General features: G+C 60.0%; 53 protein-coding genes (2 of these 53 running past the window's edge). 25 read left to right on the top strand and 28 right to left on the bottom strand.

The window, feature by feature from the left end; genetic code table 11:
* Positions 1-810, bottom strand: partial view of an LPS-assembly protein LptD gene (locus ACKWJN_RS03590; protein WP_408594585.1) — the 5' portion only. Its footprint begins 1,647 nt before the window's first position; the window shows 810 of its 2,457 coding nt (coding positions 1-810); it begins with the start codon at positions 808-810; its stop codon lies off the left edge, out of view.
* 91 nt (positions 811-901) lie between these two features.
* Between ACKWJN_RS03590 and ACKWJN_RS03585 the strand changes: the two genes are divergently transcribed.
* The gene (locus tag ACKWJN_RS03585; protein WP_408594584.1) at positions 902-2,035 is read left to right on the top strand and encodes an aminoglycoside phosphotransferase family protein; all 1,134 of its coding nucleotides are present in this window, start codon (positions 902-904) and stop codon (positions 2,033-2,035) included.
* Positions 2,036-2,037: 2 nt separating this feature from the next.
* A complete protein-coding gene (locus ACKWJN_RS03580) occupies positions 2,038-2,790 on the top strand; it encodes a 16S rRNA (uracil(1498)-N(3))-methyltransferase (protein ID WP_408594582.1) in 753 nt (250 codons plus the stop codon).
* Here ACKWJN_RS03580 and ACKWJN_RS03575 read toward each other — a convergent pair.
* From ACKWJN_RS03575 to ACKWJN_RS03560, 4 genes are read right to left on the bottom strand one after another with little or no spacing between them, the layout of a single operon-like run.
* Positions 2,777-4,246 carry a M20 family metallopeptidase gene (locus ACKWJN_RS03575; RefSeq protein ID WP_408594580.1) on the bottom strand — a complete coding sequence of 490 codons (1,470 nt, stop codon included), beginning with the start codon at positions 4,244-4,246 and terminating at the stop codon, positions 2,777-2,779. The two genes, ACKWJN_RS03580 and ACKWJN_RS03575, sit on opposite strands and share 14 nt — an antisense overlap.
* A 58-nt stretch (positions 4,247-4,304) precedes the next feature.
* Positions 4,305-4,898, bottom strand: coding sequence for a methionine biosynthesis protein MetW (gene metW / locus ACKWJN_RS03570; RefSeq protein WP_408594578.1), 594 nt, complete (start codon positions 4,896-4,898; stop codon positions 4,305-4,307).
* Positions 4,895-6,073, bottom strand: a complete 1,179-nt coding sequence (locus ACKWJN_RS03565) for a homoserine O-acetyltransferase (RefSeq protein WP_408594576.1) — start codon at positions 6,071-6,073, stop codon at positions 4,895-4,897. Before ACKWJN_RS03565 ends, metW begins: the two co-directional genes overlap by 4 nt.
* A gap of 26 nt (positions 6,074-6,099) precedes the next feature.
* Positions 6,100-9,042, bottom strand: a complete 2,943-nt coding sequence (locus ACKWJN_RS03560) for a DNA topoisomerase III (RefSeq protein WP_408594574.1) — start codon at positions 9,040-9,042, stop codon at positions 6,100-6,102.
* Positions 9,043-9,158: 116 nt separating this feature from the next.
* Here ACKWJN_RS03560 and ACKWJN_RS03555 point away from each other — a divergent pair, with 116 nt between their 5' ends.
* From ACKWJN_RS03555 to ACKWJN_RS03545, 3 genes are read left to right on the top strand one after another with little or no spacing between them, the layout of a single operon-like run.
* Complete coding sequence (locus ACKWJN_RS03555) at positions 9,159-9,689, top strand: SET domain-containing protein (RefSeq protein ID WP_408594572.1); 531 nt, start codon at positions 9,159-9,161, stop codon at positions 9,687-9,689.
* Positions 9,690-9,692: 3 nt separating this feature from the next.
* A complete protein-coding gene (locus tag ACKWJN_RS03550) occupies positions 9,693-10,487 on the top strand; it encodes a biotin--[acetyl-CoA-carboxylase] ligase (RefSeq protein WP_408594570.1) in 795 nt (264 codons plus the stop codon).
* 52 nt (positions 10,488-10,539) lie between these two features.
* Positions 10,540-10,758, top strand: coding sequence for a hypothetical protein (locus ACKWJN_RS03545; RefSeq protein WP_408594568.1), 219 nt, complete (start codon positions 10,540-10,542; stop codon positions 10,756-10,758).
* Here ACKWJN_RS03545 and ahpF read toward each other — a convergent pair whose 3' ends face one another.
* The 4 genes from ahpF to ACKWJN_RS03525 form a co-directional block, all read right to left on the bottom strand.
* A complete protein-coding gene (gene ahpF / locus ACKWJN_RS03540; RefSeq protein WP_408594566.1) occupies positions 10,759-12,348 on the bottom strand; it encodes an alkyl hydroperoxide reductase subunit F in 1,590 nt (529 codons plus the stop codon).
* 146 nt (positions 12,349-12,494) lie between these two features.
* Positions 12,495-13,058 (bottom strand): alkyl hydroperoxide reductase subunit C, encoded by a 564-nt coding sequence (gene ahpC / locus ACKWJN_RS03535; protein WP_408594564.1) that lies wholly within the window; start codon positions 13,056-13,058, stop codon positions 12,495-12,497.
* A gap of 143 nt (positions 13,059-13,201) precedes the next feature.
* Complete coding sequence (locus ACKWJN_RS03530) at positions 13,202-14,248, bottom strand: extracellular solute-binding protein (protein WP_408594562.1); 1,047 nt, start codon at positions 14,246-14,248, stop codon at positions 13,202-13,204.
* Positions 14,249-14,366: 118 nt separating this feature from the next.
* Positions 14,367-15,986 (bottom strand): ABC transporter permease, encoded by a 1,620-nt coding sequence (locus tag ACKWJN_RS03525; protein ID WP_408594560.1) that lies wholly within the window; start codon positions 15,984-15,986, stop codon positions 14,367-14,369.
* A 69-nt stretch (positions 15,987-16,055) separates the two neighbouring features.
* Here ACKWJN_RS03525 and ACKWJN_RS03520 point away from each other — a divergent pair, with 69 nt between their 5' ends.
* Together ACKWJN_RS03520 and ACKWJN_RS03515 are read left to right on the top strand one after the other, a co-directional pair.
* Positions 16,056-17,216, top strand: coding sequence for an ABC transporter ATP-binding protein (locus ACKWJN_RS03520; RefSeq protein WP_408594558.1), 1,161 nt, complete (start codon positions 16,056-16,058; stop codon positions 17,214-17,216).
* On the top strand, positions 17,213-17,869 hold the full coding sequence (locus ACKWJN_RS03515; RefSeq protein WP_408594557.1) for a glutathione S-transferase family protein: 657 nt from the start codon (positions 17,213-17,215) through the stop codon (positions 17,867-17,869). The genes ACKWJN_RS03520 and ACKWJN_RS03515 overlap by 4 nt, the downstream gene beginning before the upstream one ends.
* Here the strand turns inward: ACKWJN_RS03515 and ACKWJN_RS03510 are convergent.
* From ACKWJN_RS03510 to ACKWJN_RS03500, 3 genes are read right to left on the bottom strand one after another with little or no spacing between them, the layout of a single operon-like run.
* Positions 17,850-19,292, bottom strand: coding sequence for a sensor histidine kinase N-terminal domain-containing protein (locus ACKWJN_RS03510; protein ID WP_408594555.1), 1,443 nt, complete (start codon positions 19,290-19,292; stop codon positions 17,850-17,852). The genes ACKWJN_RS03515 and ACKWJN_RS03510 overlap by 20 nt on opposite strands.
* Positions 19,293-19,311: 19 nt before the next feature.
* Positions 19,312-19,986, bottom strand: a complete 675-nt coding sequence (locus tag ACKWJN_RS03505) for a response regulator (RefSeq protein WP_408594553.1) — start codon at positions 19,984-19,986, stop codon at positions 19,312-19,314.
* A gap of 35 nt (positions 19,987-20,021) precedes the next feature.
* Positions 20,022-20,534, bottom strand: coding sequence for a MarR family winged helix-turn-helix transcriptional regulator (locus tag ACKWJN_RS03500; RefSeq protein ID WP_408594551.1), 513 nt, complete (start codon positions 20,532-20,534; stop codon positions 20,022-20,024).
* A 139-nt stretch (positions 20,535-20,673) separates the two neighbouring features.
* On the opposite strand from ACKWJN_RS03500, the gene recA reads away from it, so the two are divergent.
* Together recA and recX are read left to right on the top strand one after the other, a co-directional pair.
* Positions 20,674-21,726, top strand: coding sequence for a recombinase RecA (recA, locus tag ACKWJN_RS03495; RefSeq protein ID WP_408594549.1), 1,053 nt, complete (start codon positions 20,674-20,676; stop codon positions 21,724-21,726).
* An 8-nt stretch (positions 21,727-21,734) separates the two neighbouring features.
* A complete protein-coding gene (gene recX, locus ACKWJN_RS03490) occupies positions 21,735-22,229 on the top strand; it encodes a recombination regulator RecX (RefSeq protein ID WP_408594547.1) in 495 nt (164 codons plus the stop codon).
* Between the two features lie 24 nt (positions 22,230-22,253).
* Here recX and argC read toward each other — a convergent pair whose 3' ends face one another.
* Positions 22,254-23,171, bottom strand: coding sequence for an N-acetyl-gamma-glutamyl-phosphate reductase (gene argC / locus ACKWJN_RS03485; RefSeq protein ID WP_408594546.1), 918 nt, complete (start codon positions 23,169-23,171; stop codon positions 22,254-22,256).
* Between the two features lie 141 nt (positions 23,172-23,312).
* Between argC and sucC the strand changes: the two genes are divergently transcribed.
* From sucC to ACKWJN_RS03445, 8 genes are all read left to right on the top strand, one after another.
* On the top strand, positions 23,313-24,473 hold the full coding sequence (gene sucC / locus ACKWJN_RS03480; RefSeq protein WP_408594544.1) for an ADP-forming succinate--CoA ligase subunit beta: 1,161 nt from the start codon (positions 23,313-23,315) through the stop codon (positions 24,471-24,473).
* A 54-nt stretch (positions 24,474-24,527) separates the two neighbouring features.
* Positions 24,528-25,424 (top strand): succinate--CoA ligase subunit alpha, encoded by an 897-nt coding sequence (gene sucD, locus ACKWJN_RS03475; protein WP_408594542.1) that lies wholly within the window; start codon positions 24,528-24,530, stop codon positions 25,422-25,424.
* 130 nt (positions 25,425-25,554) lie between these two features.
* Entirely contained in the window at positions 25,555-26,247 is a 693-nt protein-coding gene (locus tag ACKWJN_RS03470) for a TerC family protein (RefSeq protein WP_408594610.1), read from the top strand.
* Between the two features lie 148 nt (positions 26,248-26,395).
* Entirely contained in the window at positions 26,396-26,899 is a 504-nt protein-coding gene (locus tag ACKWJN_RS03465) for a pilin (RefSeq protein ID WP_408594608.1), read from the top strand.
* Positions 26,900-26,973: 74 nt separating this feature from the next.
* Positions 26,974-28,701 (top strand): Wzy polymerase domain-containing protein, encoded by a 1,728-nt coding sequence (locus ACKWJN_RS03460; protein ID WP_408594540.1) that lies wholly within the window; start codon positions 26,974-26,976, stop codon positions 28,699-28,701.
* Positions 28,702-28,713: 12 nt separating this feature from the next.
* Positions 28,714-29,502, top strand: coding sequence for a glycosyltransferase family 2 protein (locus tag ACKWJN_RS03455; RefSeq protein WP_408594538.1), 789 nt, complete (start codon positions 28,714-28,716; stop codon positions 29,500-29,502).
* On the top strand, positions 29,484-30,284 hold the full coding sequence (locus ACKWJN_RS03450; RefSeq protein WP_408594536.1) for a glycosyltransferase family 2 protein: 801 nt from the start codon (positions 29,484-29,486) through the stop codon (positions 30,282-30,284). The genes ACKWJN_RS03455 and ACKWJN_RS03450 overlap by 19 nt, the downstream gene beginning before the upstream one ends.
* Before the next feature lie 136 nt (positions 30,285-30,420).
* On the top strand, positions 30,421-31,176 hold the full coding sequence (locus tag ACKWJN_RS03445; RefSeq protein ID WP_408594534.1) for a methyltransferase domain-containing protein: 756 nt from the start codon (positions 30,421-30,423) through the stop codon (positions 31,174-31,176).
* 328 nt (positions 31,177-31,504) lie between these two features.
* On the opposite strand, the gene moaC is transcribed toward ACKWJN_RS03445, so the two are convergent.
* The gene (gene moaC, locus ACKWJN_RS03440) at positions 31,505-31,981 is read right to left on the bottom strand and encodes a cyclic pyranopterin monophosphate synthase MoaC (protein ID WP_408594532.1); all 477 of its coding nucleotides are present in this window, start codon (positions 31,979-31,981) and stop codon (positions 31,505-31,507) included.
* Between the two features lie 67 nt (positions 31,982-32,048).
* On the opposite strand from moaC, the gene ACKWJN_RS03435 reads away from it, so the two are divergent.
* Positions 32,049-33,650: a M48 family metalloprotease gene (locus tag ACKWJN_RS03435; RefSeq protein ID WP_408594530.1), complete on the top strand. Its 1,602-nt coding sequence runs from the start codon at positions 32,049-32,051 to the stop codon at positions 33,648-33,650.
* Here ACKWJN_RS03435 and ACKWJN_RS03430 read toward each other — a convergent pair.
* A complete protein-coding gene (locus ACKWJN_RS03430; protein WP_408594529.1) occupies positions 33,612-33,971 on the bottom strand; it encodes a phage holin family protein in 360 nt (119 codons plus the stop codon). The two genes, ACKWJN_RS03435 and ACKWJN_RS03430, sit on opposite strands and share 39 nt — an antisense overlap.
* A gap of 77 nt (positions 33,972-34,048) precedes the next feature.
* On the opposite strand from ACKWJN_RS03430, the gene ACKWJN_RS03425 reads away from it, so the two are divergent.
* The gene (locus ACKWJN_RS03425) at positions 34,049-34,477 is read left to right on the top strand and encodes a DUF3717 domain-containing protein (RefSeq protein ID WP_408594527.1); all 429 of its coding nucleotides are present in this window, start codon (positions 34,049-34,051) and stop codon (positions 34,475-34,477) included.
* A 34-nt stretch (positions 34,478-34,511) separates the two neighbouring features.
* Here ACKWJN_RS03425 and ACKWJN_RS03420 read toward each other — a convergent pair whose 3' ends face one another.
* Positions 34,512-35,072, bottom strand: coding sequence for a YaeQ family protein (locus tag ACKWJN_RS03420; RefSeq protein WP_408594525.1), 561 nt, complete (start codon positions 35,070-35,072; stop codon positions 34,512-34,514).
* A gap of 14 nt (positions 35,073-35,086) precedes the next feature.
* On the bottom strand, positions 35,087-36,466 hold the full coding sequence (gene purB, locus ACKWJN_RS03415) for an adenylosuccinate lyase (protein WP_408594523.1): 1,380 nt from the start codon (positions 36,464-36,466) through the stop codon (positions 35,087-35,089).
* A gap of 138 nt (positions 36,467-36,604) precedes the next feature.
* Here purB and ACKWJN_RS03410 point away from each other — a divergent pair, with 138 nt between their 5' ends.
* Positions 36,605-37,219, top strand: coding sequence for a glutathione S-transferase family protein (locus tag ACKWJN_RS03410; protein WP_408594522.1), 615 nt, complete (start codon positions 36,605-36,607; stop codon positions 37,217-37,219).
* 52 nt (positions 37,220-37,271) lie between these two features.
* On the opposite strand, the gene ACKWJN_RS03405 is transcribed toward ACKWJN_RS03410, so the two are convergent.
* From ACKWJN_RS03405 to ACKWJN_RS03365, 9 genes are read right to left on the bottom strand one after another with little or no spacing between them, the layout of a single operon-like run.
* Positions 37,272-37,739: a nuclear transport factor 2 family protein gene (locus tag ACKWJN_RS03405; protein ID WP_408594520.1), complete on the bottom strand. Its 468-nt coding sequence runs from the start codon at positions 37,737-37,739 to the stop codon at positions 37,272-37,274.
* 7 nt (positions 37,740-37,746) lie between these two features.
* Positions 37,747-38,520, bottom strand: a complete 774-nt coding sequence (locus tag ACKWJN_RS03400; RefSeq protein ID WP_408594518.1) for an SDR family NAD(P)-dependent oxidoreductase — start codon at positions 38,518-38,520, stop codon at positions 37,747-37,749.
* A gap of 1 nt (position 38,521) precedes the next feature.
* Complete coding sequence (locus tag ACKWJN_RS03395) at positions 38,522-39,070, bottom strand: DUF3833 domain-containing protein (RefSeq protein ID WP_408594516.1); 549 nt, start codon at positions 39,068-39,070, stop codon at positions 38,522-38,524.
* Between the two features lies 1 nt (position 39,071).
* Complete coding sequence (locus tag ACKWJN_RS03390) at positions 39,072-40,370, bottom strand: MFS transporter (RefSeq protein WP_408594514.1); 1,299 nt, start codon at positions 40,368-40,370, stop codon at positions 39,072-39,074.
* Entirely contained in the window at positions 40,367-40,945 is a 579-nt protein-coding gene (locus tag ACKWJN_RS03385) for a chalcone isomerase family protein (protein WP_408594513.1), read from the bottom strand. Before ACKWJN_RS03385 ends, ACKWJN_RS03390 begins: the two co-directional genes overlap by 4 nt.
* Entirely contained in the window at positions 40,945-42,180 is a 1,236-nt protein-coding gene (locus tag ACKWJN_RS03380) for a class I SAM-dependent methyltransferase (protein WP_408594511.1), read from the bottom strand. Before ACKWJN_RS03380 ends, ACKWJN_RS03385 begins: the two co-directional genes overlap by 1 nt.
* Positions 42,181-42,198: 18 nt before the next feature.
* Positions 42,199-42,978, bottom strand: a complete 780-nt coding sequence (locus tag ACKWJN_RS03375) for a DUF1365 domain-containing protein (protein WP_408594509.1) — start codon at positions 42,976-42,978, stop codon at positions 42,199-42,201.
* Entirely contained in the window at positions 42,975-44,258 is a 1,284-nt protein-coding gene (locus ACKWJN_RS03370; protein ID WP_408594507.1) for an NAD(P)/FAD-dependent oxidoreductase, read from the bottom strand. The genes ACKWJN_RS03375 and ACKWJN_RS03370 overlap by 4 nt, the downstream gene beginning before the upstream one ends.
* On the bottom strand, positions 44,255-44,812 hold the full coding sequence (locus ACKWJN_RS03365; RefSeq protein ID WP_408594505.1) for a glutathione peroxidase: 558 nt from the start codon (positions 44,810-44,812) through the stop codon (positions 44,255-44,257). Before ACKWJN_RS03365 ends, ACKWJN_RS03370 begins: the two co-directional genes overlap by 4 nt.
* Before the next feature lie 159 nt (positions 44,813-44,971).
* Between ACKWJN_RS03365 and ACKWJN_RS03360 the strand changes: the two genes are divergently transcribed.
* Both ACKWJN_RS03360 and rfaE2 read left to right on the top strand, forming a co-directional pair.
* Entirely contained in the window at positions 44,972-45,925 is a 954-nt protein-coding gene (locus tag ACKWJN_RS03360; protein WP_408594503.1) for a MerR family transcriptional regulator, read from the top strand.
* Between the two features lie 10 nt (positions 45,926-45,935).
* Positions 45,936-46,439 carry a D-glycero-beta-D-manno-heptose 1-phosphate adenylyltransferase gene (rfaE2, locus tag ACKWJN_RS03355; RefSeq protein WP_408594501.1) on the top strand — a complete coding sequence of 168 codons (504 nt, stop codon included), beginning with the start codon at positions 45,936-45,938 and terminating at the stop codon, positions 46,437-46,439.
* Positions 46,440-46,470: 31 nt separating this feature from the next.
* Here the strand turns inward: rfaE2 and glnE are convergent, their stop codons facing one another.
* Entirely contained in the window at positions 46,471-49,197 is a 2,727-nt protein-coding gene (gene glnE, locus ACKWJN_RS03350) for a bifunctional [glutamate--ammonia ligase]-adenylyl-L-tyrosine phosphorylase/[glutamate--ammonia-ligase] adenylyltransferase (protein ID WP_408594606.1), read from the bottom strand.
* Between the two features lie 36 nt (positions 49,198-49,233).
* Here glnE and ACKWJN_RS03345 point away from each other — a divergent pair, with 36 nt between their 5' ends.
* Genes ACKWJN_RS03345 through ACKWJN_RS03335 form a run of 3 tightly spaced genes read left to right on the top strand, consistent with a single transcriptional unit; the run spans position 49,234 to position 55,943 of the window.
* Positions 49,234-53,298, top strand: a complete 4,065-nt coding sequence (locus ACKWJN_RS03345) for a YhdP family protein (protein ID WP_408594500.1) — start codon at positions 49,234-49,236, stop codon at positions 53,296-53,298.
* Positions 53,298-55,286, top strand: a complete 1,989-nt coding sequence (locus ACKWJN_RS03340) for a two-component system sensor histidine kinase NtrB (protein ID WP_408594499.1) — start codon at positions 53,298-53,300, stop codon at positions 55,284-55,286. Before ACKWJN_RS03345 ends, ACKWJN_RS03340 begins: the two co-directional genes overlap by 1 nt.
* Before the next feature lie 18 nt (positions 55,287-55,304).
* Positions 55,305-55,943, top strand: a complete 639-nt coding sequence (locus ACKWJN_RS03335) for a response regulator transcription factor (protein ID WP_408594497.1) — start codon at positions 55,305-55,307, stop codon at positions 55,941-55,943.
* Positions 55,944-55,947: 4 nt separating this feature from the next.
* Here the strand turns inward: ACKWJN_RS03335 and ACKWJN_RS03330 are convergent, their stop codons facing one another.
* A protein-coding gene (locus tag ACKWJN_RS03330) for a hypothetical protein (RefSeq protein ID WP_408594495.1) crosses the window boundary here: on the bottom strand, positions 55,948-55,956 show its 3' portion. 144 nt of this gene lie beyond the right edge of the window; the window shows 9 of its 153 coding nt (coding positions 145-153); its start codon lies beyond the right edge, outside the window; its stop codon occupies positions 55,948-55,950.

Raw genomic sequence — 55,956 nt, 5'->3', positions numbered from 1 at the left:
GTACGTCGGGAAAAATGTCAGGTCCCGATTGGGCGCCAAATTCACGTAATAGGGTTGCGTGTATTCGAGTCCACCAATGTTGTCTACCCCTAGGGTGGGAGGCAAAAAACCGGATTTGCGTTCTTCGTTGAGAGGAAAGTCAATGCTTGGAACCGGCAGGATGGGAACTTCTTTGAAGTACAGCGAGGCACCTTCTGCGACCCCCACATTTCGGTCGGTGTCGAGGGTGATTTTGTCGGCTTTGAACAGCCAGTCGGGCAACCAACTGGGGCCTGGTTTGCGCTGGCACGTGGTGAAGTCGGCTTTGTGCATCACCGTGTGGGCGCTGTCCACAAAGTCAATCCGCTCGGCTTTTCCGTAAGCTTTGTTCTTGAGAAGTTGGTAAGTCGGCTGACTGAAAAACCCTTCAAACGCGTCCAGATGAAGGTCCAGCGCTGGACCTTGGTAGACATTGCCTGAGGTGTTGATGGTGACGTTGCCGCGCGCCTTGGCCAAATCCTCCACCTGGTCGTAATCCACTTTGTCGGCTTTGAGCAAAAGGTTGCCACGGCGAATGACCACATGGCCTTCGAGTTCGGTTCGCACATCGGTTTGGCCGCTCAACCGGTCGCTTTGAATGTAGGTGGGTGAGAGCTTGCGTACCTCATCGGGGATGGCTTCTTGCAAGGTATGGCTGGGCCGTAAGCGCAACACAGGGGCATTGCCCTCTTGCGCCATGACGGTGCAAGGCTCGCTCATGCAACCGACCAGCAAGCCCAGCACCCACGCAACAGGCAGGCGAGAGAAACGGGCAGAAGCAGGCAAAGACATCAACGCGACACAAGCTTTCAAAAAGCGAAGCCTTGTCAGCACCATCTCCAGAACGTGTGCACAAAGCGGGTTTGTAGAATTTGGATTATCCATGAGCACACCCCCAACCCCCGCGCCTTCGGGCCTTTCTACCTCGGCGACCATCGAATGGTCGCAGCCCGAGCGCCATGCCGCTTTCACCCAATGGCTCAACGCCCAAGTGGCGGTGCACGGCGTGCAGCCCACGACGCTGCGTGCCGCCTCGGCCGACGCCAGCTTTCGGCGTTACTTTCGGGTCGACACCGCCTCAGGCTCTTGCATCATCATGGATGCGCCGCCCGAGAAAGAAAACTGCCAGCCCTTTGTGCATGTGGCGCGCTTGATGCAAGACGCACATCTCTTGGTGCCGCGCATCCTGGCCTGGGACGAACCGCAAGGCTTCATGTTGCTCGACGACTTGGGCGCACAAACCATGATGGAGGTCATCGACCCCACCCAACCACAAGCCAACCATGGGCTGTACATGCGCGCCATCGACGCCTTGTTGGCTTGGCAGCAAGCCAGCCGTCCAGGTGTCTTGCCGGCGTACGACGAGGCCTTGCTGACACGCGAGTTGTCGTTGTTTCCCGATTGGTATTTGGTCCAACACCGCAGCGTGCCGCTCGACACTGCTCAGCGCGACATGCTGGCGCGCACCTTTCAAACCATCGTGCAGCGCAACCTGGCGGCACCCGCTGTGTACGTGCATCGCGACTTCATGCCGCGCAATTTGATGATGCCCCGCGACCCTTCAGAGCCACGTTTGGGCGTGCTGGACTTCCAAGACGCCGTCTATGGCCCCGTGAGTTACGACATCGCCAGCCTCATGCGCGACGCGTTCTTGAGCTGGGACGAAGACTTTGTGCTCGACGTCACCATCCGCTATTGGGAGCGCGCGCGCAAGCTGGGGTTGCTGGACCATGACGGCTGGTCGCAAGACTTCGGCGAGTTCTGGCGTGCGGTGGAGTGGATGGGCTTGCAGCGTCACCTCAAGGTGGCAGGCATCTTTGCCCGCCTGACCTTGCGCGATGGCAAACCCAAATACCTGGCCGATGCGCCACGTTTCATCGGCTACATCCGATCCACGGCCAGCCGCTACAGCGAGCTCACGCCGTTGCTGCGTTTGATCGACAAGGTGGAAGGCACCGAGCCCGAGATCAGTTTGGCTTATCCCAAGCTCAGCCCCCGCTCTGGCGGGGCGGCTTGAGCATGGCGCGGTTTCACTGCCCCATGCCGCTGGCCAGCGGCACCACCCTCGATTTACCCGCGACAGCGGCTCGCCATGTGCAAGTGCTGCGCATGCAGCCAGGACATGCGCTGACCCTGTTCAATGGGGAGGGCGGTGAATACGCCGCTGAGGTGGAGCACATGGGCCGCAGTGATGTGCGTGTGCGCGTGGGTGAGCACCACCCCGTTGAGCGCGAAGCCACACGCCGTGTCCACCTGGTGGTGGGCATGCCCGCCAACGAACGCATGGACTGGTTGGTGGAAAAAGCCACCGAGCTGGGCGTGGCTCGCATCACCCCGGTGATGACCGAGCGCAGCGTGGTGCGTTTGACGGGTGAGCGTGCCGACAAAAAACTCGCACACTGGCAAGCGGTGGCGGCCAGCGCTTGTGAGCAATGCGGGCGCAACCGCTTGCCTCAGATCGACGCACCCGAGCGCCTGGACGGCTGGTTGGCACGTCTGGCCCAAACCCCCTCGGTGCAAGGCGCTTCGGTGGTGCAAGCGGTCTTGTCCTTGCACCCCAGCAGCCAGCCTTTGGCGGCCATGCTGGCGCAACCCCACAGCGCAGACGCCAGCCTCACCTGGGTGTTGCTCAATGGCCCTGAAGGCGGTTTGAGTGACGCCGAAGATGCGGCGGCCCGTGCTCAGGGCTTTGTGGCTTTGAGTTTGGGCGCGCGCGTGTTGCGCGCCGAGACGGCGGCCTTGGGCGCGTTGGCGCGGCTCACGCTGGCATAGCTGCTATCACCTGTGCCACCGCGGCGGTGAGCTTCTTGGCGTAGGGCACATGCAAAAACTCATTCGGCCCGTGGGCGTTGCTCTTGGGGCCCAGCACGCCGCAAACCATCATTTGCGCGTTGGGAAAACCGCGACTCAGCATGTTCATCAGCGGGATCGTGCCGCCTTGCCCGATGTAGCCACAGGGTGCGCCGAAGTGCGCTTGGCTGGCAGCGTTCAAGGCGCTGTCAAACCACGGCGCGGTGTCAGGCGCATTCCAACCATTGGCTGAGCCTTCGGCGTGGAAGGTCACGCGCGCTTGGTAGGGCGCGTTGTCTTCCAGCAGGGCTTTGAGTTCTTGCACCGCCTGGGCGGCATCCACCAGCGGGGGCAAGCGCAGGCTGAGCTTGAAGGCGGTGGACGGGCGCAGCACATTGCCCGCGTCTTTGAAGGCGGGTAGGCCCTCGGCCCCGGTCACGCTCAGCGTGGGCACCCAGGTGCGTTGCAACAGCGCTTGCAGCGGGTCTTGCGTCATGGGCAGGGTGACCAGGGTGGCACCGCCACAGTCGTGGTGGGCCCAGGGAAAGCGTTGGTACAGATCTTCCCCCAGCAGCGCCGCTGTGGCGCGTGCTTGGGCCAAACGCTCGGGTGGCACTTCGACATGAAAGCTGGCGGGCAGCAAACGACCGGTGGCGCTGTCTTCCAGCCGGTCCAGCACCTGCCGCATGATGCGAAAACTCGACGGCACCACGCCCGACGCATCGCCCGAGTGCACGCCTTCGCTCAGCACCTCCACCTTCAACACCCCGCTGGCCATGCCGCGCAAGCTGGTGGTGAGCCACAGCTGGTCATAGTTGCCCGCGCCACTGTCGAGGCACATCACCAGACCGACGTTGCCCATCCGCGTGCGCAGTGCATCCACATAGGGCAACAAGTCTGCCGAGCCGCTTTCTTCGCAGGTTTCTATCAGCCCCAGGATGCGCGGATGGCTGGCACCTTGCGCTTTGATCGCCTGGATGGCAGCAATGCTGGCGTACACCGCATAGCCGTCGTCGGCACCGCCGCGGCCATACAACTTGCCGTCTTCGTACTTAGGGGTCCAAGGGCCCAGGTCGGAGCGCCAGCCGCTGAACTCGGGTTGCTTGTCCAAGTGGCCGTACATCAGCACGGTTTCGCTTTGGCTGTCGCTGGCGCGTGTGGCCGCCACTTCAAAAAACAGCACGGGGGTGCGGCCCGGCAAGCGCACGATCTCCAGCGTCAGGCCCGCCACCTGTTGAGCCAGCACCCAGTCGGCGGCACGTTGCACCACGGTCTCCAGGTGACCGTGTTGAGCCCAGTCGGCATCAAACGCCGGCGACTTGGCGGGGATGGCGATGTACTCGCTGAGCTGGGACACGATGTCGCGGTCCCACGCTTGGGTGACGGACGCCAAGACTTGCGCGCCATCCAGCGCGGCGTTGGGGATTCGGGCATTCATACAAACACTCCTCGCGTGGCAACACGCATCAACAAACAGGTGCGGGGAACGCGGCGCGTCAACCCCGCTGAAACTTGAACACCGCCGTGCCGGCCCGCAAGTTGGGCCACACCGACACGCGCGCGCCGTCTTGCAGGCCAAAGGCGTCCAGCAGGTGCAAGCCGTTTTGGGTCGCCAGCACCTCAAAGTCGGCGAATGTGCCGACGCGGATGTTGGGTGTGTCGTACCACTGGTAAGGCAGGCGCTTGGTCACGGGCATGCGGCCCTGCAACACGCTCAAGCGGTTGGGCCAGTGGCCGAAGTTGGGGAAGGCCACGATACCTAGGCGACCCACACGCGCGGTTTCGCGCAGCATGGTTTCGGCGTTGCGCAGGTGTTGCAAGGTGTCGATTTGCAGCACCACATCGAACGACTGGTCGCCAAACAAGCTCAGGCCTTGGTCGAGGTTGAGTTGCAACACATTCACGCCACGTTGCACGCAGGCGTGCACGTTGGTGTCGTTGAGCTCCACGCCGTAGCCGGTGCATCCGCGGTGTTGCTGCAAATGCGCGAGCAAAGCGCCGTCGCCGCAGCCCAAGTCGAGCACCCGGCTGCCATGGGGCACCAACGCAGCAATCGCTTGCAAGGTGCGCAGTTGGGTGTCTTGCGTCATGCGGCACCTCCAGCGGGCAACGTTTCTTGGGCGATGCGGTCAAAGTAGGAGCGCACCACGTCCATGTAGCGCGCGTCGTCCAGCAAAAACGCATCGTGGCCATGGGGCGCGTCAATCTCCGCGTAGCTCACATCGCGCTGGTTGTCGAGCAAGGCGCGCACCATCTCGCGGCTGCGTGCGGGCGAGAAGCGCCAGTCGGTGGTGAAACTCACCAACAAAAACTTGGCGGCGGTGCGGGCAAAGGCGGCCGACAAATCACCACCGTAGCTGCGCGCGGGGTCAAAGTAGTCGAGCGCACGCGTGATCAGCAAGTAAGTGTTGGCGTCAAAGTACTCGCTGAACTTATCGCCTTGGTAGCGCAGGTAGCTTTCAATTTGAAACTCCACGTCTTGCGTCGAGTAGCGGTAGCCGGTGGCGCTGCCCGCCACGGCGTTGCGCAGCTCGCGGCCAAACTTTTCGTTCATCACATCGTCGCTCAGGTAAGTGATGTGTCCCACCATGCGTGCGATGCGCAAGCCCCGTTTGGGCACCACGCCATGTTGGTAAAAGTGCCCGCCATGGAAGTCGGGGTCGGTCACGATGGCGCGTCGTGCCACCTCGTTGAAGGCGATGTTCTCCGCCGTCAAATTGGGGGCACTGGCCACCACCACGGCGTGGCGCACCCGCTCGGGGTGTTGCAGTGTCCAGCTCAGCGCTTGCATGCCACCCAGGCTGCCACCCATCACCGCAGCCAGTTGGGTGATGCCCAAGGCGTCCAGCAGGAGCGCTTGGGCGTTGACCCAGTCTTCTACCGTCACCACCGGAAAGTCGGCGCCGTACACCTGGCCTGTGTCGGGGTGGGTGTGCATGGGGCCTGTTGAGCCAAAGCAAGAGCCTAAGTTGTTGACGCCGATCACAAAAAAATGGTCGGTGTCCACCGGCTTGCCGGGACCCATCATGTTGTCCCACCAGCCTTCGCTGTGGGCTTGGTTCTCATACACACCGGCCACATGGTGTGAGGCATTCAGGGCGTGACAGACCAGCACCGCATTCGACTTGTCGGCGTTGAGCGTGCCATAGGTTTCATAGGCCAGCGTGTAGTCGCGCAAGCTGGCGCCGCTTTGCAGGCTCAGTGGTGCGGCAAAGTGCATGCTTTGCGGCTTGGCAATCAGGGGGGCGTGGGGCTTGGTGGACATGGCGTTCAGACTCGTTGACTCAACCCTTATTCGCCCACGGGACGCAGGTGTTTGCCCACGATGCCTGCCAGCTCAAACATGGTGACCTGGTCTTTGCCAAACACCGCCTTGAGTTTGGCGTCGGCGTTGATGGCGCGTTTGTTGGTGGCGTCTTGCATGCCGTTGGCCTTGATGTAGTCCCACAACTTCTTGATCACTTCCGTGCGTGCCACGGCATCGGTGCCGATCACGGCGGCCAACGCTGTGCTCGGCAAGAAGCCTGCCGTCACCTTGCGAGGGGCTTTGGGCTTGGCCACTTTATCGGCCTTGGCTGCTTTGGCCCCTTTGGTTGTTTTGGCGGGCGCTTTCTTGCCTGCGGCTTTGATCAAGGCGTTGGTGGTGGGCGTTTTACCGCCACGCGCCGGGTATTTGCTGGTGCGGGGCTCGAAGGCAAAGTTGACTTTGCCGGCTTCGGGGTCCCATTGCAAAAAGGCCTTGAAGGCGCGGCGCGTGCGCATCGACACAAACTTGTCGAGCAAGTCGGTTTTGCCCTCAGCCAGCAGCTTGGTCATTTGGTCGCGTGCCACCGGTTGCTGCAAGATGATCTTGCCGCTCTTGAAGTCGCAGCTGGGCGTGGCTTGCGCATGGGTCGGCACCGACTTGCTGCACACATAGTTGCTGCCGTGTTCATAGACGGGGCTGCCGCATTTGTGGCAATTGCCCAGCGACTCGCTGTCACCAAACTCCACAATTTCACCGGACTCGGCGTTTTTGTCGTCGCCAAAGTCGAACTCGAGTTTCCAGTTTTGGTCTTCTTCGCTGTACTTCAGGGCAATCTCGGCGGTGAAGGGCCAGCCCGCTTTGGAGCGGAAACCGTCCAGTGGGCCAATCTTTTTGTCGCGGATGAACTGTTCGGCTTCGGCCGCCTCAAAAGTGCGCCCGCCAGGGATTTTGCTGATCGAAAAACCACAGCCTTCCGATGCGCCGTCTTTGCCCACGCAGCCGTAGCGGCGGTAGTTTTCTTTCACCACACCGCCGCACTTGGGGCAGGGGGTGTGCAAGGTGGCGTAGTCGCCCGGGATGGTGTCGCGGTCAAACTCTTTGGCCTTTTTGACGATGTGCTTGGTCATGGCCGCAATCTCGCGCATGAACGCTTCGCGGCTCAATTCGCCATGCTCCATTTGTGCAAGCTTGTGCTCCCATCCGCCGGTGAGTTCAGGCTTGGAGAGCTCTTCCACGCCCAAACCACGCAGCAGCGTGAACAGCTGGAAGGCCTTGGCGGTTGGGATCATTTCCCGGCCATCCCGGATGAGGTATTTCTCGTTGATCAAGCCTTCGATGATGGCCGCGCGGGTGGCTGGCGTGCCCAAGCCTTTTTCTTGCATGGCTTCGCGGAATTCGTCGTCTTCCACCAGCTTGCCAGCGCCCTCCATCGCGCCCAACAAGGTGGCTTCGCTGTAGCGTGCGGGTGGGCGTGTCTTCAGGCCTTTGGCGTCTGCTTGCTCGTTTTTGGCCGACTCACCAGCGGCCAAGGCCACCAGAGTTTTGCCGTCTTCTTCGTTGTCCGAGGCTTCTTGTGCGGCGTCTTTGCCGTACACCGCCATCCAACCGGCGTTGACCAAGACCTTGCCTTCGGTGCGGAAGTGGTGCGCCTTGCCCGCCGCGTTGACCGTGCTGATGCGCGTGGTCACCATGTACTCGGCGCTGGGGAAGAAGACCGCCATGAAGCGGCGCACCACCATGTCGTACAGCTTTTGTTCGGCCTCTGACAAACCGCTGGGGGCTTGCAAGGTGGGGATGATGGCAAAGTGGTCGCTGACCTTTTTGTTGTCAAACACGCGCGGCATTTTGCGCACGTAGTTGTTGTTCAAGGCCACCAAGGCGTGTGGCTCCAGGTGCTTCATGCCGCTGTCGGCCAGCATCTCAAAGGTTTGTTTCACCACCGGCACATAGTCTTCGGGCAAGTGGCGCGAATCGGTACGCGGGTAGGTCAAGGCCTTGTGGCGTTCGTACAGGCTTTGTGCCAGCGCCAGCGTGGTTTTGGCCGAAAAGCCAAAGCGTCCGTTGGCCTCGCGTTGCAGCGAGGTCAAGTCAAACAAGCCTGGGCTGGCCTTGGTGGTGGGCTTGCTTTCTTCGGTGACGCTGGCGGTTTGGTTGCGCACCGCGTTGGCAATGGCCAAAGCTTCGGCCTCGCTCCACACGCGGTCGTGCTTTTTCTCGGCGTCGTCGGCGTCTTTTTTGTGTTCGGGGTTGAACCACTTGGCCGGATAGCTGCCGGCGGCCACTTGGAAGTTGCCGTGAATTTCCCAGTAGTCGCGGCTGACGAACTTGCGGATTTGTTCTTCACGTTCCACCACCACGCTCAGCGTGGGTGTTTGCACGCGCCCGACGGTGGTCAAGAAGAAGCCGCCCTCGCGAGAGTTGAAAGCCGTCAAGGCGCGGGTGCCATTGATGCCGACCAGCCAGTCGGCCTCGGAGCGGCTGCGCGCAGCATCGGCTAAGCCTTGCATTTGTTTTTCAGAGCGCAGCGACTCGAACCCATCGCGGATGGCTTGTGGCGTCATCGACTGCAACCACAAGCGCTTGACGGGTTTGTCCAACGGCTTTTTGCCACCGGCGTATTGCTCGATCAAGCGAAAGATCAATTCGCCTTCACGGCCCGCGTCACAGGCGTTGATCAAGGCGGTCACGTCTTTGCGTTTGGCCAACTTGACCACCGCGTTCAAGCGGCTTTTGGTTTTCTCGACAGGCTTTAAATCAAAGTAGGGTGGAATGACAGGCAGGTGGGCAAAGCTCCATTTGCCGCGCTTGACGTCAAATTCTTCGGGCGCTTGGATTTCGACCAAGTGGCCCACAGCGCTCGACACCACATAGGTCTCGCTTTCAAAGTGATCGTCGTGCTTTTCGAACTTCCCCGCCACAGGCGTGAGTGCGCGCACGATGTCTTGCGCGACCGAAGGTTTTTCGGCGATCACGAGGGTTTTGCTCATTTCAAAGTTCCTTAGAAAACTCAACACTACAATTTGCGCTTCTCGCGCGTGCGCGCACGCACACGCGCCTGTGCGCACATGTGTGCGTACGTATTTAAGTTAACAGAGTTTTGACCGTGTCCAAAAATACCCCCGCTCCGATCACTGGCCGACGCATTCAAACCCGACGTTCCGGCGTGCATGGCAAAGGGGTGTTTGCCCTGGCCGACATCGCCGAAGGCGAAACCATCATCGAGTATGTGGGCGAGATCATCACGTGGAAAGAAGCGCTGCGTCGCCACCCGCATGACCCCAAGGACCCCAACCACACCTTCTACTTTCACCTGGACGACAAGCACGTGATTGACGCCTTGTACGGCGGCAACTCCTCGCGTTGGATCAACCACTCGTGCAAACCCAATTGCGAACCTGACGAGGTGGAGGGTCGCGTGTTCATCAAGGCCTTGCGGAATATAGCGGCGGGGGAAGAGCTCAACTACGACTACGGCTTGGTGATTGACGCGCCCCTGACCGACAAACTCAAGGCCGAGTACCCCTGCTGGTGTGGCGCCAAAAAGTGCCGTGGCACCTTGTTGGCCTCCAGCCAGCCCAACAAGCGCGAACGGCGTGCCCAGAAAAAAGCCAAGCGGGCCGATAAAAAGCACTGACCCATGATCTGGCCCGCTGAAGACCTGTGGCAAGCCCTGGTGGCTTGGCAACCTGGCCTGACGGTGGAGGTGCTGCCCCAGATCGATTCCACCAACACCGAGCTGATGCGCCGTGCGCGTGCTGGCCAGAACGATCCCGTGCTGTTGGTGGCCGAAGCACAAACGGCGGGGCGGGGTCGCTTGGGGCGCCCTTGGCATGGCCAGACCGGTGATGCGCTTACCTTTTCTTTGGGCCTGACCCTGATGCCTCGCGACTGGTCGGGCTTGTCGCTGGCGGTGGGTTTGTCTTTGGCGCAAAGTCTTGACCCCAAGGGTGCGCTGGGTGTGCGTCTGAAGTGGCCCAATGATCTGTGGGTGGCCCAGCCCGGTACGCCCAGCGCTTGGGGCAAGCTGGCGGGTGTGCTGATAGAAACTGCCCTGACGGCAGGTGCCGCCGCAGATCAAGCCCGCTACTGCGTCGTGGGCGTGGGCATCAACATCGCGCCCCCTCAAGCGTCCGGGCTGTCCACCGCACCTTTGGGCTGGCAACAGTTGTCACCACAGGCCACGGCCCCCAGCACCTTGACGCAAGTGGCCTTGCCCTTGTTGAAAAGCGTGTTGGCGTTTGAACGCGACGGGTTTGCGCCCTTGCAAGCGCTGTTCAACGCCCGCGATGCCCTGCACAACCAGACGGTCAGCTTGAGTGACGGGCGTGCGGGGATCGCGCGTGGCGTAGACCTCGACGGTGCGCTGCGGGTCGAAACCGCGCAGGGCATCGAACGCATCACCAGTGCAGAGGTGAGCGTGCGGCCTCAGTGAGGCCTGCAACAGCGCCCATTTGTCATCCACTCACCTGAAGGTACACCACCCTATGAACTCCTCATCCGTTTGGCGCAATGTGGCCCTCGTGTTGGTGCTGGTCAACCTGCTGTTTGCACTGGGGTCGGGAGGGTATTTTGGATTTCTAGGCCTAGACCCGAGGTCGCACCACGAGCCCGCGCGTTTGGATGACCAAGTCGCGCCTGAGGCTTTGCAGCTGCGTGTGGCAGGTGCGGCGGCCGCACCTGCTTCAGCGGTTGCTTCGCAGTGATCAGGCCAGCGCAGCGGCTGGCGTGCTGACGGCCACGGGTTGGCGAATCAGGTAATCGAAAGCGCTCAAAGCGGCTTTGGCGCCTTCACCTGCGGCAATCACAATTTGTTTGTAAGGCACGGTGGTCACGTCGCCCGCGGCAAACACGCCCGGCAGGTTGGTATGGCCTTTGGCGTCCACCACGATCTCCCCGAACTTGCTCAACGCAACCGTGCCTTTCAAGAACTCGGTGTTGGGTACCAAGCCAATTTGCACAAACACGCCAGCGAGTTCGATGTGGTGCAACGTTTCGTCGGCGCGGTCTTTGTAGGTCAAGCCGTTGACTTTTTGGCCGTCACCGGTGATCTCAGTGGTTTGCGCGTTGACGTGGATGCTCACATTGGGCAGGCTCTTGAGCTTGTTGACCAGCACCGCATCGGCTTTCAGCGCGTCGGCGAATTCCACCAAGCTCACATGCGCGACCAAACCCGCCAAATCGATGGCAGCCTCTACGCCCGAGTTGCCCCCGCCAATCACCGCCACCCGCTTGCCTTTGAACAAGGGGCCGTCGCAATGCGGGCAGTAGGCCACTCCTTTGTTTTTGTACTGCTCTTCGCCGGGCACGTTGACATTGCGCCAGCGCGCGCCGGTGGACAAGATCACGGTGCGCGCCGACAGCACGCCGCCATTGGCCATGTGCACCTGTGTCAAGCCGCCAGGTGTGGCGGCAGGTACCACTTTGTCGGCACGCTGCAAGTTCATGATGTCCACTTCGTAGTGGCGCACTTGGGCTTCCATGGCGGCGGCCATTTTGGGACCGTCGGTTTCCAACACCGAGATGTAGTTTTCAATCGCCATGGTGTCGTTGACCTGACCGCCAAAGCGTTCGGCGGCCACACCCACACGGATGCCTTTGCGTGCCGCATACACCGCAGCGGCCGCCCCGGCAGGGCCTCCGCCCACGATCAGCACATCAAATGGGGCTTTCTCGTTGAGCTTGACCGCTTCACGTGCATCGGAATTGCTGTCGAGTTTGCCCACGATTTCTTCCAGGGTCATGCGACCCGAACCGAACAAAGCGTCGTTCATGAACACCATGGGCACCGCCATGACTTGTCGTGTGTCGACTTCCGCTTGGTACATGCCGCCGTCGATCACGGTGGTGTGAATTTTGGGGTTGTAGATGGCCATCAATGCCGCGGCTTGCACCACGTCTGGGCAGTTGTGGCAGGACAAGGACATGTACACCTCAAAGTTCATCTCGGCGTCGAGCGCTTGGATCTGTTCAATCACTTGCGGCTCTACCTTGGGCGGGTGACCGCCGGTCCACAACAAAGCCAGCACCAACGAAGTGAACTCATGGCCCAACGGGATGGCGGCAAAACGCACGCCACGTGTTTCACCTTCTTTGGCAATCACGAACGAAGGCCTGCGCGCGTCGGTGCCCGACGCATCAAAACTCACCTTGTCGGACAGACCGGCGATTTGCAGCAACAACTCGCGCAACTCCGCACTTTTGGCGCTGTCATCGAGGGATGCGATCAAGCGGATGGGGGTACGCAGGTTTTGCAAATAGGCTTGCAATTGGGTTTGCATCTGTGTGTCGAGCATGGGGTGTCCTTTCGGCGTCTGAGCGCCTAGCTAAAAAATGAGGGAGTGGTCCAGCCCAGAACGGGCCGCATGAAGCAATGGCGCTGTGAGATGGGGCGCAGCCCTGGGTCACCCCGAGTGCGCACCCCAACAAGCAGCGTGACTGCTTAGATCTTGCCGACCAGGTCCAAAGAAGGCGTCAGGGTCTTGGCGCCTTCGTTCCACTTGGCTGGGCAGACTTGGCCAGGGTTGGCGGCCGTGAATTGAGCGGCTTTGAGTTTGCGCACGGTCTCTTTCACGTCACGGGCGATTTCGTTGGAGTGAACTTCCATCGTCTTGATCACGCCATCGGGGTTGATCACGAAAGTGCCGCGCAAGGCCAAACCTTCTTCTTCGATGTGCACGCCGAAAGCGCGTGTCAGTTGGTGGGTGGGGTCACCCACCAGTGGGAACTTGGATTTGCCCACGGCAGGCGATGTCTCGTGCCACACTTTGTGCGAGAAGTGGGTGTCGGTGGTGACGATGTACACCTCGGTGCCTGCTTTTTGGAACTCGGCGTAGTTGTCGGCGGCGTCTTCAATTTCGGTGGGGCAGTTGAAGGTGAACGCTGCTGGCATGAAAATCAACACAGACCATTTGCCCTTGAGGCTGGCTTCGGTGACTTCGATGAATTTGCCGTTGTGGAAGGCGTTGGCTTTGAAGGGTTGAACTTGGGTATTGATCAGGGACATGTGGATTCCTTTGGTTGGTTGCTAAAAACTATCGAATGAGCAGAACTCATTGATGGCAATGGTAGCCAAGAATGATTCAACAGATGATTGTTTGTCTCAATGAGGTCGATTGAGATTGCCTCAAAGCGAATCCACTTGGGCCGTCACTTGAAACCCACGCGGTCCAACATTTGTTGCACCTTGACTTGGTTCATACCCACCGCACTGATGGGCACCAGTTCACTTTTGAAGCTGCCCCCGGTCATGCCATTGAGGGCGGGGTTGTCGAGCTTCAAGCCTTTGACCACCGGCCACTCGTTGTTGCCGTTGGCGAAATGGTTTTGTGCAGCGGGGCTGACCAGGTACTCCAAAAACTTCACCGCGTTGGGGGTGTTCTTTGAATGGCGGGCCACAGCGCCGCCCGCCACGTTGACGTGGGTGCCCCAGCTTTGCTGGTTGGGAAACACCACGCCCACGCGCTCGGCGACGGCTTTGTCGGCCGGGTTGCCAGAGCGCATCAAGCGCGCCAGGTAATACGTGTTGGTCAAGGCCACACCACACTCGCCGCTGGCCACCGCTTTGATTTGGTCGGTGTCGCCACCTTGTGGGGCACGCGCCATGTTGTTGACCAAACCTTTGAGCCATGTCTCGGTTTGAACCGGCCCCAAGTGCTCGGTCATGGCGCCAAACAAGCTCAGGTTGTAGGGGTGTGAGCCGGAGCGCACGCAAAAGCGGCCCTTGTTCACCGGATCGGCGAGTTTTTCGTAGGTGTCGACGTCTTGTTTGTTGACTTTGATCTTGTCGTACACCACTACGCGCGCGCGCGTGGACAAACCAAACCAGGCAATGCCGCCTTCATCGGTGGGCTTGGCGTGCAGTTGCTTGGGAACGGCGGTTTCCAGCACTTTGGAGCGGATGGGCAAGAACAGGCCGTCCACCTCACCCTTCCACAGGCGGGCGGCATCGACCAGCAAAATCACATCGGCAGGCGATGCACTGCCTTCGGCTTTGAGGCGGGTCACGATGCCCGCATCGTCAGAATCAACGCGGTTGATTTTGATGCCCGTGGCTTGGGTGAAGTCGGCATACAAGGCCTCATCCGTTGGGTAGTGACGCGCTGAATAGAGGTTGAGCACTTGCGTTTGTGCATGCAATGAGCTGCCAAGCAAACTCAAACTGGCCAGGGACAAAGCGTTCAGGAAGCGGCGCATGAGAAGGACTCCAAAATTTGAAACTGGCAAGAAGCTTACAACAAATGCGAATCGTTCTCAAATAGACGTGGGTTTCAGTTTTCGCTGGCCGCCAGCTGACCCCGTGCCAGAAGGTGTTTCATTGGCGACGCAGGGTGCGACTGAGCAAAATCACAGGCAGCAAACCCACAAGCACCAGGGCCAGCGCGGGCAAGGCCGCTTCGCCCAGGCGTTCGTCACGGGCCAATTGGTAAGCCATGACGGCCAAGGTGTCGGTGTTGAAGGGTCGCAGCACCAAGGTGGCGGGGAGTTCTTTCATCACGTCGACCAGCACCAACAAGGCCGCCGCCGCCGCCGGTTTGCGCAGCAGGGGCCCATGCACCCGTGCGACCAGACGCAAGCCAGAGACACCCAGCATGCGTGCGCTGTCGTCAAGGCTGGGGGACAGGCGGCTGTAGCCGCTTTGCACCGACTGCAAAGCCACAGCCACAAAGCGCACCAAGTAAGCCCAAACCAAGCCCAGCACGGTGGCGGTCAACCAAAAGCCAATGCCAGAGTTGGGCCAGGCGGCTTGCAGCCAGCCCACAGGCAACAGCAAGCCCACCACAATCACAGCGCCCGGCACGGCATAACCCAACCCTACCCAACGCATCACCAGGCGTGACATCCGGCTGGGTTGCAAGCGAGCGTATGAGGCCAGCAGCACGGCGATGCCGACGGCCAACACCGCGGTGGTCAAGCCCAGCGACAGGCTGGTCAGCGCCCATTGACCAAAGCGCGCCCAAGGCAGATCGGCCCACTCGGTGCCCAAGACCAAGGCACGCAACATAAAAGCCACCGGAAGCACAAACCCAAACAGCACGGGCAGCGCGCACAGCACCAGCGCCGCAACGGCGGCCCAGCCGCTCAGCCGCGATGGGTGAGACTCTGCGCTCACGCGGTCTGCGCGTGTGCTGGCAAATCGCAAACGCGACTGCGCACGTTGCTCCAAGGCCAGCAGCCCCACGACGACGACGAGCAACAGGGTGGCCAGTTGCGCGGCGGCTGTGCGGCTGTCCATCACCAACCAAGCTTTGTAAATGCCAGCGGTGAAGGTTTGGATGCCAAAGTAACTCGACACGCCAAAGTCAGCCAGTGTTTCCATCAAGGCCAGCGCGGTGCCTGCGGCAATGGCGGGGCGTGCCAGCGGCAAGGCCACACGCAAGATGCGTCTGGGCATGGAGGCACCCAATAAGCGGGCCGCTTCCATCAAGTGGTTGGCCCGTTCAGCCAGCGCGGTGCGTGCCAGCAGATAGACATAGGGGTACAGCGCCAAAGTGAACACGCAAGCGGCGCCCCACACGCTGCGCACGTCCGGTAACACGCGACCTTCCAGGTGCCAGTTGCTGCGCATCCAGGTTTGCAGTGGGCCGCTGAACTGCAAAAAATCGGTGTAGGCGTAGGCCACCACATAAGCGGGCATGGCCAATGGCAAGAGCAGTGCCCACTCCAAGGTGCGACGACCCGGAAAGTCAAACAGCGTGACGGCTGCGGCAGACACCGTGCCCATGCTGATGACACCCAAGCTCACCAAGGCACACAGCCACAAGGTGGTGCCCAGGTAATCGGGCAACACGGTGCGGGCCATTTCGGCCAAGATGGATGACGACTCCGGGGTGAACTGCAGCCAAGACGACAGCACGGTGAGCACCGGCCAAGCCAGCAACACGGCCACCGACAGAGTGAACACGCGAACAAGAAGCTGGGCACGAAACGGCATGCGGCATTGTAGGGAAGGGCATGTGCGCGCATGGCGTGTCGCCCTAGGCGCGCTCTTTACAATGAAACGATGTTTTTAAATGTCGCTCAGCTTCAGGTGCGTTACCCAGACCGCGCCCGGCCTTCGGTCGATGCGGTGAGCTTTGGTTTGCGTGCGGGCGAAGTGGGCGTGTTGATTGGCCCCTCGGGCTGCGGCAAAACCACGCTGCTGCGCGCGGTCGCCGGGTTAGAGCGTGTCACGGCGGGTGAGATTCGCTTGGCGGGTGCCGTGGTCAGCAGTGCCAGTGTGCGAGTGCCGCCTGAGTCGCGCCGCATTGGCATGGTGTTTCAAGACTATGCCTTGTTCCCGCATCTGTCGGTGCAAGACAACGTGCGCTTTGGGCTGCACCACCAAGCGCGCAGTGACCAACAGCGACGTGTGCGCGAGGTGTTGGACTGGGTGGGCTTGGCGTCGAGCGCTCAGCGCTACCCGCACGAGTTGTCGGGGGGTCAGCAGCAGCGTGTGGCGTTGGCACGTGCATTGGCCCCCGCCCCACAACTCTTGTTGCTGGATGAGCCGTTTTCAAATTTGGATGTTGAGTTGCGCGAGCGCTTGGCGCTGGAAGTGCGTGGCATTTTGAAGGCGGCCAACACCACGGCCCTGTTTGTGACGCATGACCAAATGGAAGCGTTCGCCATCGGCGATGTGATTGGCGTCATGTCCGAAGGCCGCTTGCACCAGTGGGACGATGCGTACACGCTGTACCACCGCCCAGCCACGCGCTTTGTGGCGGACTTTATTGGCCATGGGGTGTTCACACCAGCTACGCTGCGTGAGGTGAACAACCAAATCGTGGTGTCGACGGCGGTGGGTGAATTGACCGATGTGGCGGAATGCCCGCTGCCCTGCGCTTTCACGGCGGGTGAATGCGATGTTTTGTTGCGTGCCGATGACATCGTGCACGACGACGATGCCCCCGTGAAGGCCGAGATCTTGCGCAAGTCGTTTCGGGGCTCAGAATTTTTGTACACGCTGCGGCTGAAAACGGGCGAGACCGTGATGGCCCACGTTCCCAGCCACCACGACCACACACTGGGTGAGTGGATTGGCATCCGTGCCGAGGTGGACCATGTGGTGACGTTCAACCGCGCGTGTCCGGTGAACCACCATGAGTTGTGCAGCATGCCGTGCGCGGCCCACGCCACAAGTGCTGCCCAAGAACATCTTCTTCAACGACAGGAAAAACCATGAGTCTTGTTTTGTACTTCGCCCCCGGCGCGTGTTCGTTTGTGCCACATTGCTTGCTGGAAGCCAGCGGCGCGCCCTATGAGCCCCACATGGTCAAGCTTCACAAAGGTGAGCAGTACGAACCCACCTACCAAAGCATCAACCCGCGTGGGCAAGTGCCCGTTCTGGTGGATGACGGGCAAGTCATCACGCAAATCGTGGCGATCAGCTTGTATTTGGCAGAGAAGTTTCCGCAAGCCAACTTCTTGCCTGCCTCAGGCGTGGCCCGCGCTAAGGTGCTGGAAACCTTGATGTGGATGAACAACACGGTGCACACCACGTTCACCCATGTGTTCATGCCCAACAAGTACAGCAGCTCACCCGAGGTACAAGCCGACATCAAGGCACATGCCGTGGGGACTTACCGCAGCTTGTTGGCCGAAATGCAAAACTTGCTCGAGGCCGCTTTGGCGAATGGGCAGCCGTGGTTCGGCGGCGCCCACTTTGGCCCCTTGGATGCCTATGCGCTGACCTTGACCCGATGGGGCTCTATTGCAGGCATTGATCCGCATGACTTTCCTCAGCTCTGGGCCTTTGTGCAGCGGGTAGCCCAACACCCGCCGGTTCAACGCGCGATCGAGCGCGAGCGTTTGCAGCTCAACGTGCTCCAGCGCTAAAGCGCACCGTGAAGCGTGCACCTGGCAGGGGCTTGCCCGGGGCCGCCTCTTCCAGTGTCACGGTCGCGCTGTGCTGTTGGGCGATTTCCATCACGATGGGCAAGCCCAGGCCAGAGCCATCGGCTTCGGTGCCCAAGGCACGGTAGAACGGTTGAAACACCAATTCGCGTTCGGCCTCAGGGATGCCGGGCCCAGAGTCCTCCACTTGCAGCAGCACCACCTTGCCAAATCGGTCCGCCAAAATGCGCACCGTCACCACGCCCGGGGCTTCTTCGCTGGAGGGGGTGTAGTTGATGGCGTTGTCCACCAAGTTGCGAATGAGCTCTTTGAGCAAGGTGGCATTGCCAAGGATGCGCACATCGGGGCTGCCCGGCGAGACCCCTTCGTAGCCCAGGTCAATGCAGCGGTCCATGGCGCGCGCCAGCGAGTCCTGAATCACGTCACTGGCCAGCGCCACCAAGTCGCAGGGCGCGCGCGCTGTGTGGGTGCCACCGCTTTCTGCGCGCGCCAGTGCCAGCAGCTGGTTCACGGTGTGGGTGGCTCGAATGCTGGCGCGGCCGATCAGCTTGAGCGACTGCTTGAGTTCGTCGGCGCTGGCGCTTTCGCGTTGCGCCAAGTCCGCTTGCATGCGTAAGCCGGCCAACGGGGTTTTGAGTTGGTGTGCCGCATCCGCCAAGAAGCGCTTTTGGGTGGCAATGGATTCTTTCAAGCGCGTGAGCAAGTCGTTGATGGCGGCCACCAAGGGGGCAACCTCCATGGGCACGCTGTGCTCGTCCAAAGGGCTCAAGTCGTCGGGTTTGCGCAGTCGAATCCGCTCTTCCAGCGAATTCAGAGGTTTGATGCCGCGCGCCAAAGCCAGCCACACCAACAACACCGCCAGCGGCAAGATGACAAACTGCGGCAGCATCACGCCTTTGATGATCTCTGTGGCCAGCACCGAACGCTTTTCCAAGGTCTCACCGACTTGCACCAACACAGGTTTGGCGCCCGGTAGGCCTGTTTTGACCCAGGTGTACGCCACCCGCACACCGTTGCCACGCATCTCATCGTCGCGCAGATGCACTTCCCCCATCAGCGTTGTGTCTTCTTCGAGGGGCATTGGGAAGTCGCGTTCCCCGCTGACGAACTCACCGCGCGTCCCCAGCACTTGGTAATAAATCAGATCGGCATCATCCGCGCGCAAAATTTCACGTGCAGGCAGCGGCAAGTGAAACGCCATGCGCTGTTGCTCCACCTTGACCAATTGCGCCAAAGCCTGGACGTTGTATTCCAGACCTCGGTCAAACGGACGCCCGGCAATGTTTTGTGCCACCAACCACGTCAGCGCCAAGCTCACAGGCCAAAGCAAGAGCAATGGGGTGAGCATCCAGTCCAGGATCTCACCAAACAGCGAGCTTTGCTCGCGCTGAAAGAGTTTGACCATGGACGCGCGGCTGTGGGAATCAGCCCGGGATTTTTTCTAGGCAGTAGCCCAAGCCACGCACGGTGGCAATGCGGATCGGGCCTTTTTCGATCTTTTTGCGCAGGCGGTGGATGTATACCTCGATGGCGTTGTTGCTGACTTCTTCGCCCCACTCGCACAAGCGCTCCACCAATTGGTCTTTGCTCACCAAGCGGCCCGTGCGTTGCAAAAGCACTTCCAGCAAACCCAACTCACGGGCGGACAACTCAACCATCTTGCCGTCGATGGTGGCCACGCGACCGGTTTGGTCGTAGACCAAGGGCCCATGTTTGATGGACGAGGTGGCCCCGCCCATGCCGCGGCGGGTCAAGGCGCGCACACGTGCTTCAAGTTCTTGCAGGCTGAAGGGCTTGGCCATGTAGTCGTCGGCGCCGTAGTCCAAGCCCTTGACGCGCTCTTCCACACTGTCAGCCGCCGTCAAGATCAACACCGGCATGGCCGAGCCGCGTGAGCGCAAGCGCTTGAGGACTTCTAGACCGTGCATTTTGGGCAAGCCCAAATCAAGGATGAGCAAATCAAACTCATCCGTGGTCATCAAGGCGGCATCGGCCTCACTGCCACTGGCCACATGGTCGGCGGCAGCGCCAGATGCACGCAATGTGCGCAACAGGCCATCGGCCAACACCAAGTCATCTTCGGCAATCAGAATGCGCATGTTTGTCTCCTGCGGGGTAGGTATTGTTCGCCAATTTATGGATTCGATTCTAGGTCCGGGTAAGCGCCTGCATAGGCTTCTAACCCTAGGCTCACGACCGTGGCCACCTCGACGCCGACTTCTTGGCGAAACTCGCTTTCGGCTTGTGCCACGGCGCGCTCAAATGCGCGCAACCAAGCCAAGCCGGTCTCTGTGAATGCAATGCGGCGTGCCCGTGCGTCGCTTGGGTCCATCGCGCGCGTCACCAGGCCCCAGGCTTCGCACTGCGTGACCAAGTCTCCCATGGCTTGTTTGGTCATGCCCGCCGCCTGTGCCAGTTCACTCAAGCGAGAACCATGCAGGCCCAAGTGCCGTGTGATGTGGATGTGGGCCGCGCTGACTTGCGCCCGCGCCGCCAGGTTTGACAAGGCCAGGGGCACCTCGTCGTTGTGTGCCATCAAATGCAGCACACGGGCATCAAAGCGGCGCATGGCGTGCCCCAGCAAACGCCCCAAATGCAACTGCCGCCAGTCATGGGCAGGGCTTGCATGCGCGGTTGTTTTGGCCATCTCCAAATGATAAGGCAAACTGACTAAAAAAACTATTTACTTGTTTTGACTTTGGGGTAAAGTACTGGTCAAGCATCCAGCTGTTGATCAACACAGTGGTTGGAAAATCCGGTAAGTCCTTGAATTGATGGAGATTTTTATGAACGCCAAAAACCCAGTCGCCGACAGCGAAAAAGCCAAAGCCCTCCAAGTCGCCTTGGCACAAATTGAAAAACAATTTGGCAAAGGCACCATCATGCGCCTGGGCGAAGGCGAAGTGATCGACGACATCCAAGTGGTGTCCACAGGCTCTTTGGGCTTGGACATTGCGTTGGGCGTGGGCGGTTTGCCGCGTGGACGCGTGATCGAAATCTACGGCCCAGAGTCATCCGGCAAAACCACCTTGACCTTGCAAGTGATCGCCGAAATGCAAAAGCAAGCCGGCACCTGTGCCTTTGTGGACGCCGAGCACGCCTTGGATGTGCAGTACGCGCAAAAACTGGGCGTCAACTTGCAAGAACTGTTGATCAGCCAACCCGACACCGGTGAGCAAGCGCTGGAAATCGTCGACAGCTTGGTGCGTTCTGGCGCCGTGGACTTGGTGGTGATTGACTCGGTGGCGGCCCTCACCCCCAAAGCGGAACTCGAAGGTGACATGGGCGACTCGCTGCCCGGCCTGCAAGCGCGTTTGATGAGCCAAGCCTTGCGCAAGCTCACCGCCTCGATCAAGAAAACCAATTGCACCGTGATCTTCATCAACCAAATTCGTATGAAGATCGGTGTGATGTTTGGCTCGCCTGAAACCACCACCGGCGGCAACGCGCTCAAGTTCTACGCCTCGGTGCGTTTGGACATTCGCCGCACCGGCACCATCAAAAAGGGTGAAGAGGCCATCGGCAACGAGACCAAGGTCAAAGTGGTGAAGAACAAAGTGGCACCTCCGTTCAGAACCGCAGCGTTTGACATCTTGTTTGGTGAGGGCATCAGCCGTCACGGCGAAATCATCGACATGGGTGTCGAAGCCAAGATCATTGACAAATCAGGTGCTTGGTACGCTTACCAAGGCGAAAAAATTGGCCAAGGCCGCGACAACGCACGCGAGTTTTTGCGTGAGAACCCGGCCCTGTCTTACGAAATTGAAAACAAGGTGCGCGATTCTTTGGGCATTCCGTTGTTGGCCGAAGCCATTGACAGCAAAGAAGTTGCAGCCTGAGGCAAGAGGTGTCGCAGGTGAATCCTGAGGCCGATTCGACCAAAGACCGCAAGGTGATTGGTTTTCAGCCGTCGCTCAAGGGCCGAGCGCTGCGTCTGCTGTCGCAGCGCGAGCATTCACGCCAAGAGTTGGAGCGCAAGCTCAAAGTATTTGAAGAGCATCCTGGTGAATTAGCCCAGGCCTTGGACTTTTTACAAGCCAAAGGCTTCATCAACGAGCAGCGTGTGGTGGAGTCGCTGGTGAATCGGCGTTCGAGCAAGCTCGGTGCATCCCGGGTGCGTCAAGAATTGCAAGCCAAAGGATTGCCTGCAGAGGCGATTGCTGAGGCGGTGCAAGACTTGCGCAGCACCGAGCTTGAGCGGGCCCGTGAGGTGTGGCGAAAAAAATTCGGCAACCCGCCCAGCGATGTGGCGGCACGCGCCAAACAAATTCGTTTTTTGGTGAGTCGGGGCTTTGCCCCGGAAGTCGTCAAGCGGGTGGTGGCTGGGGCCCAAGACGAGTGAGAGGTCGAATGCCTGGGGGTTTGGTCAAACCCCCAGCATCAATTGCAGGTTTTGCACCGCAGCACCGCTGGCACCTTTGCCCAAATTGTCCAAGCGCGCGATCAGCACCGCGTGCCGATGGGCCTCGTTGGCAAATACCCGAATCTCTAATTGGTTGGTGTCGTTGAGCGCCGTGGCATCGAGCTTGCCGTTGTCGGTGGCTGGATGCACGCTGACCCAGCTGTCCGTGCTGGTGCCGTAGTGCTTGACCAGGGCTTCGTGCAGGTCGCCCGCTTGGGGCTTGCCGGGCAGCAGGTCCAAGTGAAGTGGCACTTGCACCAGCATGCCTTGACGGAAGTTCCCGACCGAAGGCACAAAAATGGGCCGACGCGTCAGTCCGGCATAAGCCATGATTTCAGGCAAGTGCTTGTGCTCTAACCCGAGCGCATAGGCCTCAAACAGAGGGGCTCGGCCTGCTTCGTAGTCTTCGATCATGCTGCGGCCACCCCCCGAGTAGCCACTGACAGAAGGCAGCGTCAAGGGAAAGTCTGCCGGCACCCAGCCAGCATCCACCAAGGGGCGCAACACGGCAATGGCGCCCGTGGCGTAGCAACCCGGGTTGGCCACGCGGCTGGCTTGGGTCACCGCGTCACGTTGGCCTGCAGCCAATTCAGGAAAACCGTACACCCAGCCGGGTGCGACGCGATGTGCGGTCGACGCGTCAATGATCTTGGGTCGGTGGCCGCTCAGGCTGTCAATCATGGCCACGGAGTCGCGGGCCGCGTCATCGTGCAAGCACAAAATGACCAGATCAACCTGTGCCATCAGAGCGCGCTTGGCCTCTGGATCTTTGCGCAAGCCGGGGTCAATGCTGACCAACTCAATCTGGGGCATCAGAGCCAATCGCTCGCGAATTTGAAGCCCGGTGGTGCCGGCTTCGCCGTCGATGAAAACTTTGGCCATACGTTGAATGATGCGAATGAGTGCAAAAAGGAGTGCCTTTGACGCGGCGTAAGCCAAATCTAAGGTTGACGCAAAGCAGCATGATACATTTGTGAGTGCTATGTCTGTAACCCAAATCTACCGATTCCGAAGAGAGATCTCATGAAGATTCACGAGTACCAAGGCAAGGAAATCTTGCGTCAATTTGGCGTGCCTGTACCCCGCGGCATTCCAGCATTCACCGTTCAAGAGGCGGTGGAAGCCGCTCAAAAACTGGGCGGCCCTGTGTGGGTGGTGAAAGCTCAAATTCACGCAGGCGGCCGCGGCAAAGGCGGCGGCGTGAAAGTGGCTAAAACCATTGACGACGTCAAGCGTTTGGCCGGCGAGATCTTGGGCATGCAGCTCAAAACCCACCAGACTGGCCCCGAAGGCCAAAAGGTGCGACGTCTCTACATCGAAGACGGTGCCGACATCCACAAAGAATATTACGTGTCGGTGGTGACCGACCGTGCCACGCAAAAGATTGCCTTCATCGCGTCCAGCGAAGGTGGCATGGACATTGAGGAAGTGGCCCACAGCACGCCAGAAAAAATCATCACCGAGTTCATCGACCCGCTGACCGGTTTGGGCGATGCACAAGCCAAAAAGATCGCAGACGCCATTGGCATGCCAGCGGATTCCACCGCCCAAGCGGTCGACATCTTCAAAAAGCTCTTCCAGTGCTACATGGAGACCGACGCGTCCCTGGTTGAAATCAACCCCTTGAACCGTGACAGCAAAGGCCAGGTGATGGCGTTGGATGCGAAGTTCAACTTTGACGCCAACGCCTTGTTCCGCCATCCCGAAATCGTGGCTTACCGCGATTTGGACGAAGAAGATCCGGCCGAAGTCGAAGCCTCGAAATTCGATTTGGCCTACATCTCTTTGGACGGCAACATCGGTTGCTTGGTCAACGGCGCAGGCTTGGCCATGGCCACCATGGACACCATCAAATTGTTTGGCGGCGAGCCAGCCAACTTCCTTGACGTGGGCGGTGGCGCGACCGCCGAGAAGGTCACCGAAGCCTTCAAGATCATGTTGAAAAACCCGCATGTCAAAGGCATCTTGGTCAACATCTTTGGCGGCATCATGAAGTGCGACACCATTGCCAGCGGCGTGATCACCGCGTGCAAGGCGGTCAATTTGTCCGTGCCATTGGTGGTGCGCATGAAGGGCACCAACGATGCCTTGGGCAAGCAAATGCTGGCGGACTCTGGTTTGCCCATCATTTCTGCAGACACCATGGCCGAAGCCGCGACGCAAATCGTCGCCGCCGTTAAATAATGACTGTGTGAGGCGTCGCTTCGCGCGCCGTCTCCAACTGACCAGGACAAATACATGTCAATCTATATCAACAAAGACACCAAAGTCATCACCCAAGGCATCACCGGCAAAACCGGTCAGTTCCACACTGAAAAATGCATTGAATACGCCAACGGCAAAAACTGTTTCGTGGCAGGTGTGAACCCTAAAAAAGCCGGCGAAAAGATTTTCGACGTGCCAATTTTTGCCTCGGTCAAAGAAGCCGCACACAACACCGGCGCCACCGTGTCGGTGATTTATGTGCCGCCAGCAGGAGCCGCCGCTGCCATTTGGGAAGCTGTGGAAGCCGACCTGGACTTGGCCATCTGTATCACCGAAGGCATTCCTGTTCGCGACATGCTCGAAGTGCGCAACAAGATGAAAGCCAAAGAAGCTGCCGGCGGTAAGAAAACACTGCTGCTGGGCCCCAACTGCCCGGGTCTGATCACCCCCGACGAAATCAAGATCGGCATCATGCCGGGTCACATCCATCGCAAAGGCCGCATTGGCGTGGTGTCCCGTTCGGGCACCTTGACCTACGAAGCCGTGGCGATGCTGACCGAAGTGGGCTTGGGCCAGTCCAGCGCCGTGGGCATTGGTGGCGACCCCATCAATGGCTTGAAGCACATCGATGTGATGCAGGCATTCAACGACGATCCTGATACCGATGCCGTCATCATGATTGGCGAAATCGGTGGTCCTGACGAGGCCGACGCCGCCCGCTGGTGCAAAGCCAACATGAAAAAGCCCATCGTGGGTTTCATTGCCGGTGTGACCGCGCCTCCCGGCAAGCGCATGGGCCACGCCGGGGCTTTGATCTCTGGCGGTGCCGATACGGCCGATGCCAAGCTCGCCATCATGGAAGAGTGCGGCTTCATCGTCACGCGCAATCCCTCCGAGTTGGGCAAGCTGCTCAAAGCGCAGCTCAAGTGAGGTCTGCTGCATAAGCAGTAATACCAACGGGCCCGCTTTGTCGGGCCCGTTACACTTTGTGGCTTTCAAAGTTGCGACATGACGCCGTCTTGTCGCCCCATAACGACAACGGAGCCACCGCATGGACTTTCTGCAAACTTTTCAAAACCCCGACTTTGTGGTCGGTCTGCTGAAAATCATTTGGATCAACATCCTTTTGTCTGGGGACAACGCCGTGGTGATCGCATTGGCCGCCCGCGGTCTGCCACCTGATCAGCAAAAGAAAGCCATTTTCTTTGGCTCCGGTGCAGCTGTGGTCTTGCGCATTGGCTTGACCATCGTGGCCGCTTGGCTGCTGGAGTTGCAAGGTCTGCAAATCATCGGCGGTCTGTTGTTGTTGTGGATCGGCGCGCAATTGCTGGCCGATGAAGAAGAAGGCGAAGATGAAGGCCAAGACCAGTCCAATTTGATGACCGCAGTGCGCACCATTTTGATTGCCGACCTCGTGATGAGCTTGGACAACGTGATCGGTGTGGCCGCAGCCGCCAAAGGCGACCAACTGTTGTTGATCATCGGTTTGGCCATCAGCATTCCGTTGGTGATTTTTGGCAGCTCCATGATGATCAAGCTGATGGAGCGTTTCCCGGCCATCATCACCTTGGGTGCGGCCTTGATTGGCTGGGTGGGTGGCGAAACAGTGGCCAGCGACGTGCTGCTGCGCGACTTTGCTGCTGAAAACCACTGGTTCCACATGGCTGCTGCCACGGCCGGCGCGGTGATTGTGCTGGCTTGGGGCAAGTTGATTGAACTCAAGCACCAATCCAAACCCGCAGAAGAAGCCTAATTTTCTGGTTCTGAGCCACACGGCGAGCGGTGTTTTCACCGCTCGCTTTTTTTTGAACCTCTGCATGTGATCGTGAGACCCACGCGGTACCTAGAATCCAATCCCCGTTGTTGAACGACACCCCCCCGCAGGAGTTTTTATGAAGCACATGGCACAAAAAGGGTTCACCCTCATTGAGTTGATGATTGTGATTGCCATTGTGGGCATCTTGGCCTCAGTGGCATTGCCGGCCTACCAAGACTATGTGGTGCGCGCGCGTGTGGCAGAAGGATTTGGTTTGGCCACTGCAGCCAAAACCACCGTGCTCGATGTCGTCAACAGCGGCAACGTGGCCAGCAACGCCAACGGGTACCAAGGCGACTATGTCTCTCCGGCCGCGACCAAGAACATCAGCAGCATTGCGATTGGCAAAGACACCGGCGCCATCACCATCACCACCACCCAAGCGGCAGGGGCAGGTACTTTGCTCCTGGTGCCTTACACACAGTCGGGCACCACCGTGTCTGGCTTGCCCGCCAGCACGGCCACCAGCACCACTGTTTCGGGTGCCGTGTTGTGGAAGTGTTTGGCCAAAGGGGCCTCGACATTTGCGGGCGTGAGCGTGGCTGACAACGCCTTAGAGACCAAGTACGTGCCCAGTGATTGCAAGTGATCCGTCACGCACCACAACACAAGGCGCCTAGGCGCCTTTTTTCATGGCCACGGCTTGTTGGAAAATGACTCCCCATGTCTCTTCAATCACCGACTGCTGCTGCGCTGTGCGCGCGCAATGCCTTGCTTGTGGCTTGCCTTTTGCTGCCGTGGCTCAACCCGTTTGCCATCAGTCCTTCTACAGCGGTCATGCCCTTGTTGCTGAGCTGGATGGCTGCGGCTTGTGTGTGCTTGTTGGTGCTTGACCTGCCACAGCACACCCAACCCCAGCGCCGCGTGGCGGTTCGGGTTTGGGGCGCGGTGTTGTTGGCCGTGCTTGTGATCGCCTCGGTCTTGTGGGTCCCGCAAGTCATAGACCCTGCCCTGACCTTGGGTTTGTTGGCTGCGTTGGTCTGTATGGCCTTGATGGCCCGTGTGGGCTTGCATGTGGCGTGGCGAGGCAATGGGTTGGTGGTGTGGGTGGCAGCGGCTTGGGTGCTGGCTGCCAGCATCAGCAGCGTCTTGGGTGTCTTGCAATATTTGGGCTTGGCGCATGACTTGGCACCGTGGGTGAACCAGCCCTTGCCTGGTGACGCATTTGCCAATTTGCGTCAACGCAATCAGTTTGCAAGCCTCACCAGCATCGGCCTTGTTGCGGGCTTGGCATGGCTGGCTGATCTGGCGCATCGCGGGCCGATCCAGCCCCGTGTGCAAGTCATGGCGTGGCTGGTTCTGAACTTATTGGCTGCGGGAGTCGCGTGCTCGGTTTCCCGCACAGGCGCGCTGCAATGGCTCACCATTGGGATGCTGGGCGCGGGGTGGGCGTGGAGAGCCTGTCGGCAGGGAGCGCGCGCGCAAAAAGTGGTGCTGGTCGCCGCATGCCTGGCGCCGGTTTCGGTGGCTCTGTGGTCCTTGCTGATGCCTTGGGTAGCCACGCAGGTGACGGGCCATGTGGGCGCCAGCATGTTGCTGCGCGTCGCGGGGCAAGCACAAGACTATGGTGTGTGTGGCAGTCGCGGTGTGTTGTGGTCCAACATGGTCACCTTGATTGCGCAGCGCCCATGGCTGGGTTGGGGTTGGGGCGAGACAGATTTTGCACACTTCATGACCGCGTATCCCAGCACACGCTTTTGCGACATGCTCGACAACGCCCACAACTTGCCCCTGCATCTGGCCGTGGAGCTGGGGCTGCCGTTGGCCGTGTTGTTGCTAGGGATGGGCGTGCTGTGGGTGCTGCGGCGTCGACCTTGGCGCGAGCCAGACGCCTGGCGCAGCATGGCGTGGGGCGTGCTGTGGGTCATTGGGTTGCACAGCTTGGTGGAATATCCCTTGTGGTACGGACCCTTCCAAATGACGGCCGGGTTGGCTGTGGGTTTGTTGTGGTGTCATGCACCCGCGGCAGGCAGGCCTCCCGCAGAGGTGGCGCACCGCGTGCCTTCACCACGCGCTCAACTGGTGGCCATCTCTGTGGCTTGCGCCTTGTTTTTGGGGTGCTTGTACGCGGCATGGGATTTCAACCGGGTGGCGCAAATTTACCGAGCCCCAGCACAACGCGATGCGCTCTACCGGGATGACCCGATGCAGCATGCCAGTGCCTCATGGTTGTTTCGCAACCAAGCAGAATTTGCCAAACTCACCACGCAAGACGTCAGCGCCGACAATGCCCAAGAAGTGTTTGACTTGGCCGCGCGCGTGATGCACTACTCGCCAGAACCACGCGTGGTCCAGCGCTGGATCGACAGCGCCAAATCACTGGGCCAAGACGACTTGGCCAACACCTTGAGCGAACGCTTGCACGCGGCGCAGCAAAATGCCCACCCTTGAATGGATCACCCCATGACAACGCCTTCAGCCACGATCTCTGCCATTGTCATCACCCGCAACGAAGGGCATAACTTGGAAGAATGCCTGTCGTCTTTGAAAAACTGGGTGAATGAAATTGTGGTGGTCGACAGCCAAAGCGCCGACGACACCGTGAACATTGCCAAGCGGTTCGGCGCCATCGTGTCGCAACCGGCCGATTGGCCGGGCTTTGGCCCACAAAAAAACCGGGCCTTGGCTTTGGCTACTTGTGAGTGGGTGCTGTCGATCGATGCCGATGAGCGCGTGCCACCTGAACTGGCGGCAGAAATTCAAGACATCTTGATGCACAACCCCCAAAACACCGCCTATGAAATTCCGCGCCTGTCCTGGTATTGCGGCAAGTTCATGCGCCATGGTGGTTGGCACCCCGACTTTGTGTTGCGGCTGTTCCGGCGCGGCAGTGCGGCATTCAGCCAAGATTTGGTGCACGAAAAAATTGTGACCCAAGCCAAGGTGCAGGCCTTGAACACGTCTTTGCTGCATTACAGCTTTCGCACCTTCAGCCAAGTGCTCGACAAAGTGGACCGCTATTCCAGCGCGTCGGCCCAACAGCTGTATGCACGGGGCAAAACATCGAGTGTTGGCAAAGCTGTCCGGCATGGCTTGTGGGCCTTCATCCGAACCTATGTGTTCAAAGCCGCGTGGCGCGATGGCCCGCAAGGCTTGGCCTTGGCCGTTTCCAACGCCGAAGGCACGTATTACCGCTACCTCAAACTGTGGTTGATCCAACAAGAAAGAGGCCCATGCCAACCCCCGCATTGATCACCGTCGTCTTGGCCACCTACAACTGGCCGCAGGCCCTGGACTTGTGCTTGCAGTCGTTGGCGCAACAGCAAGACACCCACTTTGAAGTGGTCATCGCCGACGATGGTTCGACCCCTGACACGACCGATCTCATTGCGCGTCACCAGGCGCACTTTCCTGTGCCCTTGCAGCATGTGTGGCAGCCCGATGCAGGCTTTCGCAAAGCCAAGATCCTCAACCAAGCCATCGCGGCCACACGTGGCGACTACCTGGTGTTTTTAGATGGCGACTGTTTGGTTCAACCGGACTTCATGGCCCAACACCGCCGCCTCGCGCAAGTCGGTGCCATGGTCACCGGCAGCCGCATCTTGCTCGCACCCGCCTTGACCCAGACCTTGTGTGCCGCTGGTGTGTGGGACTACGCAGCCTTCAGTCGACAGGCTTGGCGACTGCGTCTTCAGGGGCAAATGAACAAGTGCTTGCCCTTGAGGGTGAAGCTGCCAGACCTGGCAACACGCTTGTATAAAAAATTTGTTTGGAGCCGTATCAAGGGCTGCAACATGAGCGCTTGGCGAGACGATGTGCAGCACATCGGCGGCTTTGACGAATCACTGGAAGGCTGGGGTCACGAAGACGCGGACTTTGTCTTTCGCCTTCAACAAGCGGGCGTGTTGCGCAAATCGGGCAGCTGGGCCACCGAGGTTTTGCACCTGTGGCACAAGACCGCCAGTCAAGAAAGTGCCGCCAAGAATGCGGCCATTGTGCGGGCCAAAATTTTGCAAAAACGCACACAGCACTAAACCGCAGGCCACACCAAATCTTTGTAGGCGCCAACTCTAAACTTGAGATAAACGACAAAATTCCGATACCAAACATTGCGCTCACACAAAGAGAGCGCGCAAAATAGTGAACGTATTTGGCACCTTTATTTCGATCATGAATAAATTCTCAAAAAAATTGCACAATTTAAAACGTAGGCTTGGCCGTAAACTTGCTGGAAGTAATCCCCACGATTTAGCCTGGCTTCTATGTTCTGGCAAAGGCTTAGAGATTGGCGCAAGAAGTAACCCCTATCCTTTTGTTGGTTCGGTCGTGCAATATGCAGATATTGGAGACGATCTCGTCATAAGAAAAATAGCAGAGCAAATTGATTCAACTGTAAAAAGCCAAAAGTACACAATCGTTGATTACATACTGACAGGCCCTAAATATGGTTTTGAAGGTATCAGCGAACAAATCTTCGACTTTGTCTTTTCGGACAACGTGCTTGAGCACACGCCAAATCCTATTTATGCACTCAGCGAGCAATTCCGAATTTTAAAACCTGGTGGCATTATTTACTGCGTAATTCCTAATAAAAAAACCACTTTCGACCACAAGCGGAGCGCAACCAAACTGGAAGTAATCGTTAGAAAATTTGCTGAAGATATATTTGATCATGAAATAGAAGAAGCGATGGACGTCATCCTGAATACAGAGGGGCATCCTGCAGCGCTCTGGCAAGTGGCAGAACAACTGAAGCTTGCCGAAAAAATGGTCGCGTCCAAAGACGGCGGAGCTCATTATTTTGTTTTTGATGAGAGCAATACGTTGTCACTCATTCACTATTTGCTTCAACTATTCCCCGGCTACTTAGAGCATTTTTCTTCACCTCAAGGCAAGAATATACATTTTGCAATTCGGAAAATGTAATGACTCCAACTGCGGATATCCGCCTGAATCAATGGCTCGACTTGTCGTCATGCTTTTGTAACAAGCGCGCATCGGTGATGGTCATGCCTCTGTCGGAGGTTTTGCTCAACACGCGCTGAATAAATCCTGCTCTTTATACAATGAAAACCTTGTTTTTATTCTTCTTCGTACATCTTATTTTGTGATCACCAATTCTGACCATTCAACAGAGAAGCATTTTGAGCCGAAGTAAGTGTCAGAGGATATCTACAAGACGTGTTTATCCAACGTGAGGTACATCGTTGAACTGGAGGTTCGCGAGTTCAAAAAAATTCGCACACCCTCGTACTCAAGCCGCTACATAACTCCCCGACTTACCGCCGTGCTTTTCTAGCAAGCGCACATCGGTGATGGTCATGCCCCGGTCGACCGCTTTGCACATGTCGTAGATGGTGAGTAGGGCCACTTGCACGGCGGTCAGGGCTTCCATCTCGACGCCAGTTTGGCCCACGGTTTCGACCGTGGCCATGCAGGCAATGCTGTGCGTCGTGTCATCCAGTTCAAAGGTCACGGCGACGCGCGTCAAAGCCAGCGGGTGACACAGTGGAATCAGGTCACTTGTTTTCTTGGCGGCTTGAATGCCCGCAATGCGTGCGATGCCCAACACGTCCCCTTTTTTGGCCGTGCCGTTTTGAACCAGTGCCAACGTGGCGGGCAGCATGTGGATGCGTCCGCCTGCAATACCCACGCGGTGCGTGTGAGCCTTGTCGGCCACATCGACCATATGGGCTTGGCCTTGGCCGTCAAAGTGTGTGAGGGTAGACATGGGCAAATTCACTGGGGGTTAACATGACAGGCGCATCATACGACCCAGCCTTTCACTCTCCGCGACCATGCCTTCACTCGCTTCTCTTGTTGCTTCTGTTTACCGCGTTGGGTGGCGCCGTGTGGGTGTCTTCAGTCTGTGCATGAGTTTGGGGCTGCCCGTGAACCCCGCGCTGGCTCAAAGCGCGATGACCCGCTTGCCCAACTTGGGCGACGGCGCAGAGCTTGCGTTGGGCGTTGAGCGGCGTTTGGGTGAGAGCATTGCGCGCGAAATTTACCGCGACCCCGATTACCTCGACGACCCCGTGCTGGGGGACTACTTGCAGTCCATCTGGCAAGTGCTGTTGAACTCCGCCAGGCAACGTGGCGAACTCACCCCAGAGTTGGAGCAACAATTTGCTTGGCAAGTGGCGCTGATTCGTGACCGAAGCATCAACGCGTTTGCTTTGCCGGGTGGCTACTTGGGCGTCCATTTGGGTTTGATTTCTGCTGTGGCCAGTCCCGATGAGTTGGCCTCGGTGCTGGCGCACGAACTCAGCCACGTCACCCAGCGACACATTGCCCGCATGATGGCGCAGCAAGGGCGGCAAGGTCCGATGGTGGTGGCCGCCATGATCTTGGGCATGCTCGCGGCCAGCCGAACGCCCTCGGCCAGCGGCATGAGTGCGGCCAATGCCGTCATGGTGGGCGGCTCGGCCGCAGCCATGCAAAGCCAGTTGAATTTTTCGCGCGACATGGAGCGTGAGGCCGACCGCATCGGCTATGGGGTGATGACGGGCGCAGGTTTTGAGCCCCAAGGCTTTGTCACCATGTTTGAGAAATTGCAACAAGCCTCGCGTTTGAATGACAACGGCTCTTTTCCCTACTTGCGCAGCCACCCCATGACCAACGAGCGCATCGCCGATGCGCAAGCGCGCCAACAGCTGCTGCCCTTTCGCCCGCCGCTGGCCTTGCGTGCGGTGCATGCCATGATGGCTGCGCGTGCCCAGGTGATGACGGGACTGGGTGTGGATGCGTTGCGAGCCATCAGCGCGCAGGGCACAGACCACAACTTGGCTGCGGCACCGCAGGCCAAGCAAGCCGGTGCGTTGTATGGCGCGACCTTGGCCGATATGAAGTTGCGTGAGTGGTCCTCTGCCAAACAGCACATGGCCCGCTTGCAAGCGCTGCGCGAATCAGACGCCCCGGCGGCGTATGCCGTGCGCTTGCTCGGGGTTGAACTGGCCTTGGCCATGGGTGACGCAGCGCAAGCGCTGGGCGTGATCGAGCCCAAAGTCCGCGTGCTGGCCATGGACGACCGCGCAGGGCATTTGCTGCTGGCGCAGAGTCGTTTGGCCACCCAGCAAACGGCGCAAGCCAAAGTCGCCAGTCAAGAGCTGATGCTCTGGCTCAGCCTGCGTCCACGCGATGCGTTGGCTTGGCAGTTGTTGGCAGCGGCTTACGAACAGCAAGGCGATGGCTTGCGCGCCATCCGTGCGCAGGCCGAGGCGCGTGCCATGGAGTTGGATTACCCGGCTGCGGTCGACCGCTTCAAAGCGGCCCAGGAACTGTCCAGGAGCTTGGCTCGTGAGGGGCGCTTGGACCGCGCCGGTCACATGGAGGCATCGATCATCGATGCCCGCTTACGCCAGTTAGAGGGGCTGCGGCGGGAACAAGCGCTCGAGCGCTGAGTCGATCACGATGCCAAACGCGGAGTAGACCAAAGAGCCCAGCAACGCGGCACCAAAGCCTTGCACTTGGAAGCCGTCCAAGATGCCCGCCACCGCCCAAAACATCAGGGCGTTGATGACAAACAAAAACAAACCCAGCGTGACCACCGTGACGGGGAATGTCAGCACCACCAAGATGGGTCGTACGATCAAGTTGAACAAACCGATGACCAGGGCCGCCACCAAGGCGGCGCCAAAGCCAGTGACTTCAACCCCGCTGTAGAGATGGGTCAGTGCCAACAGCGACAGCGCGTGGAGTAACCAAGAAAAAATAAGCTTCATGTCAGGCCAGCATAGCATCCCGGCTATCATCCACACCCCTCGCAGCCCCCGTTTATTAGGTAGCAAACTCTAGCGCCATGTCAGGCATCCACATCACCGACATTGAAGCGGCCATCAATTTCTGGCGCGACAAAAAACCCTCTCCCGATGGCGTCACGCTGGCACCCGAAATTCGCGCGCTGGCGCAGGTCTACGCCTTGATGGTGTACCACCACGAGGACGTCGCGGCTGTGAAAGGCTTTCCGGTCAAGGCTTATGACGCGTGGTTGACCTGGTACCACAGCACGCCTGACACCCCGTGCATTGCCATCTGCTCCACCAGCCAAGGTGACCCCGAATGCAAAGGCTGTGGGCGAACCTTTGACGAGGTGCAGTACTGGACCGAAATGTCACCCGCTGACAAGCGCAGCACGTGGCGTCGCATCCGCATCATCGGCACCTCATGGCGCTTCAACAAATACGCTGAGCGCGCGGCAGAGAACGCAGGCGCAAGAGCCGCCTCTTGAGCCGATGCACGCTGGGTTCAGTTGCCAGCAGGGTTTATTTCCAGCGCTCGCACTCAATGTCAACGGTGGTCTTGCCATTGCTCATCATCACCACACCCTCTTGAACCGTGGCTTGCAACTGCATGCTGCGCTCGGCCAGCTTGGCCAACTCTTGCGAGGCCGCACTGGGGATGCGCCACACCTGCAAGGTGCTGGGTTTGATGAGTTTGTTTTGCATGGTGCGCCACCACACCTCGCCTGAGCTGGAGAACACATACAACATCACCTGGTCGGCTTTGCTGCAAGCTTTGAGCAGTGGTTTTTCTTCGGGTTGGCCGACCTCGATCCACAGCCGCGTGCGACCGGTGTAGTCGCGCAGCATCACGTCGGGCTCGTTGGGGTCAGACAGGCCTGCGCCAAAGCCCAGCACGCCGTCGCCATTGCACATGTCTTGCAATTGATGGGCTTGCAGTGACAGCGCCACCAAACGAACCATCATGCGTTCGTCGGTCTCGCTCGGGTGGCGCGCCAAGGTGAGCGCGTGGTCGGCGTAGTAGCCGTGGTCAATGTCGGCGATCTGAACGTTCGCCTTGAAGATGGTGGATTTGATGGCCATGGTGTGTGCGTCGCTCAGACGCGGCGGGCCAGCTCTGCCGCCTTGCCCACGTAGCTGCCCGGGGTCATGGCCAACAGGCGGTCAATCTCAGGCTGTGGAATTTCCAGCGAGCGAATCAACCCATGCAGGGCTTCGGGGGTCACGGTTTTGCCACGCGTCACCTCTTTGAGCTTTTCATACGCACCTTGCACGCCATAGCGGCGCATCACGGTTTGAATGGGCTCGGCCAGCACTTCCCAGGCCGCGTCCAGGTCTGCATCCAGCGCTTCGCGGTTGAGCTCCAGTTTGTTCAAGCCCACATGCAGCGATTGATACGCCAATGCCGCATAGCCCAGCGCCACGCCCATGTTGCGCAACACCGTGGAGTCGGTCAAATCGCGCTGCCAGCGGCTGATGGGCAACTTCTCGCTCAGGTGTTTGAGCAAAGCGTTGGCCAGGCCCAAGTTGCCTTCGGCGTTTTCAAAATCAATCGGGTTGACTTTGTGCGGCATGGTCGACGAGCCAATCTCGCCCGCCTTCAAGCGCTGTTTGAAATAGCCCAAGGACACATAGCCCCAGACATCGCGTGACCAGTCGATCAAGATGGTGTTGGCACGCGCCACCGCATCGAACAATTCGGCCATGTAGTCGTGCGGTTCGATCTGGATGCTGTAGGGCTGAAACGTCAGTCCCAAGCCCATAGGCTCGGGTGTTTCCACCACACGGCGGCTGAAGGCTTCCCAGTCCACATCGGGCCAGGCGCTTAAGTGGGCGTTGTAGTTGCCCACCGCGCCGTTCATCTTGGCCATCATCGGCACGGCGGCTATGCGCGCGCGCACCGTTTGCAAACGCATCACCACGTTGGCCACTTCTTTGCCCACGGTGGTGGGGCTGGCGGTCTGGCCATGGGTGCGGCTCAGCATGGGCACATCGGCGTAGGTGTGGGCCATCTCGCGCAGCTTGGCGATCAAGCCGTCCAGGCCGGGCAGCACCACCTGGTCGCGGCTGGCCTTGAGTTGCAAGGCGTGGCTGGTGTTGTTGATGTCTTCGCTGGTGCAAGCAAAGTGCACAAACTCAGCAGCGGCTTCGAGTTCGGCGTGGCCTTTGAATTGGTTCTTGATCCAGTACTCCACCGCCTTCACGTCGTGGTTGGTGGTCTTTTCAATCTCTTTGATGGCCAAAGCGTCTTCGGTGGAAAACTGGCTCACCAAGCCCAGCAAGTGGCTGCGGGCCGCGGCGCTCAAGGGCTTGAACTCATCAAAGCCTGCGTCGCTCAAGGCGATGAACCAGGCGATTTCGACTTGCACGCGGCGGTGCATATAGCCTTGCTCGCTCATCAAAGGACGCAGGGCGGAGAGTTTGGCGGCGTATCGGCCGTCCAGCGGCGACAAGGCCGTGACTTGGGTAATGCTCATCCTCAGATTTTAGGTGCTGGGGGATTGGATGGGATATCCATGCGCCGAGGGTGCTTTGCGTGACTGCCGATCTGTGTGGTCGGTAAAGCGCGCTCAGAGCCTCGTTAAAATTCGCGCTTCGAAATAACTTTGCCACGTATGAAACTCATCGGCGCCATCACCAGTCCTTACGTGCGTAAAGTGCGCATCGTCATGGCTGAGAAAAAACTGGACTACCAGTTTTTGCTTGAAGACGTCTGGTCCGCCGACACGCAGATCACACAAGCCAATCCCTTAGGCAAAGTGCCATGTTTGATCATGGAAGGTGGCGAGGCCTTGTTTGACTCGCGCGTCATCGTCGAATATGTCGACACCTTGTCCCCCGTGGGCAAACTCATTCCCTCCGGTGGGCGTGATCGGGCTGAGGTCAAAACTTGGGAGGCCTTGGCCGATGGTTTGCTGGATGCCGCCATCTTGGCCCGCTTGGAGGCCCATTGGCCGGGACGCGCCGAAGGTGAGCGCAGCCAAGCTTGGATTGAGCGTCAGATGAAAAAAATCGACGACTGCCTCACGGCCATGGAACGTGCTTTGGCCGAGCGCACCTACTGCATGGGCATTCACATGAGCTTGGCCGACATCGCCGTGGGTTGTGCTTTGGGTTATTTGGATTTTCGTTTTGCCTACATCGATTGGCGCAGTGACCATCCCAGTCTGGCCGCCTTGTTTGAGCGTTTGGCACAACGCCCCAGTTTTCAAGACACACGGCCCGCTTGACAGCGCCGTGAGACTGCCTGAGCCCAGACCCGCTGCAGCGGGTCTTTTTCTTTCAGGTGTTGGCGCGGCGTTTGAGCCAGCGCATCAATGCGCCCACTGCCGGTAATTTTTCGTACAGCTCTTCAGCGGCGTCCCAGTAGTCACGGTGCACGCCCACGCGCCATGTGCCGTGTTCTTCGCGCAGTACCAAATGACTGGCGCCGCGGATGGTCTGCGGTGTGCCACGCGCAAAGTTGCGAAACTCAAAGCTGAAATCCCAGGTCACACAACATTGCGCGCCTTGTTGCACACACTGGGTGATGACAAAGCGTGGCGCATGCAGGGTCTCAAACATGTGTTCAAAAATGGCTTGAATGGCGGGCACACCCGTCACCTCGTTGAACGGGTCTTTGAAGTGGGCATCGTGGCAGTACAGCGCCGCGAGTTGCGTCAGATCCTCCGGTTTCAGCTGTTCAAAAAAACGCACCACGCGTGCCAGGGCGGCTTCGTGCGTGTCGAGTGTGGTTTGTGGGGTTGGCATGGGCGTCTCACATGCCCGTGGCACGGTGCACGATGGCAAAGTACCACCGGTAGGGCAACAGGCGCAACAGCTTGAGCCAGCGCGTGAAGCGCTTGGGAAAGTGGATCTCAAACAAGCCTTTAGCCCAGCCGTGCAGCATGGCCTGAGCCGCTTGTTCGGGGCTGATCATGGCCGGCATCTTGAAGGTGTTTTGTGCGGTCAGAGGCGTGGCGACAAAGCCAGGGTGGATCACGCTCACGCCAAGGCCTTGGGACGCCAGGTCCATGTAGAGGGCCTCGGCCAAGTGCGTCAATGCAGCCTTGGTGGGGCCATAGGCCAAGCTCTGGGGCAATCCACGGTAGCCAGCCACGCTGGAAATCAAACTCACGTGACCATGGCCTTGTTGCAGCAAGCTTGGCAGCACGGCGTCGAGCATGTGCAGCGCACCGGTGTAGTTGACCGCTTGGTGGCGCAGCATTTCTGGCAGCGAATAGTGTGTGGCGCGCACCGCTTTGTAATAGCCCGCGCAGTAGATCACCACGTCAAGACCCTGCAAGGTGTGCACTTGCTGCGCCACCTGCCGCGTGGCCGGTGCATCGGTCACATCCAAGGTGAAGGCATGTGCGCCCGGGTGGGACAGAACAAACTGCGTCAACAAATCACTTTGCCGCGCGGACACCACCACACGTGCCCCTGCCGCATGCAGCGCATGCGCTGTGGCCAAACCGATGCCGCTGGACGCCCCAATCAGCCACACGCTGCGGCCTGACCAATCGGTGATGGGTGGGTTCATCGCTTGCATCTCACCCTCTGCGTTGGAACGACAAGGTCACGTCACCCAAGTGCAGGCCCCATTTGGTCATGCGTGCTTTGTTCAGCATGACATGGGGGGTCATCAGGTACATCCAGTCGTCCATCTGCACGTGCCAGACCTGGCCGTCGACCGGGAGCGCCAAGGTGTAGCCCCAACGAAAGCTGTTGCCACGGGTCTGACCTTGGGCCGTGCCCACCACGTCGCCTGCGGTGCCGCTGTAGGCGCCGTTGCCGAGGTGTTGCAATCGCCAAATGCGTTTGTCGCGGGTGCCATCCGAATACACAAAATCTTCGTCCAGCACACCGTTGTCGCCTTGCCATTGGCAGTTCATCACCACGGTGAAGCGCTTGACCACTTGCCCATTGCGGTCGGTGAACACGCCCCAGGCGTCCACCCTGCCGTTGAAATAGTCACGCAAGTCCAGCAGCGGGCGTTCGTTGGTGTAATCGTCCACGCTCGGGCCCGCGCAGCCCACTAAGCTGGCGGCACCCACCAGTGTTCCCGTGCCACTCAGCAACAGTTGTCGTCGGTTCATCATGTCAGTTCTCCTGCAACACGTGGCGCAGCGTCCACAAACGCCACGCCGCCAAAAATTTCAACCCACACGGCAACACGCCGTAAGCCAGCGTCAAAGCCCACAGGCCAGATGCATTGTGCGCCCCCGGTGTGTAACCCAGCAATTGCAAGGCGGGCAAGCTCAAACCTGCGGCCACGGCCAGGTTGAGTTTGGTGGCCACTTGCCACCACCCCAGATAGCGACCTTCGCGCGTACCGCTGTCCCCTGCACGCTGAATCACACCGGTCAATAAAGCGCCGGGCACCACCAGGTCGGCGCCAAGCGCCAAACCCGACAAGGCGCAAATCACGCCAAAGCCAAGCAAGTCCCCCGCCTCCAAACCCACGGTCCACATGAACACGCCCATGGCCAAGGCCATGCCCATGCCCCAGGCACGTAGCAGGCCCACGCGGCGCACCACCCAAAGCCACAGCGGGAGCGAGACCGCCGCCGCCACAAAGTACGCGCCCAAATAGCGCGCTTCATAGCCGCTGGGCGCTTGCAGTTGGTCTTGGATGAAGAACATCACCAAGGTGGCGGGCACAGCGCTGGCAATGCCGTTGAGCACAAACACTTGCAGCAGCGCACGAAACACCGGGCGTTGCATCGGCGAAATTTCGCTGTCGGATACCCCAAGGCCGTTGTGGGGGGGGTGGACGGGGAACGGTGCTGCGCGCCACAACCACCCGCCCAGCGCGAGCGCCAAGGTCAACACGACCACCAGTGCCTGGGCATCCAGCCAAGGGGTCAAGACCGATGCCAGCACCACACCCAGCAAGCCCAATCCTTCGCGCCACGCCACGATGCGGCTTTGTTGCAGGGTGTGCCCACCCAGCCGTGTGCCCCAGGACTGCAAGGTCAAGTTCAGACACGTCGCACCCAAATACGCCAGCACCAAACACACGGCGGCCATGGGCAGCACGGTCGCAGGCGTGACGGCCAGGCCCAGCAGGCCCAACCCGACGTCGGGCAACCACAGGCCCGCAAAACCCAGCGCCAACAGGCCACACAACATGCCAGTGCGCTCCAGCACCTTGGGCATGCCGTGGGCAAACCAGCCATCACATCGTGCCCCCAGCCAGGGGTCAAGCAACGCATCCAGGGCGCGAACGGTCAACAGCAGCGCGCCCAAGCTGGCCAATGGCACGCCCCATGCAGTGGCATAGCGGTGAGGCAGCATCACATACAAAGGCAGGCTGACAAAGGCCAACGGCATCGCCATCCAACTCAGACGCAGCCACGCCATCTTGCGCCACACCGAGGTGAGCCAGCTGTTTGTCACAGCGCCGCGCCAGCCAGCAACTGTTGACGCAACACCGGTTGCGAGCTTTGAGGTGAGAGCCAAATGCCAAAAAAGCGGCGCGCAAACTCGGTGTCTTGAATCACGCCCAGGGCTTGGCCTTGGTGCCAAAACTGCGCACCCGATTCGGGCAGGTAGGCGCTGGTGAGGGTCTCGCCCTTGCGCACATTGGGCATCAGCGCCAGCAAGCTTTGGCGCCAGGCCGTGGTTTGTTCGGCGCTCAGTGGGCGCTGGCTTTGTATTTCGTCGATCGAACGTTGCGCGATGTCGCGGCCTTGAAAGTCGCGCAAATAGCGCAGCTCCAACACCAGACGCTGCGTGGCCCAATCGGTGGGTGAAAACGTGGCACTGTTGGCCCAGAGTCTGGCGTGGTAGACCTCAAACCCCCAGTAGGTCAAGCGGTGCTCACCCACCAAACGAGGGTTGCCCAGCAGGGGGCGCAGTTGTTGCAGCGTTTGTGCCAGCAACTCTTTGTGGGAGGTGCTGTCTTGGGCACGCACGAACCCAGCGGGGCAGGCACAAGACAGCAAGGTCATGAGCCAGCGCCTGCGCTGCATCACAGCTTCTCCAGCGTGTACTGAACCACGTCGGTGTTGGCTTGCTCAAAGGCGGCTTCGCAATACGCCAGGTAGAAATCCCAAATGCGCACAAAGCGTTCGTCAAAGCCCAAGGCCAACACGCGGGACTGATCGGCCAAGAAGGCGTGCCGCCAACGGCGCAGGGTTTCGGCGTAGTCGAGGCCAAAGGCCATCTCATCCACGACACGCAAGCCCGCTTGGGCGGCGTGGGCGCGGAACTCACGTGGGCACGGCAAACAGCCGCCGGGGAAGATGTACTGCTGAATGAAGTCGGTGCTTTTGACATAACGGTCAAACAGCGCATCGTCGATCACGATGGTCTGGATACACGCCTTGCCACCGGGTTTGAGCAGCCGCTGCACGGTGTCAAAGTAAGTGGGCCAATATTCTTGGCCTACGGCTTCGAGCATCTCGATGGAGCAAATGGCGTCGTAGGGGCCGTCGTCGATGTCGCGGTAGTCTTGCAGGCGCAAGTCGCTGCTGCCGGCCAAGCCTAAGCGTTGCATGCGTGCTTGGGCGTAGGCCAGTTGCTCATGGCTCAGGGTGACCCCATGCATGCGGGCGCCGAATTCGAGGCCGCCCATCTCAGCCAAAGCACCCCAGCCGCAGCCGATCTCCATCACCCGGTCACCGGGTTGGGCTTGCACCATGCACAAGGCGCGGTGCACTTTGGCGTTTTGCGCTTGCGACAAATCTTGGCTGCGGTCATCGCCAAACCAGGCCGATGAGTAGTTCATGGTCGGGTCCAACCACAGCTGGTAAAACGGATTGCCCAAGTCGTAATGGGCATGGATGTTTTTGGCGCTGTTGCGCTTGGTGTTACGGTGGAGCAAATGCCGAACGCGGTAAACCAAACGACCCAGCCAATGGCCATAAATCAGATCATCCATTTCACGCCGGTTGGCCACCAGCAACTGCAGCAGGGCGGGCAAGTCAGGGGTGGTCCAGTCGCCCGCGATGAAGCCCTCTGCAAACCCAATGTCACCCGATTTGATGGCCTCGCTCAAGGGCTTGAAGTTGTGCAGGTGCAGCTGTGCCTGCAGGCCGCCCGCATCGTGGGCGCCAAAGTGGGTGCTGCTGCCGTCGGGCCACGACACACGCAAGTGGCCGTGGCGCAGTTTGTCCAGCATGGCCACAGCTCGGCGGGCGCTGGCGGGCATATCGACGGTCTGCGGCGAGACGGGCTCAGAGTTGGAAGAAGAGGTGGTGTTCATGGTGCTTGGGGGCATCGGTCAACGGGTCACGAAATCAGAGGGAGGGTTGGGTTTGGTGAAAAAACGCACGCGCTTGCGCCACAGCTGCAGCGCTTGCCAATGGATGCGCAGCATCACCATCAAGGTCATCCAAGGAAAGCGCCACAACGCTTGTCGCTGTGCTGCCAGGGTGGCCGGCACCAACACGCCGCTGACACTGGTTTGAATCAGTGGGCCTTGGGCATCGTCGTGGTCGATCCTGGCCACGGTGCGATCCGCGGTGCGCATGAAGCGAAACCGGTAGCGGCCTTCGATGGCACAAAACGGCGACACATGAAACACCTTGGTCGCCGCTTGTTCAACGCCCCAGCGGGGGTGGTCCAGCAAGTAGCAGTGCCGTTCACCAAAGGTGTTGTTGACTTCAACCACGATGGCGCGCAAGCGGGCATCAGCTGAGTGGCAATACCAAAAGCTCACCGGTTTGAAGGTGTAGCCCAGCACCCGCGGGTAGCAGTGCAGCCAGACTTCGCCCGTGGCATCGTGAATGCCTTCGTGGTGCAACACTTCATCCAGCCATGCCAATGCGCCGCCCTGAGCTGCGCCACGTCCGTCGCCGTGGTCCACATCGTGAAAGCTCATCAGCCCTGCGCGGTTGATGGCCAGCGTGGACGACACGCCGGTGGCCAAGCTGCGCATGGGCAAGAGCAAAAAATACGTGGCGTAGTCAAACGCATGGCGTGTAGGGCGCAATCGCGTGTGGCGCACTTGGCCCAAACCCAACAAGGGTTGCGCGTGCGGCACGCGGGCTGCGTCGCTCATCGCGCCAGCACCCCCAACGCGGCGGCACGACCGGCTTTGAAGCCGTCTTCGTGAAAGCCGTAACCCATCCATGCGCCCGCATACCAGGTGTGTTGCTGGCCTTGCAGCGCGGGCATCTCAGATTGAGCCTGAATTGCGGCCAAGTCGAACACCGGGTGCGCATAGTGGTAGCGGCCGATCACGTGCTTGGGGTCGATCTCATGGATCGGATTGAGCGACACAAACACGTTCTCGGTGAAGGGCAAAGGCTGCAACTGGTTGAGCCAATAGTGCAGGCAGACCTGGGCATTTTCGGTGTCTTGTTTTTCCGCGCGTTGGTAGTTCCATGCGGCCCAGGCCAGTTTCTTTTGAGGCATGACCGAAGCATCGGTGTGCAACACCGCCAGGTTCGGGTGGTAGCGCACAGCGCCTAGCGTGCGTTGCTCTGGCTGGCTTGGATTTGCCAGCATGGTCAGCGATTGGTCGGCGTGGGTCGCCAGCACCACGGCATCAAAGCGCTCGTTGCCCATCGCGGTGTGGAGCGTGACGCCTTGTGCGTCGCGCTCTATGCGGTGCACGGGCGTGTTGAGGCGCTTGTCGTGGATGTGGGCGATGATTTTTTCGACGTAATGGCGCGCCCCTCCGCGCACGGTGTGCCACTGCGGCCTGTTGTTGACCTGCGCCAATCCGTGGTTGTGGCAAAACCGCACCATGGTGGCCACCGGAAACATGAGCATTTGGTCGGTCGGGCAACTCCAGATGCAGCCCAGCATGGGCAGCAGGTAGTCGTCGCAAAATGCCTCGCTGAAGCGGTTCGCCAGCAAAAACTCGCACAGGGGTTGGGTCAACTCTTCGTCGTGGTTGCGCAGCGCCAGTTCGGTGACCAGGGTGTTGAAACGCACCACCTCGCGCAGCATGCCAATGAAGCGTGGGTTGAACAGGTTGCGTCGTTGGGCAAACACGGTGTTGAGGGTCGAGCCATTCCACTCCAAGGTGCGTTGCCCATGCGCTTGCGGCGCCTGCACCGAGAACGACATGTCGGACTTGGCGGTGGGCACCTGCAATTCGTCCAGCAAGGCAATCAAGCCTGGGTAGGTGCGCTCGTTGAACACCAAAAACCCGGTGTCCACGCCATGCGTTTGCCTGCCTTGGGGCGTGGGCAAGGTCACGTCCACGGTGTGGGTGTGACCGCCAAAGTAGTCGCCCGCTTCAAAAAGCGTGATGTCGGCATGACCGCGCAAGTGGTGCGCACAAGACAGGCCCGAAATGCCCGAGCCGATGATGGCAACGCGCGGGTTCATGTGCCGTTGACTTTGGCAGCCAGTTGCTTCTCCACTTCGGTCACAAAAGACTTGTCTTGTGGGCCGGTCATCGAACTGAAGCTCTTGATGTGTTGGCCATCACGGCTGATCACGTACTTGTAAAAGTTCCAGCGAGGCGCGGTGCCGGTTTGATCGGCCAGTTGTTTGAACAAGGGCAAGGCCTCGGACCCTCGTACCGTCGACTTGGCAAACATGGGGAATTTGACGCCAAAGGTGTTCTCACAAAAGTCGGCGATTTTGGCGTTGCTGTCTGGCTCCTGGGAAAAGTCGTTGGACGGAAAACCCAGCAACACCAAGCCACGGTCTTTGTACTTGGCATACAGAGCCTCCAGTCCTTTGTACTGGGACGTGAAGCCGCAATAACTGGCGGTGTTGACCACCACCACCACCTGCCCGGCGTATTGGCACAGGGCTTGGGGCTTTTCGTCTTGCAAGCGCATCACGGTGTGTTGCAGCACGCGCGGGCAAGTGTTGGCTGGCGCGGCAGGTGCAGGTTCTGCGGCCTGGGTGTGGAGGGGGGACAGCCAGGCCATCCCAGCCCAAAGTGCCAAGGCTAAACTGCGAACGAAACCTGATGAAAATGACATAGGTGCTTGGTGGGTGATGCGAATTCGTGCATGATCGCGTAAATTGCCAATTTTGTCTAGGACAAACTGAGTTCTCTCCCCTCTGACCCGGAATTTGTTGCCCCCATGAACTTTCGCGCCGAATCTGCTGCCCAAGCCTTGCTGCTGTCCATTGCGGCGGTCGAGCGCGACACGGGCATTGGCAAAGACACGCTGCGTGTTTGGGAGCGGCGCTACGGATTTCCAAATCCTGGCCGGGATGCCTTTGGTGAGCGCACTTACCCCACCGCGCAGGTCGAAAAACTGCGCCTCATCAAACGCTTGATGGACCAAGGCCAGCGACCGGGCCGCGTGGTGCCCTTGGCCAGCGAAGACTTGCAACGTTTGAGCCAAAACCTGCCCACCACCCAACCACAGCGCACCCCAACCGAGTCCCTGAGCCCGCATGCCCACGTGGCGCGCTACCTGCAGTTGATCCGCGACCACGACACCGAGGGCTTGCGCGCGCAACTCCATCTGGCATGGACGGAACTTGGGCTGGCGCCCTTTGTCATGCAGGTGGTGGCGCCCGTCACCGCCGCCGTGGGCGACGCCTGGATGCGCGGCGAGATGGAGGTGTTTGAAGAGCATTTCTACACCGAGTGTGTGTCTGCATTGCTGCGCCACGCGATGGACAGTTTGCCTCAGGCCCAGGCGACGAACTCGCCACGGGTCATGTTGACCACTGTTGCGCAAGAACCCCATGGCTTGGGACTGCTGATGGCGCAAAGCCTGTTGGCCTTGCAGGGCGCGCATTGTGTTTGGCTGGGCACGCAAATGCCGGTTCATGACATTGCCAAAGCGGCCCTGGCCCATTCCGCACAGGTGGTGGCGTTGAGCTTCAGCGCCATCCTCAACCCCAAGCAGGTGGCCGACGACTTGAAGGAGTTGCGCTTGCTGTTGCCCCCCCACACCGAAGTCTGGGCTGGTGGGCAAAACATCGCTTTGAAACGCCGTCAACTGGCGGGGGTGGTGTGCGTCCAAGGCTTGGGCGATGTGGCCGCTCAGGTGCAACGCTGGCGTGCTGGGCACGCCACCTAAAATTGCGGCCATGACCGCAACCCCACTGACCGCTCCGGCGTTTTTGAACAAGCTCACCTCCCGCGCCGAGGCCGCGCAGCGCGTGGCCGCTTTGCGGGCCCAGGGGCCTGTGGTGTTCACCAATGGCGTGTTCGACGTGCTGCACCGAGGGCACGCCACTTACTTGGCTCAGGCCCGAGCCTTGGGGGGCAGTTTGGTGGTGGCGCTCAACAGCGACGCATCGGCACGTCGCTTGGGCAAAGGCCCAGACCGCCCCCTCAATGCCGAAGCCGACCGCGCGGTCTTGATGGCCGCCCTGGAGTCGGTGAGTTTGGTGACCTGGTTTGACGAAGACACCCCGCTGGAGCTCATCCGCGAGTTGCGTCCGGACATCTTGGTCAAAGGGGGTGATTACGACATGTCCAAACTCGCCGAAACCCAGGTGGTTGAGGCCTATGGCGGCCGCGCACAAGCGATTGAATTTGTCGACGGTTACTCCACCACGGCACTGGTCACCAAGATACGCGCGCACTGAGGTGTGGGCGAAATCGCCCGGCCGCTTTGGCTTACGGCACGAGGGCGTGCGCGGTCTGCGCACCAAAGACAGCAGCCCATAAACCAACAACCGCTGCGCGTTCCTGCAGCAAATCGTGGGCGCTCACTTGGGTCGGCTGTTCGTCCAACCGCGCCGTGTGTTGCACTTTGCGCAACTCGCGGTAGGCATCGGCGGCGGCTGTGCCGACACCGGGCGGCAGCAACCCGGCTTGCTCGGCGTTGTGCAACAAGGCAATGTTGCCCAGGTTGGCGCTCAAGCTGGGATGGGTGTGTGAAAAGGCCAGCACCAAATACTGCACAGCAAACTCCACATCCACCATGCCACCGGTGCTGTGCTTGACATCGAACAAGCCGGCCTTGACGGGCCGCGCAGTTCGCAGTTTGTCACGCATGGACCGGATCTCAAGTGCCAAGGCGGCGTGGTCGCGTGGCGCATGGATCACGCTGCAGCGAACCGACTCAAAGCGTTGGTGTAATTCAGGCGAGCCCAAACAGCAGCGTGCACGTGTCATGGCCTGGTGTTCCCAGGTCCACGCGGTGTTGCTGCCGCGTTGCGCTTGGTAGCTGGCAAAAGCCTCGAAGGTGGACACCAGCAAACCCGAATTGCCGTTGGGGCGCAAGGCGGTGTCAATTTCATACAAATCGCCCTCGCCGGTTTTGACCGTGAGCCAATTGATCAGCTTGCGCACAAAGGCGGCATAAATTTCGCCGGCTTGTTCGTGCGGGTCTTCGTACACAAACACGATGTCGAGGTCGCTGCCATAGCCGAGTTCTTTGCCGCCCAATTTGCCGTAACCCACGATGGCAAACAACGGCGCATCGCGGTGACGCTGTTTCAAGCGCTGCCACACCCAGCGGCTGGTGATGTTGAGCATGGTGTCTGCCAGTGCACTCAGGTCATCGGCCACCTGCTCGACGGTGAGGCTGCCTTCGACGTCGCGCGCCAAGGTGCGAAACACCTCTGCGTGGTGGGCACGGCGCAGCAGGTTGAGCAAAGCTTCGTCATCGTCTTGGTCCACATTCTGCAAAGCCGCGCGGCGTTGTTCCAACTCGGCCTCAAAAGCCACCGGATCAAACCGCTCATGCAACAAGGACTCAGAGGCCAACTCGTCAATCACACCCGGGTGTTGCAACAAATATCGGGCCGGCCAACGCGCAGCACCCAACAAACGCAGCAATTGCTCGTGCACACGCGGGCGCTCTAGCAGCAAGGCCAGGTAACTTTCGCGGCGCATCAGCGGCTCCATCCAGTCGCACCAGCGCAGCGCGGCCTCTTCGCTGGCCAGACCTTGGGTGAGCCAGGTTTGGGTGCGCTGCAACAGCCGCAACAAACGCTGGCGCGCATCGTCGCGCAAGGCGCGCACCCGCGGCTGATCTGGCCACAAGGCCACGCGTGCGCGCAGCCGCTCGCTGAGGTGTGGCAGCAGGCTCTCCAGGTCGGGGCAATCCAGCGAGGTGTGCGCGCCACATCCTTTGCAGTCTTTGGGCGACGTGTCTTGGCGCGCTCTGTCTTGGCCCAGCAAGCGGTCAAACTCTTGCGCCACACACTCGCGGTGGCCATCGAGTTGGATCAAAAAGTCACACACATCGCCAAAGCCCAGCGTCAGTGCAACCCACTCGAGGTCGGCATCCTGCGTGGGCAGCAGGTGGGTTTGCTGGTCGTCCAAGTACTGGATGCGGTGCTCGACTTGGCGTAAAAAAACATAAGCCGTGGCCAGTGCATCGGCGGTGTGGGCGGGCATGAGCTTGGCTTGGACCAGGCGTTGCAGAGCTTGCAAGGTCGGGCGGGTGCGCAGTTCAGGAAACTGCCCGCCGCGCACCACTTGCAGCAGCTGCACCGTGAATTCAACTTCGCGGATGCCGCCCCGCGACAACTTGACGTCGTGGGCCCGCTCAGGCCGGCCCGCACTGCGTTTGGCCGAGTGCTGGCGAATTTGTTGGTGCAGTCCACGCAGGGCTTCGAACACGTTGTAGTCGAGGTAGCGGCGAAACACAAATGGCAGCACCGTGTCGCGCAAGTCTTGCGCTGCCAGCTGGGCGCTGGCCGGTGCGACCACACGGCTTTTGAGCCAGGCAAAGCGCTCCCATTCGCGGCCTTGCACCAGGAAATACTCTTCCAACGCGCTCAGCGACACCGCGCTGGGACCAGAGTTGCCGTTGGGTCGCAAAGCCAAATCCATGCGAAACACAAAGCCATGCTCGGTGGTCTCGCCAATCAGGCTGTAGATCAGCTTGACCGCTTTGGCAAAGTAATCGTGGTGGCTGATGCGGCCACGTCCATCGGGCAAACCGGTGGTCTCGCCCTCCTCGTCGTAGACGTAAATCAGGTCGATGTCGCTCGACACATTGAGTTCACGCGCACCCAGTTTGCCCATGCCGATCACCCACAGCACGGCGCGTTGACCGCTGGCGCCCAAGGGGGGGCCGTAGAGCGCATCCAGCTGGGTACAGGCCTCTTGATAGGCCACGTCCAAGGCCAGTTCGGCCAATTCGGTCATGCCGCGCGTGATCGCCGACAAGTCGGCATGTTGGGTGCAGTCGAGCACCACCAGTCGCTCCATCACCAACTGGCGCAGGATGCGCAAGGCCGCACCGCAGCCGTGTTGCTGGCGCAAAGCCGAGAACGCCACCTGCAAGGTGGCCAGGACAGGCGCGCCGCTGGGCAACAGGGACATCTCAGCCGGGTAGCGACGGCGAATGCGTTGAACAAAGCGTGAGTAAGCACTCAGGTCGTTCATCGAGAGGGGGATAATTCCGGTCACGTTGCTTTCACCATGAAACAGTTGTCCGATCCGTCTGAACCCACATCCCACATTTGCACACCCCCCTCGCGGTGGAAGCGTCTGTTCACGGGTGTGCTGTGGGTCTTGGGCATGGTGTGTCTGGTGCTGGTGGTGGCATGGGCCGCCCTGCACGCTTTGATTGTGCCGCGAATCAACGATCACCGGGAGTGGTTGCAACAGCAAGCCACCCGTGCCATTGGCACGCCGGTCGAGATCGGACAGATCCGCGCCACAGGGGGGTGGCTGGTCACGGGGTTTGAGGTGTTGGAGCTGCGGGTGTTGGACAGCCAAGGCCACGAGGCCTTGCGTTTGCCACGCGTGCTGGCGGCTTTGTCCTTGCGTTCGGTGCTTCAAGGTGGCTTTGAACGGCTGGCGATTGACCAACCCGAATTGGACATCCGCCGTGACGCCAAGGGGCACCTTTGGGTGGCTGGTTTGAGTACCCAAGCAGCGGGCGATGGTGCGGCGGCAGATTGGTTTTTTTCTCAGCATGAATTTGTGGTGACCCAGGGGCTGCTGCACTGGCGTGACGAGGCGCTGCATGGGGCTGATGCGCCCGCGCTGACCCTGAGCCAAGTGGATGTGGTGATCCAAAACCAATGGAACGGCCATGACCTGCGCCTGGCTGCCACCCCCCCGGCGGCGATGGGGCAACGCGGGTCCGTGCATGGCAAATTCAGCCAAGCGCCTTGGGGTCGTGCGGGGGACACGCAGTCATGGTCGGGCCAAGTGCAGGCTGATTTGCCGGCGGTCGATGTATCGACCTTGCGTCAGTGGCTCCCGATGGATCACGGCATCTCCATCCAAGAAGGGCGAGGCGCCATGCGCGTGTCGCTCGACGTGGTGCATGGTCAAGCGGTGGGGCTTCAAGCCGATGTGTCGCTGCAGTCGGTCAACGTGCGTTTGGGGGCTGAACTCGAGCCCTTGGCGTTGCGTCACATGGCGGGCAAACTGGGCGCCAAGTGGCAACCCAAAGGCGTCAAGCCGTCGGTGGAAATCAGCACCGACAACTTGGTGTTTGACACCGTGCAGGGCGAGCGTTGGCCGGGCGGTGTGTTGCGTGTCACCTGGCAGGGCGACGACCTGCAAACAGGCACCCTCCGCGCGGATCAGTTGGACTTGCAGGCTTTGGCCCAGGTCAGTCAACGCCTGCCCTTGCCCGCGCAGTGGCGCGCCTTGCTGGCGCGGGTGAAACCCCAAGGACAGGTCAACCCATTGCAAGTCACTTGGCAAACGTCGGTCGCTGGCAGCCAAAGCCCAAGGCTGAGCTACACAGCGCGCGGTGCGGTGCAAGGCCTGCAGCTCTTGCGTGACACCGCGCCAGACAGTCCGTTGGCCTGGGTGCCGGGGGTGCAAGGTGCCAGCATGGACTTCGAGCTCAATCCAGAGGGTGGCAAAGCCCAGCTGCGCATCGAACAAGGCAGCGTGACCTTGCCCATGGGCTTGGATGAGCCGCGAATTGTGTTGGACCAAGCCTCGGCTCAGTTGCTGTGGCAGCAACGCGGCGAGCAGCTCTCGGTGCAAGTCAGCCAAGCCCAGCTGGCCAATGCCGATCTGATGGGGCAGTTTGAAGGCAGTTGGAAGACGGGCGAAGCCGCCCAGCGTTGGCCGGGTGTGCTCGACCTCACCGCCAGCATCAGCCGCGCCCAAGTGGCCCAAGTCCACCGTTACTTGCCCAACAGCCTGCCACCGGATGTGCGTGTTCATGTGCGCGAAGCCATGCAACAGGGCTTGGCCAGCAAGGCCAAACTGCGCATCCGTGGCGATTTGAATGACTTCCCGTTTGACAACGCCAAGTTGGGCGAGTTCCGCATGTCGGCCCAAATCGACGAGGGTCGCTACGCGTATGTGCCCGTGCCCAAGGGCAGCCGACCTGCCCCCAACAGCAGCTGGCCGGCCCTGACGGCGGTGCGTGGCGAGCTGGTGTTGGAGCGACGCGCCTTGCATTTCAAGGGCAATGCCCGTGTCGAAGGCGCCGACCACGTCGACTGGCAAAAGGTCGAGGCCCACATCGCCGATCTGCGCAAGCCAGAGGTCAAGGTGGTGGCTGAAGGTGGCGGGCCACTCAGCGAGGTGTTGGGCGTGGTCTCACGCACGGCATTGCATGAACTCACGGGTGAAGTGCTCGACGCCAGCCAAGGGGCGGGCTTGGCCAACTACAAGCTCAACCTGCAGCTGCCTCTCAACGCCCTGCGCAAGTCCAAAGTGCAAGGCAGTGTGAATTTCTTGGGCAACGACCTTCAGGTCATGCCAGGCACGCCGGTGCTCATGGGCGTCAAGGGGGCCATGCAGTTCAGTGAGCAAGGCTTCACCTTGAAAGACCTCAAGGCCCGCACCTTAGGGGGAGAGGCCCAAATCGAGGGAGGTCTGAATGTGGCCGCACCCTCTGGCGACTCGCCTTTGCAACTCAAGGCCAAAGGTCGCGTCAGCGCGGAAGGCCTGCGCCAAGCCCGCGAGCTGGGCGCGGTCGCACGCATGGCCCAACACGCCAGCGGCAGCGCGGCCTACGAATTCACCCTGGGGCTGCGACGAGGCCAGCCTGAGTTGCTCATCACCAGTGACCTCAAGGGTTTGGTGCTGAATTTGCCAGCCCCTTTGAACAAAGCAGCCACGGCGGGACTGCCCTTGCGCGTGTCCACCCAGCTCACCCGAGAGTCATGGCTGCCCAAGAGTCGGGTGTTGCAAGACACCCTCCAACTCAGCCTGGGCCGTGTGCTGGCGCTGAGCTATGTGCGCGATCTCAGTGGCGACCAGCCGCAGGTGCTGCGAGGTGGCATCTCCGTGGGCGACGCCCTGAGCGAGAGCTTGCCCATGCGCGACAAAGGCGTCAGCCTGAACTTGCAGTTGGCCACCTTGGATCTGGACGCGTGGAGCGATGCCGTGAGCGACCTCACGGGTGTGCCCATGCGCGACGCGTTGCGCGCCCCATCGGCGCTCAAGCCCATGGGCGCACCGGCCGACCTGGGCGGTGCGCAAGATTACTTACCCAACTTCGTGACGCTGCGCGCAGACCAGCTCACGCTGACCGAGCGGGTGATCCACAACGTGTTGGTCGGTGGTACCCGTCAAGGCGATCTGTGGCGCTTGAATCTGCGCGCCGACGAGCTCAACGGATCGGCCGAAGTGCGACCGGCCAATGGCAATACCCCGGCGCAACTGTTGGCGCGTTTGAGCTACTTGAATATTCCACCCAGCTTGGTGCCCGATGTCGAGCGCATGCTCAGCGAGCAACCCAGCAGCATTCCGGCCTTGGACATCGTGGTGGAAGACCTGACCTTGCGCAACAAGAAGTTGGGACGGTTGGAAATTCAAGCGGTCAACCGCACCGGCACCAACGCCACGCGTGAATGGCGGTTGAACAAACTCAACCTGAGCATGCCAGAGGCCAGTTTCACCGCCAGTGGCAGCTGGGCCGCAGATGGGCCCATCTTGCGCCGCACGCAATTGAACTTTGTGCTGGATGTGAACGACAGTGGGAAATTGTTGACGCGCTTGGGCACGCCCGATGCGGTTCGCCATGGCAAGGGGCGCCTAGAGGGACAGGTCTCTTGGCGCGGCTCACCCATCACCCTCGACTACCCCAGCATGTCGGGCAAGCTCAATTTGGACATTGAAAAAGGCCAATTCCTCAAGACCGAACCGGGGGCAGCGCGTTTGCTTGGCGTGCTGAACTTGCAAGCCTTGCCACGGCGACTGACCTTGGACTTCAGCGACATCTTCAGCGAAGGCTTTGCCTTTGATTTTGTCCGTGGCGATGTGCGCATCGACCAAGGCGTGGCCTTCACCAACAACTTGCAGATGAAGGGCGTGGTGGCGGGCGCCTTGATCGAGGGGCGGGCCGACCTGGCCCGAGAAACCCAAGACCTCAAGGTGGTGGTGGTGCCCGAAATCAATGCCGGCACTTACGCGTTGTACATGGCCACCATCAACCCCTTGGTGGGCTTGACGTCCTACCTGGCCCAATTGGTCTTGGCCAAGCCCTTGGTGCGCGCCAACACCAGCGAGTTCCACATCGATGGCACCTGGCTCAACCCCCGCGTGACCAAGGTCGACTGATGTTGTTCCCCGCCGGTACGTTGTTGCGCCGTTGGTCTTTGTGGCTGCTGCTGGTGGTGTTGGTGCTGTCCATGCTGAGCACGCTGGTGTGGTTGGCCGGACGCTACGAGGTCAGCCAAGTGCAAAGCCGCATCGAACGCGACGCCTCGGATGCGGTCAGTGACATCCGTGCCGCGCTGACGCGCAATGTGCAGACCTTGCAGACCCTGCAATTTGTCGACCACACCCAGCGGCCTTGGCCGCGTGAGGCGGCCAGCTTGTTGCGCGAGCACCGCGAATGGTTGCGCCTGGAATGGCGCGACGTGGAGTTGGGCGTCATCGCTGCTGTGGACACACCGTTTCGCGCCCCCGTCTTTGCCAAGCAAGGGCGCTCTGCCCGCCAGCCCGAGGTGGTGCAGGCCTGCGCCGTGGCGCGACGCCAAAGTGGGCCAGGCTATGGGGTGAGCACCTATGTGCCGCAAAACGACGGTTTGGGGCTGGAGATCATGGACCTGTGCTTGCCGGTGCTGGTGGACGGGCGACTCACGGGCTACACCGTGGCGAGTTATACGCTGAGCGAAATTCTCGCTGGCATGGTCGGGCCGCAACTCACCCGCAGCCAAGAGGTGTCTTTCACCGAGTCAGATGGCACGCGGCTGGCCAAATTTGGCACGCCTCGCCGTGGCAGCCGGGTCTTCACCGCCCAGCAATTGCTTGACTTGCCAGGGCACGCGATGGTCTTGCGCATGGACAGCTGGCGGGCTGCACCCGACGTCTTTCCGAATGTGTTGACGGCCTTGGTCACGGCAATGGCGATCGCCTTGGTCACCGTGCTGGCGATGTTGGCGCGTGACATGCGCAGACGCCAGCGGGTGGAGTCCGATTTGGCCGACGCACTGGCGTTTCGCAAAGCCATGGAGGACTCGCTGGTCACCGGGCTGCGTGCGCGCGACAACCAAGGCCGCATCACCTATGTCAACCCTGCGTTTTGTGAAATGGTCGGTTTCACCGCCAAAGAACTCTTGGGGCACGGCATTCCAGCCCCCTACTGGCCGCCCGAGATGATTGACGAATACGGCCAGCGCCAAGCCCTGCGTTTGGCGGGCAATGCGCCGCCGCGCGAAGGGGTGGAGTCGGTCTTCATGCACAAGGGCGGTGAGCGCATTGCTGTGCTGATTTTTGAAGCCCCTTTGATCAACGCCAATGGCCAGCAAACCGGGTGGATGAGTGCGGTGCTCGACATCACCGAGCAGCGTCGCGTGGAAGAACTCTCCCGCGCCAGCCAAGAGCGCTTGCAAGCCACCGCGCGTTTGGCCACCGTGGGCGAGATGGCGTCGCTTTTGAGCCACGAACTCAACCAACCCTTGGCGGCCATTTCCAGCTACGCCACCGGCAGCATGAACTTGCTGCAAGACGTGGCCCTGCAAGACGCCGGTTTGGCCGAGATGCTCGGCAGCGCCATCGCGCGCATTGGCCAACAAGCCGAACGTGCGGGCAAGGTGATCAAGAGCGTGCATGACTTCGTGCGTCGCCGTGACCAAACCCGCGAAGCCGTGTTGCCGCGCACCTTGCTGGACAACGTGATGCCCTTGATCATCTTGCAAGCCCGCAAACTTGGGGTTCGCGTGGTGGTGCGCTGCCCCGACCAGTTGCCCGCCGTGTGGTGTGACCGCACGATGGTGGAGCAGGTCTTGCTCAATTTGGCCCGCAATGCCATGCAAGCCATGGCCGATGACACCACCGACAAAGTGTTGACTTTGGCCGTGCGCACCGCAGCGTCCAATGCCGTGAGCCGCTGGATGGCGTTTTCTGTCACCGATGTGGGCCCTGGCATTGCCCCGGGGGTGGCGGAAAAACTCTTCACCCCGTTCTTCACCACCAAAGCCGAAGGCATGGGCTTGGGCCTGAGTTTGTGCCGCACGGTGGTGGAACAACACGGTGGCTTGTTGAGCCACTGCGACAACCCTCCCCGTGGCACGGTGTTCAGTTTCACCTTGCCCCAGGCTTGATTTCAAAGGAACCTCACCATGCAACCTTCCGAAGATGCCCTGGTCTTCATCGTCGATGACGATGCCGGCGTGCGCGAAGCCTTGGCTTGGCTGCTGCGTTCGCGCCGTTTGCCCAGTGAGTCCTTTGACAGTGCCGATGCGTTTGCCGCATTTTTGAACGCCCCCTCCCGCGCCGCTTGGTGCCCGAGCCAACCCGGTTGTTTGTTGTTGGACGTGCGCATGCCGGGCATGAGTGGCCTGGCCTTGTTTGAGCAGTTGATTGAACGCCAATTGCTCGATGTGTTGCCGGTGATTTTTTTGACCGGTCACGCCGATGTCCCTACGGCGGTGGATGCGGTCAAACGTGGCGCATTTGATTTTTATGAAAAACCGTTCTCCGACAACGCCTTGGTGGACCGCATTGAGCAGGCCTTGCAGCGCTCGGCATCCACTTTGCAAGGGCAACGGGCCAAACAAACCCTGCAACAGAGTTTGGCGGATTTGACCGAGCGCGAGCGCGACGTGATGCGTTTGGTGGTGGAGGGCTTGCCCAACAAACTGATTGCCGATCAGCTCGACATCAGTGTGCGCACGGTGGAAGTTCACCGAGCCCGCGTGTTTGAGAAGATGGCGGTCAAGTCGGCGGTGGAGTTGGCCAATTTGTTGCGCAGCGAGTGAAAGCTCAGCGCAT

Source organism: Limnohabitans sp. (assembly GCF_046052825.1).
Taxonomy (GTDB): Bacteria; Pseudomonadota; Gammaproteobacteria; order Burkholderiales; family Burkholderiaceae_C; genus Limnohabitans.
This window is presented reverse-complemented; position numbering and strand designations above follow the sequence as displayed.

Bases quoted from the DNA above. Each gene is read 5' to 3' on its own strand.
- ahpC (WP_408594564.1), bottom strand. From the start codon at position 13,058: ATGTCCCTGATCAATACCCAAGTTCAACCCTTCAAAGCCAACGCCTTC.
- recA (WP_408594549.1), top strand. From the start codon at position 20,674: ATGAACGCCAAAAACCCAGTCGCCGACAGCGAAAAAGCCAAAGCCCTC.
- ACKWJN_RS03360 (WP_408594503.1), top strand. From the start codon at position 44,972: ATGAACTTTCGCGCCGAATCTGCTGCCCAAGCCTTGCTGCTGTCCATT.
- ACKWJN_RS03430 (WP_408594529.1), bottom strand. From the start codon at position 33,971: ATGAAGCTTATTTTTTCTTGGTTACTCCACGCGCTGTCGCTGTTGGCA.
- ACKWJN_RS03380 (WP_408594511.1), bottom strand. From the start codon at position 42,180: ATGAACACCACCTCTTCTTCCAACTCTGAGCCCGTCTCGCCGCAGACC.
- ACKWJN_RS03505 (WP_408594553.1), bottom strand. From the start codon at position 19,986: ATGCGCATTCTGATTGCCGAAGATGACTTGGTGTTGGCCGATGGCCTG.
- ACKWJN_RS03395 (WP_408594516.1), bottom strand. From the start codon at position 39,070: ATGATGAACCGACGACAACTGTTGCTGAGTGGCACGGGAACACTGGTG.
- ACKWJN_RS03550 (WP_408594570.1), top strand. From the start codon at position 9,693: ATGATCTGGCCCGCTGAAGACCTGTGGCAAGCCCTGGTGGCTTGGCAA.
- ACKWJN_RS03370 (WP_408594507.1), bottom strand. From the start codon at position 44,258: ATGAACCCGCGCGTTGCCATCATCGGCTCGGGCATTTCGGGCCTGTCT.
- ACKWJN_RS03420 (WP_408594525.1), bottom strand. From the start codon at position 35,072: ATGGCCATCAAATCCACCATCTTCAAGGCGAACGTTCAGATCGCCGAC.
- metW (WP_408594578.1), bottom strand. From the start codon at position 4,898: ATGACGCAAGACACCCAACTGCGCACCTTGCAAGCGATTGCTGCGTTG.
- ACKWJN_RS03385 (WP_408594513.1), bottom strand. From the start codon at position 40,945: ATGCAGCGCAGGCGCTGGCTCATGACCTTGCTGTCTTGTGCCTGCCCC.
- ACKWJN_RS03585 (WP_408594584.1), top strand. From the start codon at position 902: ATGAGCACACCCCCAACCCCCGCGCCTTCGGGCCTTTCTACCTCGGCG.
- ACKWJN_RS03545 (WP_408594568.1), top strand. From the start codon at position 10,540: ATGAACTCCTCATCCGTTTGGCGCAATGTGGCCCTCGTGTTGGTGCTG.
- ACKWJN_RS03520 (WP_408594558.1), top strand. From the start codon at position 16,056: ATGTTTTTAAATGTCGCTCAGCTTCAGGTGCGTTACCCAGACCGCGCC.
- ACKWJN_RS03435 (WP_408594530.1), top strand. From the start codon at position 32,049: ATGCCTTCACTCGCTTCTCTTGTTGCTTCTGTTTACCGCGTTGGGTGG.
- ACKWJN_RS03565 (WP_408594576.1), bottom strand. From the start codon at position 6,073: ATGTCCACCAAGCCCCACGCCCCCCTGATTGCCAAGCCGCAAAGCATG.
- ACKWJN_RS03445 (WP_408594534.1), top strand. From the start codon at position 30,421: ATGAATAAATTCTCAAAAAAATTGCACAATTTAAAACGTAGGCTTGGC.
- ACKWJN_RS03530 (WP_408594562.1), bottom strand. From the start codon at position 14,248: ATGCGCCGCTTCCTGAACGCTTTGTCCCTGGCCAGTTTGAGTTTGCTT.
- ACKWJN_RS03405 (WP_408594520.1), bottom strand. From the start codon at position 37,739: ATGCCAACCCCACAAACCACACTCGACACGCACGAAGCCGCCCTGGCA.
- ACKWJN_RS03335 (WP_408594497.1), top strand. From the start codon at position 55,305: ATGCAACCTTCCGAAGATGCCCTGGTCTTCATCGTCGATGACGATGCC.
- ACKWJN_RS03400 (WP_408594518.1), bottom strand. From the start codon at position 38,520: ATGCAAGCGATGAACCCACCCATCACCGATTGGTCAGGCCGCAGCGTG.
- glnE (WP_408594606.1), bottom strand. From the start codon at position 49,197: ATGAACGACCTGAGTGCTTACTCACGCTTTGTTCAACGCATTCGCCGT.
- argC (WP_408594546.1), bottom strand. From the start codon at position 23,171: ATGGCCAAAGTTTTCATCGACGGCGAAGCCGGCACCACCGGGCTTCAA.
- ACKWJN_RS03345 (WP_408594500.1), top strand. From the start codon at position 49,234: ATGAAACAGTTGTCCGATCCGTCTGAACCCACATCCCACATTTGCACA.
- purB (WP_408594523.1), bottom strand. From the start codon at position 36,466: ATGAGCATTACCCAAGTCACGGCCTTGTCGCCGCTGGACGGCCGATAC.
- ACKWJN_RS03365 (WP_408594505.1), bottom strand. From the start codon at position 44,812: ATGGCCTGGCTGTCCCCCCTCCACACCCAGGCCGCAGAACCTGCACCT.
- rfaE2 (WP_408594501.1), top strand. From the start codon at position 45,936: ATGACCGCAACCCCACTGACCGCTCCGGCGTTTTTGAACAAGCTCACC.
- ACKWJN_RS03375 (WP_408594509.1), bottom strand. From the start codon at position 42,978: ATGAGCGACGCAGCCCGCGTGCCGCACGCGCAACCCTTGTTGGGTTTG.
- ahpF (WP_408594566.1), bottom strand. From the start codon at position 12,348: ATGCTCGACACACAGATGCAAACCCAATTGCAAGCCTATTTGCAAAAC.
- ACKWJN_RS03515 (WP_408594557.1), top strand. From the start codon at position 17,213: ATGAGTCTTGTTTTGTACTTCGCCCCCGGCGCGTGTTCGTTTGTGCCA.
- ACKWJN_RS03510 (WP_408594555.1), bottom strand. From the start codon at position 19,292: ATGGTCAAACTCTTTCAGCGCGAGCAAAGCTCGCTGTTTGGTGAGATC.
- ACKWJN_RS03580 (WP_408594582.1), top strand. From the start codon at position 2,038: ATGGCGCGGTTTCACTGCCCCATGCCGCTGGCCAGCGGCACCACCCTC.
- ACKWJN_RS03340 (WP_408594499.1), top strand. From the start codon at position 53,298: ATGTTGTTCCCCGCCGGTACGTTGTTGCGCCGTTGGTCTTTGTGGCTG.
- ACKWJN_RS03460 (WP_408594540.1), top strand. From the start codon at position 26,974: ATGTCTCTTCAATCACCGACTGCTGCTGCGCTGTGCGCGCGCAATGCC.
- ACKWJN_RS03575 (WP_408594580.1), bottom strand. From the start codon at position 4,246: ATGAATGCCCGAATCCCCAACGCCGCGCTGGATGGCGCGCAAGTCTTG.
- ACKWJN_RS03410 (WP_408594522.1), top strand. From the start codon at position 36,605: ATGAAACTCATCGGCGCCATCACCAGTCCTTACGTGCGTAAAGTGCGC.
- ACKWJN_RS03560 (WP_408594574.1), bottom strand. From the start codon at position 9,042: ATGAGCAAAACCCTCGTGATCGCCGAAAAACCTTCGGTCGCGCAAGAC.
- ACKWJN_RS03465 (WP_408594608.1), top strand. From the start codon at position 26,396: ATGGCACAAAAAGGGTTCACCCTCATTGAGTTGATGATTGTGATTGCC.
- ACKWJN_RS03500 (WP_408594551.1), bottom strand. From the start codon at position 20,534: ATGGCCAAAACAACCGCGCATGCAAGCCCTGCCCATGACTGGCGGCAG.
- ACKWJN_RS03425 (WP_408594527.1), top strand. From the start codon at position 34,049: ATGTCAGGCATCCACATCACCGACATTGAAGCGGCCATCAATTTCTGG.
- ACKWJN_RS03525 (WP_408594560.1), bottom strand. From the start codon at position 15,986: ATGCCGTTTCGTGCCCAGCTTCTTGTTCGCGTGTTCACTCTGTCGGTG.
- sucC (WP_408594544.1), top strand. From the start codon at position 23,313: ATGAAGATTCACGAGTACCAAGGCAAGGAAATCTTGCGTCAATTTGGC.
- moaC (WP_408594532.1), bottom strand. From the start codon at position 31,981: ATGTCTACCCTCACACACTTTGACGGCCAAGGCCAAGCCCATATGGTC.
- ACKWJN_RS03450 (WP_408594536.1), top strand. From the start codon at position 29,484: ATGCCAACCCCCGCATTGATCACCGTCGTCTTGGCCACCTACAACTGG.
- sucD (WP_408594542.1), top strand. From the start codon at position 24,528: ATGTCAATCTATATCAACAAAGACACCAAAGTCATCACCCAAGGCATC.
- ACKWJN_RS03455 (WP_408594538.1), top strand. From the start codon at position 28,714: ATGACAACGCCTTCAGCCACGATCTCTGCCATTGTCATCACCCGCAAC.